Origin of the sequence: Mesorhizobium montanum, from assembly GCF_033977145.1 — a bacterium.
GTDB classification, from domain to species: domain Bacteria; phylum Pseudomonadota; class Alphaproteobacteria; order Rhizobiales; family Rhizobiaceae; genus Mesorhizobium; species Mesorhizobium montanum.
On the sequence record NZ_JAVIJF010000003.1, the window covers coordinates 56,596 to 112,627 of the forward strand.

53 protein-coding genes, 1 tRNA gene and 1 pseudogene (2 of these 55 running past the window's edge) are annotated in these 56,032 nt (G+C 63.1%); 20 read left to right on the forward strand and 35 right to left on the reverse strand.

What is annotated here, in order from left to right:
- Together RFM68_RS04670 and RFM68_RS04675 are read right to left on the reverse strand one after the other, a co-directional pair.
- Positions 1-1,373: the 5' portion of an ABC transporter permease gene (locus RFM68_RS04670; RefSeq protein ID WP_320231834.1), read on the reverse strand. 280 nt of this gene lie to the left of the window's left edge; 1,373 of the gene's 1,653 nt are visible here — the first part of the coding sequence; its start codon is at positions 1,371-1,373; its stop codon lies off the left edge, out of view.
- Positions 1,374-1,484: 111 nt separating this feature from the next.
- Positions 1,485-2,459, reverse strand: coding sequence for an ABC transporter substrate-binding protein (locus RFM68_RS04675; protein WP_320231537.1), 975 nt, complete (start codon positions 2,457-2,459; stop codon positions 1,485-1,487).
- A gap of 243 nt (positions 2,460-2,702) precedes the next feature.
- On the opposite strand from RFM68_RS04675, the gene map reads away from it, so the two are divergent.
- The 9 genes from map to RFM68_RS04720 all read left to right on the forward strand — a co-directional run bounded on the left by map (position 2,703) and on the right by RFM68_RS04720 (position 9,837).
- Entirely contained in the window at positions 2,703-3,530 is an 828-nt protein-coding gene (map, locus tag RFM68_RS04680) for a type I methionyl aminopeptidase (RefSeq protein WP_320231538.1), read from the forward strand.
- A 32-nt stretch (positions 3,531-3,562) separates the two neighbouring features.
- A complete protein-coding gene (gene radC, locus RFM68_RS04685; protein ID WP_320231539.1) occupies positions 3,563-4,324 on the forward strand; it encodes a RadC family protein in 762 nt (253 codons plus the stop codon).
- 151 nt (positions 4,325-4,475) lie between these two features.
- On the forward strand, positions 4,476-5,360 hold the full coding sequence (locus RFM68_RS04690; protein WP_320231540.1) for a cytochrome c oxidase subunit II: 885 nt from the start codon (positions 4,476-4,478) through the stop codon (positions 5,358-5,360).
- A 21-nt stretch (positions 5,361-5,381) separates the two neighbouring features.
- Entirely contained in the window at positions 5,382-7,151 is a 1,770-nt protein-coding gene (gene ctaD, locus RFM68_RS04695) for a cytochrome c oxidase subunit I (RefSeq protein ID WP_320231541.1), read from the forward strand.
- Positions 7,148-7,852 (forward strand): cytochrome c oxidase subunit 3, encoded by a 705-nt coding sequence (locus tag RFM68_RS04700; protein ID WP_320231542.1) that lies wholly within the window; start codon positions 7,148-7,150, stop codon positions 7,850-7,852. Before ctaD ends, RFM68_RS04700 begins: the two co-directional genes overlap by 4 nt.
- A 10-nt stretch (positions 7,853-7,862) precedes the next feature.
- Positions 7,863-8,582, forward strand: coding sequence for a heme-copper oxidase subunit III family protein (locus RFM68_RS04705; protein ID WP_320231543.1), 720 nt, complete (start codon positions 7,863-7,865; stop codon positions 8,580-8,582).
- Between the two features lie 43 nt (positions 8,583-8,625).
- The gene (locus tag RFM68_RS04710) at positions 8,626-9,021 is read left to right on the forward strand and encodes a cytochrome C oxidase subunit IV family protein (protein ID WP_320231544.1); all 396 of its coding nucleotides are present in this window, start codon (positions 8,626-8,628) and stop codon (positions 9,019-9,021) included.
- A gap of 129 nt (positions 9,022-9,150) precedes the next feature.
- On the forward strand, positions 9,151-9,624 hold the full coding sequence (locus tag RFM68_RS04715; protein ID WP_320231545.1) for an aminoacyl-tRNA deacylase: 474 nt from the start codon (positions 9,151-9,153) through the stop codon (positions 9,622-9,624).
- A 60-nt stretch (positions 9,625-9,684) separates the two neighbouring features.
- A complete protein-coding gene (locus RFM68_RS04720) occupies positions 9,685-9,837 on the forward strand; it encodes a hypothetical protein (RefSeq protein ID WP_320231546.1) in 153 nt (50 codons plus the stop codon).
- Positions 9,838-9,930: 93 nt separating this feature from the next.
- Here RFM68_RS04720 and RFM68_RS04725 read toward each other — a convergent pair whose 3' ends face one another.
- From RFM68_RS04725 to tig, 3 genes are all read right to left on the reverse strand, one after another.
- Entirely contained in the window at positions 9,931-10,284 is a 354-nt protein-coding gene (locus RFM68_RS04725; protein WP_320231835.1) for a c-type cytochrome, read from the reverse strand.
- A 203-nt stretch (positions 10,285-10,487) separates the two neighbouring features.
- Complete coding sequence (locus RFM68_RS04730; RefSeq protein WP_430694819.1) at positions 10,488-11,009, reverse strand: hypothetical protein; 522 nt, start codon at positions 11,007-11,009, stop codon at positions 10,488-10,490.
- A 179-nt stretch (positions 11,010-11,188) separates the two neighbouring features.
- Positions 11,189-12,688, reverse strand: coding sequence for a trigger factor (tig, locus tag RFM68_RS04735; RefSeq protein WP_320231548.1), 1,500 nt, complete (start codon positions 12,686-12,688; stop codon positions 11,189-11,191).
- Between the two features lie 446 nt (positions 12,689-13,134).
- Here tig and RFM68_RS04740 point away from each other — a divergent pair.
- A tRNA-Leu gene (locus RFM68_RS04740) sits at positions 13,135-13,219 on the forward strand.
- 332 nt (positions 13,220-13,551) lie between these two features.
- A complete protein-coding gene (locus RFM68_RS04745; protein ID WP_320231549.1) occupies positions 13,552-14,484 on the forward strand; it encodes a COG3904 family protein in 933 nt (310 codons plus the stop codon).
- Positions 14,485-14,541: 57 nt separating this feature from the next.
- On the opposite strand, the gene RFM68_RS04750 is transcribed toward RFM68_RS04745, so the two are convergent.
- Complete coding sequence (locus RFM68_RS04750; RefSeq protein WP_320231550.1) at positions 14,542-15,123, reverse strand: GDYXXLXY domain-containing protein; 582 nt, start codon at positions 15,121-15,123, stop codon at positions 14,542-14,544.
- Positions 15,120-16,238 (reverse strand): DUF2157 domain-containing protein, encoded by a 1,119-nt coding sequence (locus tag RFM68_RS04755; RefSeq protein ID WP_320231551.1) that lies wholly within the window; start codon positions 16,236-16,238, stop codon positions 15,120-15,122. Before RFM68_RS04755 ends, RFM68_RS04750 begins: the two co-directional genes overlap by 4 nt.
- A gap of 233 nt (positions 16,239-16,471) precedes the next feature.
- Here RFM68_RS04755 and RFM68_RS04760 point away from each other — a divergent pair, with 233 nt between their 5' ends.
- The 5 genes from RFM68_RS04760 (at position 16,472) to RFM68_RS04780 (ending at position 19,269) form a co-directional block, all read left to right on the forward strand.
- On the forward strand, positions 16,472-16,612 hold the full coding sequence (locus tag RFM68_RS04760) for a DUF1127 domain-containing protein (protein WP_095765031.1): 141 nt from the start codon (positions 16,472-16,474) through the stop codon (positions 16,610-16,612).
- A 50-nt stretch (positions 16,613-16,662) separates the two neighbouring features.
- Positions 16,663-16,803 carry a DUF1127 domain-containing protein gene (locus RFM68_RS04765; protein WP_084508100.1) on the forward strand — a complete coding sequence of 47 codons (141 nt, stop codon included), beginning with the start codon at positions 16,663-16,665 and terminating at the stop codon, positions 16,801-16,803.
- A 382-nt stretch (positions 16,804-17,185) separates the two neighbouring features.
- Positions 17,186-18,598, forward strand: a complete 1,413-nt coding sequence (gene trmFO, locus RFM68_RS04770) for a methylenetetrahydrofolate--tRNA-(uracil(54)-C(5))-methyltransferase (FADH(2)-oxidizing) TrmFO (protein ID WP_320231552.1) — start codon at positions 17,186-17,188, stop codon at positions 18,596-18,598.
- Positions 18,599-18,671: 73 nt separating this feature from the next.
- Positions 18,672-18,974, forward strand: coding sequence for a type II toxin-antitoxin system ParD family antitoxin (locus RFM68_RS04775; protein WP_320231553.1), 303 nt, complete (start codon positions 18,672-18,674; stop codon positions 18,972-18,974).
- Positions 18,946-19,269 carry a type II toxin-antitoxin system RelE/ParE family toxin gene (locus RFM68_RS04780; protein WP_320231836.1) on the forward strand — a complete coding sequence of 108 codons (324 nt, stop codon included), beginning with the start codon at positions 18,946-18,948 and terminating at the stop codon, positions 19,267-19,269. The genes RFM68_RS04775 and RFM68_RS04780 overlap by 29 nt, the downstream gene beginning before the upstream one ends.
- Before the next feature lie 8 nt (positions 19,270-19,277).
- Here the strand turns inward: RFM68_RS04780 and RFM68_RS04785 are convergent, their stop codons facing one another.
- From RFM68_RS04785 to yajC, 7 genes are all read right to left on the reverse strand, one after another.
- Positions 19,278-20,228 (reverse strand): sterol desaturase family protein, encoded by a 951-nt coding sequence (locus RFM68_RS04785; protein ID WP_320231554.1) that lies wholly within the window; start codon positions 20,226-20,228, stop codon positions 19,278-19,280.
- On the reverse strand, positions 20,228-20,653 hold the full coding sequence (locus RFM68_RS04790; protein ID WP_320231555.1) for a hypothetical protein: 426 nt from the start codon (positions 20,651-20,653) through the stop codon (positions 20,228-20,230). The genes RFM68_RS04785 and RFM68_RS04790 overlap by 1 nt, the downstream gene beginning before the upstream one ends.
- Before the next feature lie 81 nt (positions 20,654-20,734).
- Positions 20,735-21,601, reverse strand: coding sequence for a phytoene/squalene synthase family protein (locus RFM68_RS04795; RefSeq protein WP_320231556.1), 867 nt, complete (start codon positions 21,599-21,601; stop codon positions 20,735-20,737).
- The gene (locus RFM68_RS04800; protein WP_320231557.1) at positions 21,602-21,991 is read right to left on the reverse strand and encodes an Mth938-like domain-containing protein; all 390 of its coding nucleotides are present in this window, start codon (positions 21,989-21,991) and stop codon (positions 21,602-21,604) included.
- 129 nt (positions 21,992-22,120) lie between these two features.
- A complete protein-coding gene (gene secDF, locus RFM68_RS04805; protein WP_320231558.1) occupies positions 22,121-24,676 on the reverse strand; it encodes a protein translocase subunit SecDF in 2,556 nt (851 codons plus the stop codon).
- A gap of 89 nt (positions 24,677-24,765) precedes the next feature.
- Entirely contained in the window at positions 24,766-25,716 is a 951-nt protein-coding gene (locus RFM68_RS04810; RefSeq protein ID WP_320231559.1) for a SecDF P1 head subdomain-containing protein, read from the reverse strand.
- A 104-nt stretch (positions 25,717-25,820) separates the two neighbouring features.
- Complete coding sequence (gene yajC / locus RFM68_RS04815; RefSeq protein ID WP_027167267.1) at positions 25,821-26,159, reverse strand: preprotein translocase subunit YajC; 339 nt, start codon at positions 26,157-26,159, stop codon at positions 25,821-25,823.
- Positions 26,160-26,427: 268 nt separating this feature from the next.
- On the opposite strand from yajC, the gene RFM68_RS04820 reads away from it, so the two are divergent.
- Positions 26,428-27,300 (forward strand): ATP-binding protein, encoded by an 873-nt coding sequence (locus RFM68_RS04820; protein WP_320231560.1) that lies wholly within the window; start codon positions 26,428-26,430, stop codon positions 27,298-27,300.
- A 95-nt stretch (positions 27,301-27,395) separates the two neighbouring features.
- Here the strand turns inward: RFM68_RS04820 and RFM68_RS04825 are convergent, their stop codons facing one another.
- From RFM68_RS04825 to RFM68_RS04885, 14 genes and pseudogenes are all read right to left on the reverse strand, one after another.
- Positions 27,396-28,922, reverse strand: coding sequence for a peptidoglycan DD-metalloendopeptidase family protein (locus tag RFM68_RS04825; protein WP_320231561.1), 1,527 nt, complete (start codon positions 28,920-28,922; stop codon positions 27,396-27,398).
- 182 nt (positions 28,923-29,104) lie between these two features.
- Positions 29,105-29,758: a protein-L-isoaspartate(D-aspartate) O-methyltransferase gene (locus RFM68_RS04830; RefSeq protein ID WP_320231562.1), complete on the reverse strand. Its 654-nt coding sequence runs from the start codon at positions 29,756-29,758 to the stop codon at positions 29,105-29,107.
- 30 nt (positions 29,759-29,788) lie between these two features.
- Positions 29,789-30,547, reverse strand: coding sequence for a 5'/3'-nucleotidase SurE (surE, locus tag RFM68_RS04835; RefSeq protein ID WP_320231563.1), 759 nt, complete (start codon positions 30,545-30,547; stop codon positions 29,789-29,791).
- 4 nt (positions 30,548-30,551) lie between these two features.
- Entirely contained in the window at positions 30,552-31,328 is a 777-nt protein-coding gene (gene serS, locus RFM68_RS33820; RefSeq protein WP_502572765.1) for a serine--tRNA ligase, read from the reverse strand.
- A 15-nt stretch (positions 31,329-31,343) separates the two neighbouring features.
- A pseudogene (locus tag RFM68_RS33825) lies at positions 31,344-32,024 on the reverse strand (serine--tRNA ligase); the annotation flags it as partial.
- A 95-nt stretch (positions 32,025-32,119) separates the two neighbouring features.
- Positions 32,120-32,995, reverse strand: a complete 876-nt coding sequence (tatC, locus tag RFM68_RS04845) for a twin-arginine translocase subunit TatC (RefSeq protein WP_320231565.1) — start codon at positions 32,993-32,995, stop codon at positions 32,120-32,122.
- Entirely contained in the window at positions 32,992-33,687 is a 696-nt protein-coding gene (gene tatB / locus RFM68_RS04850; RefSeq protein ID WP_320231566.1) for a Sec-independent protein translocase protein TatB, read from the reverse strand. Before tatB ends, tatC begins: the two co-directional genes overlap by 4 nt.
- 83 nt (positions 33,688-33,770) lie before the next feature.
- Positions 33,771-33,992 carry a twin-arginine translocase TatA/TatE family subunit gene (locus RFM68_RS04855; protein WP_192245966.1) on the reverse strand — a complete coding sequence of 74 codons (222 nt, stop codon included), beginning with the start codon at positions 33,990-33,992 and terminating at the stop codon, positions 33,771-33,773.
- Between the two features lie 180 nt (positions 33,993-34,172).
- The gene (gene scpB, locus RFM68_RS04860) at positions 34,173-34,928 is read right to left on the reverse strand and encodes an SMC-Scp complex subunit ScpB (protein WP_320231567.1); all 756 of its coding nucleotides are present in this window, start codon (positions 34,926-34,928) and stop codon (positions 34,173-34,175) included.
- On the reverse strand, positions 34,925-35,725 hold the full coding sequence (locus tag RFM68_RS04865) for a segregation and condensation protein A (protein ID WP_320231837.1): 801 nt from the start codon (positions 35,723-35,725) through the stop codon (positions 34,925-34,927). The genes scpB and RFM68_RS04865 overlap by 4 nt, the downstream gene beginning before the upstream one ends.
- 62 nt (positions 35,726-35,787) lie before the next feature.
- A complete protein-coding gene (gene nagZ / locus RFM68_RS04870) occupies positions 35,788-36,807 on the reverse strand; it encodes a beta-N-acetylhexosaminidase (protein WP_320231568.1) in 1,020 nt (339 codons plus the stop codon).
- Between the two features lie 124 nt (positions 36,808-36,931).
- Positions 36,932-40,387: an SPOR domain-containing protein gene (locus tag RFM68_RS04875; RefSeq protein ID WP_320231569.1), complete on the reverse strand. Its 3,456-nt coding sequence runs from the start codon at positions 40,385-40,387 to the stop codon at positions 36,932-36,934.
- Positions 40,388-40,490: 103 nt separating this feature from the next.
- Positions 40,491-42,248 (reverse strand): arginine--tRNA ligase, encoded by a 1,758-nt coding sequence (argS, locus tag RFM68_RS04880; protein ID WP_320231570.1) that lies wholly within the window; start codon positions 42,246-42,248, stop codon positions 40,491-40,493.
- 61 nt (positions 42,249-42,309) lie between these two features.
- The gene (locus RFM68_RS04885; protein ID WP_320231571.1) at positions 42,310-43,539 is read right to left on the reverse strand and encodes a deoxyguanosinetriphosphate triphosphohydrolase; all 1,230 of its coding nucleotides are present in this window, start codon (positions 43,537-43,539) and stop codon (positions 42,310-42,312) included.
- Between the two features lie 70 nt (positions 43,540-43,609).
- On the opposite strand from RFM68_RS04885, the gene erpA reads away from it, so the two are divergent.
- The 3 genes from erpA (at position 43,610) to RFM68_RS04900 (ending at position 45,281) form a co-directional block, all read left to right on the forward strand.
- Entirely contained in the window at positions 43,610-43,957 is a 348-nt protein-coding gene (erpA, locus tag RFM68_RS04890) for an iron-sulfur cluster insertion protein ErpA (RefSeq protein ID WP_320231572.1), read from the forward strand.
- Between the two features lie 163 nt (positions 43,958-44,120).
- Positions 44,121-44,915 carry an exodeoxyribonuclease III gene (gene xth / locus RFM68_RS04895; protein ID WP_320231573.1) on the forward strand — a complete coding sequence of 265 codons (795 nt, stop codon included), beginning with the start codon at positions 44,121-44,123 and terminating at the stop codon, positions 44,913-44,915.
- A gap of 72 nt (positions 44,916-44,987) precedes the next feature.
- Positions 44,988-45,281 carry a hypothetical protein gene (locus RFM68_RS04900; protein WP_320231574.1) on the forward strand — a complete coding sequence of 98 codons (294 nt, stop codon included), beginning with the start codon at positions 44,988-44,990 and terminating at the stop codon, positions 45,279-45,281.
- 73 nt (positions 45,282-45,354) lie between these two features.
- On the opposite strand, the gene RFM68_RS04905 is transcribed toward RFM68_RS04900, so the two are convergent.
- The 7 genes from RFM68_RS04905 to RFM68_RS04935 all read right to left on the reverse strand — a co-directional run.
- Positions 45,355-46,182 (reverse strand): tetratricopeptide repeat protein, encoded by an 828-nt coding sequence (locus RFM68_RS04905; protein WP_320231575.1) that lies wholly within the window; start codon positions 46,180-46,182, stop codon positions 45,355-45,357.
- Entirely contained in the window at positions 46,169-47,893 is a 1,725-nt protein-coding gene (gene ilvD / locus RFM68_RS04910; RefSeq protein ID WP_320231576.1) for a dihydroxy-acid dehydratase, read from the reverse strand. Before ilvD ends, RFM68_RS04905 begins: the two co-directional genes overlap by 14 nt.
- Before the next feature lie 289 nt (positions 47,894-48,182).
- Positions 48,183-49,412: an OmpP1/FadL family transporter gene (locus RFM68_RS04915; RefSeq protein ID WP_320231577.1), complete on the reverse strand. Its 1,230-nt coding sequence runs from the start codon at positions 49,410-49,412 to the stop codon at positions 48,183-48,185.
- Between the two features lie 360 nt (positions 49,413-49,772).
- On the reverse strand, positions 49,773-52,556 hold the full coding sequence (locus RFM68_RS04920) for a valine--tRNA ligase (RefSeq protein ID WP_320231578.1): 2,784 nt from the start codon (positions 52,554-52,556) through the stop codon (positions 49,773-49,775).
- Between the two features lie 313 nt (positions 52,557-52,869).
- Entirely contained in the window at positions 52,870-53,709 is an 840-nt protein-coding gene (locus RFM68_RS04925) for a PopZ family protein (RefSeq protein ID WP_320231579.1), read from the reverse strand.
- Positions 53,710-53,963: 254 nt separating this feature from the next.
- The gene (locus RFM68_RS04930) at positions 53,964-55,346 is read right to left on the reverse strand and encodes a TolC family outer membrane protein (protein WP_320231580.1); all 1,383 of its coding nucleotides are present in this window, start codon (positions 55,344-55,346) and stop codon (positions 53,964-53,966) included.
- Positions 55,347-55,530: 184 nt separating this feature from the next.
- Positions 55,531-56,032, reverse strand: the 3' portion of a protein-coding gene (locus RFM68_RS04935) for a protein-L-isoaspartate O-methyltransferase family protein (RefSeq protein ID WP_320231581.1). Its footprint extends 173 nt past the window's final position; 502 of the gene's 675 nt are visible here — the last part of the coding sequence; its start codon lies beyond the right edge, outside the window — the gene reads right to left on this strand; it ends in the stop codon at positions 55,531-55,533.

The window sequence follows — 56,032 nt, forward strand, 5'->3', positions numbered from 1 at the left end:
CGGAACGGGCCGGCGCCCGACACTGCCGCCGCCTCTTCGAGATCGCGCGGGATCTGCCCGACCGCTGTAGTCACCGGTTTCATCGCCAGCGTCAGGAAGCGCATCGCGTACGCGACCAGGATGATCGAGGCGGTCGCGTAGAGGCTGCCGATCAGCGGCAGCGGCCGCAGGAACAGAAGGATGCAGGCGATCGCCAGCACCACGCCGGGGATCGTATAAGGCAGGTCGACGATACCGCCGAGTACACGCCGCCAGCGCTTATCGAAACGCTCGAGCCGCGCGGCCGTCGGAATGACGCCAAGGGCAAGGACCACTGCAACGCCGCCGGCAAAGAGCAGCGAATTGCGGAAAGCGCGCACCGTGGACGCCTGCCGGACAAGCACTTCCGTATAGTTGGAGATCGTTGCCGTCCGCGGGCCGAGCGGCACGCCGAAAGACGGCACCAGCGACGTCGCCAGCAACGCGCAGGCCGGAAGAATGAGGAGCAGGCCGATGACCAGCCAGCCGGCGCAGGCGAGCGGCGCGCAGGAGCGGCCGAGCTCGAATTGCACCGGCGCGCCGGCGACGATGCGATGCCCGGCTCCGCGCAACGCCAGCGACTGGAAGACCATGCCGGCCAGCGCCAGGGCGCCGACCAGCACCGACAGCGCCGCGATCTGCGGCAAGACGCTCGGACCGAAGCTCGACAGGTCCTGATAGATCAGGGTTGGCAGCGTGAGGTAGTTGACCGGCAAGCCAAGCAGCGCCGGTATGCCGAAATTGCCGACACCCGAGACGAACGCGAGCGCGGCGGCGGCCACCACATAGGGGCGCATGACGGGCAGCACGATGGTTCGCAGCACAGCGAGCGGCCGCGCGCCACAGGAGCGAGCCGCCTCGACCAGATCGCGCGGCACGCGCGACAGCCCCGCCCGCATGGTGATGAAGACGATCGGCGCGTGCTGCACGCCATAGAGAAGGATAATGCCGGCACGGCCAAGCATCGGATTGCCGCTGCCGGGCGGAGGGGCCAGCCCAAGCATGCCGAGCAGCGTGCTCGACGGGCCGAAGAGATGCAGCCAGGCGAGCGCCGTGACCTGCGGCGCGATCATCAGCGGCAACAGCAGAAGGAAGCCGAGGATCTTTCGTCCCGGCAGATCGGTCATCGTCACCGCGATGGCGAACGGAACGCCGAGGCAAAGCGCCAGCAGCGCGCCGAAAAAAGCCGTGTCCAGCGTGTGCCACATCGCCTTGAGCGCGGCGGGGCTGGCAAGCCGCCCGGCGAAGGCGCCGAAATCGGTCTCTCCGCCAGGCGCGATCGCCGCAAGCACGAGACGCGCCGTCGGCAACAGGCTGAGCACGGCGATGACCAGCAGAACCGCCAGCGCCGACATGCGCTGGCCGAATATCGGGCCTGACGGCGCTGAGCCGCCGGACCGCGGCAACGCCAGGCTGGACCGAACGGCGCGATTTTCCGCGGAGGCCAAAATTGCCTCCCAGGCCGCTTACTGGCTCATCACCGCGCTGAACTTTTCCTTGTTCTGGGCATCGTTTGCGAGCGCGGCCGCCGCATCATAATCGAGCACCTTGATCGAGGCACGGTCCGGATAGCCGGCCGGCAGCGCGACGTCGGCGCGCGCCGGGATGTAGCCCATCTTTGCGGCCACTTCCTGCCCATCCTTCGACAAGAGGAAATCGACGAAGGCCTTGGCGGCGTCCTTGTTCTTGGCGGTGGAGAGGATAGCGACCGGCTCGGTAACGGCCGACACGCCTTCCTTCGGGAAGACGAACTCGACCGGCGCGCCCTTGGCCTTCTCGCGGATCGGCATGTAGTCGACGATCATGCCGAACAGCTTGTCACCGCCGCTGACGGCCTTCAGCACGTCGCCATTGCCGCCGCTGGCCTGGGCGCCGTTCTTGGCCAGCGCGCCGTAATAGTCCCAGCCCTCCGGCAGGTTGCCCGTCAGCGTCACCGTATGGATCATCGCCGCGCCCGAGGTTAGCGGGCTGGGCATCGCAATGAGGCCCTTGGCTTCCGGCTTCTTCAAATCTTCCCAGCTGGTCGGCACGAAAGGCGCCTTGGTGTTGTAGACGATGCCGGTGGTGATCAGCTTGGTCGAGAAATAGGTCCTGTCCTTGTCGTAGAGCGCGGCGTCGAGGCCGTCGATCTTCGCCTCCGGATAGGCAAGCAGCCGGCCTTCCTTCTTCAGGCCTTCCATGGTCACGATATCGGCGATCAGAAGCACGTCGGCCTGCGGCTGGCCGGCCTCGATCTCGGCATGCAGCTTGGCCAGGATTTTCGGCGTGCCGTCGCGCACCCAGTCGACCTTGACACCCGGGTTCTTCGCCATGAAGGCGTCGACCGTCTGCTGGGCGTCGGTGTTCGGCTGGCTGGTGTAGAGCACCAGCGTGCTGTCGGCGGCGGAAGCGCCGGCCATGGTGGATGCCAGCAAGATGGCGGCGAGAACGGTCTGGCGCATGGGGATACCTGTCTTTGATCGCAGCTGAGGGAAGTCCGGCGAGCGCCGGGGCTGGAAAACCTGACTAAGGCCGCAGGATAACCATTGTGTGACAGGGCGACGCGACCCGCAGAATGGCCCGGGAAAGCCATGGCAAACCCTTCCGCCGCACTTCGTCCTTGAACCTTGCGGCTTCCGGTGCCAAATCTGGGGCAGATTTTCGCATCCGGCTCCTTTGGAGCCAACGCCGCAAAACGGACAAAAATGGTTACCTATCTCGACGCCGCCACGGCCCCCCTTCGCAATACCGGACAGATCCGCCTCTATGGCGAGGAAGGCTTTGCCGGCATGCGCAAGGCCTGCGACCTCACCGCGCGCTGCCTTGACGAGCTTGTGCCGATGGTGAAGCCCGGCGTGACGACGGAAGCCATCGACCGCTTCGTCTTCGAATTCGGCATGGACCATGGCGCGCTGCCGGCAACGCTGAACTATCGCGGCTATACCAAGTCGTCCTGCACCTCGATCAACCACGTCGTCTGCCATGGCATTCCCGACAACAAGCCGCTGAAGGAAGGCGACATCGTCAACATCGACGTCACCTATATCCTCGACGGCTGGCACGGCGATTCCTCGCGCATGTACCCGGTGGGCACGATCAAGCGCGCCGCCGAGCGCCTGCTCGAGGTGACCTATGAGTGCCTGATGCGCGGCATCGCCGCGATAAAGCCCGGCGCCCGCACCGGCGCCATCGGCGCCGCGATCCAGACCTATGCCGAGGCTGAGCGCTGCTCGGTGGTGCGCGATTTCTGCGGCCACGGCGTCGGCCAGCTTTTCCACGACGCGCCGAACATCCTGCATTACGGCACCGCCGATGAAGGCGTCGAGATGCGGCCCGGCATGATTTTTACCGTCGAGCCGATGATCAATCTCGGCCGGCCGCATGTGAAGGTGCTGTCGGACGGCTGGACGGCGGTCACGCGCGACCGCTCGCTCTCGGCGCAGTACGAGCACACGATCGGCGTCACCGACGCAGGCTGCGAGATCTTCACGCTGTCGCCGAAAAAGCTCGACCGCCCCGGCCTGCCGGCTTAGGTTTCAGTCGAAGCCTTGGGGGATGGGCAGGCATGGGCAAAGTCGAGGACGAGCGGGCATTCTTTTCCGAAGGCTGGATCGAACCGCCACAAAAGTCCCTGAAAAAGGCGGCGACGGAGGACAAGCCCCACTATCACGGTCATCGCGACCGCCTGCGCGAACGCTTTGTCGCCGGTGGACCGGACGCCCTGCCCGACTATGAACTGCTGGAGCTCCTGCTTTTCAGGCTGATCCCGCGCGTCGACACCAAGCCGATCGCCAAGGCGCTGATCGCGCGCTTCGGCTCGCTGGCCGAAGTGCTTGGCACGCCGGCATCGCTGCTCGAGGAAGTCAAAGGCATCGGGCCAGCCGTGGCAACCGACCTGAAGGTCATCGCCGCAACGGCCCAGCGCATGGCGCGCGGCGAGGTGCGCGGCCGCGAAGTGCTGTCCAACTGGACGCAGTTACTCGACTATTGCCGCTCGGCCATGGCCTTCGAAGCGCGCGAGCAGTTCCGCATCCTGTTCCTCGACAAGAAGAACGGGCTGATCGCCGACGAGGTGCAGCAGACCGGCACCGTCGACCACACGCCGGTCTACCCGCGCGAGGTGGTGAAGCGGGCGCTGGAACTGTCCGCCAGCGCCGTCATCCTGGTGCACAACCATCCTTCCGGCGACCCGACGCCGTCACGCGCCGACATCGACATGACCAAGCAGATCATCGATACGGCCAAACCGCTCGGCATCGCCGTGCACGATCACATCATCATCGGACGCAAGGGCAACGCCTCGATGAAGGGCCTGCTGCTGATTTGAGGCGTTTGTCCGACGTCCGAAATTGCAGCGCGGACGACATCGTCTCCCCATCAGATAGTCGGCTCTGGAATTTCAACCGGAAATCGAGCATGATGCGGCTTGGTATTCCCTGGGCTGCTTCGCGCGCCGGTGAAATACCGGAGGACGGGACATGGCCATTGCGCTTGTACTCGTTTTGGTCGTCGTAGGCTCGGTGTTGTTCCACCTCCTGAGCCCATGGTGGTGGACGCCGATTGCCTCGAACTGGGACTATATCGACAACACCATCATCATCAGCTTCTGGATCACCGGCGTCGTCTTCAGCGCCGTCGTGCTTTTCATGGCCTATTGCGTGTTCCGCTTCCGCCATCGCGAAGGCAACCGCGCGGCCTATGAACCGGAGAACAGGCGTCTAGAATGGTGGTTGACCGTCGTCACCGCGGTTGGCGTCACCGCCTTGCTGGTCCCCGGCCTGTTCGTCTGGAGCCGCTTCGTCAACGTTCCAAGCGACGCGACCGAGATCGAAGTGATCGGCCAGCAATGGCAGTGGAGCTTCCGCCTGCCCGGCAAGGACGGCAAGCTCGGCACGTCGGACACCCGTGACGTCACCGCCGACAATCCGCTCGGTGTCATCCCCAGCGATCCTAACGGCCAGGATGACGTCGTGGTCGAGGCGGCGGACCTGCACTTGCCGGTCGGTAAGCCGGTCAAGGTGCTGCTGCGCTCGATCGATGTTTTGCACGATTTCTACATTCCGGAATTCCGCGCCAAGATGGACATGATCCCGGGCTCGGTCAGCTATTTCTGGTTCACCCCGACCAGAACCGGAACCTTCCAAGTCCTCTGCGCCGAGCTATGCGGCCAGGGGCACCCGCTGATGCATGGCGTCGTGGTGGTCGACACCGAGCAGGATTATCTGGCCTGGCTCGGCCAGCAGCAGACTTTCGCGCAATTGTCGGCGCCCAAGCAAACAGGCTCGGCGAATCCACTGTCAGGAAAGACGATGGCGTCCGGTTTGGACGTCGCGGCAAAACTCGAACCGGTCGAGGCCCGCTGAACAGGGCACCGAGGAGCTCCCATGGTCGACGTCACACCCGCAGATGCCGTCCCGCCCGCCGAAGTCGGGGAGATGGAACTCTACCATCCGCACAGCTGGTGGACGAAATATGTCTTCTCTCAGGACGCCAAGGTCATAGCGGTCCAGTATTCGCTAACGGCAACTGCGATCGGCCTGGTGGCGCTGGTGCTGTCCTGGCTGATGCGGTTGCAGCTCGGTTTCCCTGGCACGTTCGATTTCATCACCCCGGAGGCCTATTACCAGTTCATCACCATGCACGGCATGATCATGGTGATCTACCTGCTCACCGCGCTCTTCCTCGGCGGTTTCGGCAACTACCTCATCCCGCTGATGGTCGGTGCCCGCGACATGGTCTTTCCCTATGTCAACATGCTGAGCTACTGGATCTATCTGCTGGCCGTTCTGGTCCTGGTCTCGGGCTTTTTTGCACCGGGCGGGCCGACCGGCGCCGGCTGGACGCTCTATCCACCGCAGGCCATCATGTCGGGAACGCCAGGCGGCCAGGACTGGGGCATCATCCTGATGCTCTCTTCGCTGATCCTGTTCATCATCGGCTTCACCATGGGCGGCCTGAATTATGTCGTGACCGTGCTGCAGGGGCGCACGCGCGGCATGACCTTGATGCGCCTGCCGCTCACCGTCTGGGGCATCTTCACGGCCACCGTCATGGCGTTGCTCGCCTTCCCGGCGCTGTTCGTCGCTTGCGTGATGATGCTGCTCGACCGTGTGCTCGGCACCTCATTCTTCATGCCGGCAATCGTCGAGATGGGCCAGCAGTCGCCGCACAATGGCGGCAGCCCTATCCTTTTCCAGCATCTGTTCTGGTTCTTCGGCCACCCCGAGGTCTACATCGTGGCCCTGCCGGCCTTTGGCATCGTGTCCGACCTGATCAGCACGCATGCGCGCAAGAACATCTTCGGCTACCGCATGATGGTCTGGGCCATCATAGCCATCGGCGCCCTGAGCTTCGTGGTCTGGGCGCACCACATGTATGTCAGCGGCATGCATCCCTATTTTGGCTTCTTCTTCGCCACCACCACCTTGATCATCGCCATCCCGACCGCGATCAAGGTCTATAACTGGGTGCTGACGCTGTGGCGCGGCGACATCCACCTCACCATACCGATGCTCTTCGCGCTGGCCTTCATCGTCACCTTCGTCAATGGCGGCCTGACCGGGCTGTTCCTCGGCAATGTCGTCGTCGACGTGCCGCTGTCGGACACGATGTTCGTCGTCGCCCATTTCCACATGGTCATGGGCGTCGCTCCGATCATGGTGATCTTCGGCGCGATCTACCACTGGTACCCGAAAGTCACCGGTCGAATGCTCAACGAGACGCTCGGCCGCTTCCATTTCTGGGTCACCTTCGTCGGCGCCTACCTGATCTTCTTCCCCATGCACTATCTCGGCCTGATGGGCATTCCGCGGCGTTACGCCGAACTGACCGACATGAATGTGATGACTGAATCGGCCCACCATCTGAACTCGTTCATCAGCATCATGGCCTTCGTCGTCGGCTTCGCTCAAATGGTGTTCCTGTTCAACCTGATCTGGAGCCTCCGCCATGGCCGCGAGGCCGGCGGCAACCCGTGGCGGGCGACGACACTCGAGTGGCAGACGCCTGAGACGCCGCCGGCGCATGGCAATTTCGGCAAGGAGCTGCCCATCGTCTACCGCTGGGCCTACGACTACAGCGTGCCAGGGGCCAAGGAAGACTTCATCCCGCAGAACGTGCCGGGCTCCTTCGCCCCCTCAAGGGAGCCGGCATGAGCGTCATCCTGGTCTTCCTGCTCGTGATCGCCGGCTTTGCCGGCTGGTGGCTCTCGCATCAGCGACTGACGTCCAAGCCGTGGCTGGAGCAAGGCCTGGCCGGGGATTTCGTCGGCCTCGACCGGTCGGCTCTGCCCACCGCCAAGATCGGCCTCGGCGTCTTCCTCGCCGTCGTCGGCTGCCTGTTCTCGCTGTTCACCAGCGCCTATTTCATGCGCATGGGCCTGTCGGACTGGCAGCCGCTGCCGCTGCCGCGCCTGCTTTGGCTGAACACCGGCGTGCTGCTATTGAGCAGCGTCGCGCTGCAATGTGCGGTGGTCGCCGCGCGCAGGGGCCAGGTGGACATGGTCAGGCTTGGTCTTGCGACGGCCGGGCTGACCACCCTCGCCTTCCTCGCCGGCCAGTTGACGGCGTGGAGGGAATTGACCGAAGACGGCTACCTGCTGGCCTCCAATCCGGCCAACAGCTTCTTCTATCTGATCACCGGAATGCACGGCCTGCACATACTGGGCGGTCTGGTAGGCCTTGGCAGGACGAGCATCGGCGCCTGGAGCGGAACGCGACCGGAGCGGCTGCGGCTCAGCGTCGAACTCTGCGCCATGTATTGGCACTTCCTACTTTTCATCTGGCTCGGCATCTTCGCCGTTCTGGCCGGCTGGGCGGCGACGTTCGTCGACATTTGCCAACGGCTGCTGACCTAGGAGACCGGCGATGGCTGAAACGACACTGACGCATTCCAGCCCGATGGCCCGTCCGGACGGTTGGCGCGGAATCGCGACCGACTGGGCCTCGGATCAGCGCGCGTTCAAGAACGTGTCCTGGGGCAAGGCCATGATGTGGATCTTCCTGCTCAGCGACACCTTCATCTTCGGCTGCTTCCTGCTTTCCTACATGACGGCGCGCATCTCCACGCGCGTACCGTGGCCGAACCCGAGCGAGGTCTTCGCCTTGCGCATCGGTGGTTCTGAAATCCCGCTGATCCTGATCGCCATCATGACCTTCGTACTGATCTCGAGCAGCGGAACCATGGCCATGGCGGTCAATTTCGGCTACCGCCATGATCGCCGCAAAACCGCGATCCTGATGCTTTTGACCGCCGCGCTCGGCGCGACCTTCGTCGGCATGCAGGCCTTCGAATGGACCAAACTCATCACCGAAGGGGTACGGCCCTGGGGCAATCCCTGGGGCGCGGCGCAGTTCGGCTCATGCTTCTTCATGATCACAGGCTTCCACGGCACCCACGTGACGATTGGCGTGATCTTCCTGATCATCGTGGCACGGAAGGTCTGGCGAGGCGACTTCGACACAGGGCGGCCCGGCTTCTTCACCAGCCGCCGGGGCCGTTACGAGAATGTCGAGATCATGGGCCTTTACTGGCACTTCGTCGACCTGGTCTGGGTGTTTATCTTCGCCTTCTTCTATCTTTGGTGAGAGGCAGGCTTTGTTGAGAGGAAGGCTTTTTTGAGAGGAAGACATGGCTGAAGCAACCGCAGACGGTCTCGGACAGCACGCGCTGCACCCTGCACATGATGTGGCGGCGGCCGCCGCCAGGGCGGACACGCATCAGGAACACCCGATCAAGCTCTATCTGGTGGTCTGGGCATGGCTGTTTATTCTCAGCACCTGCTCCTATCTGGTCGACTATTTCGGCCTCCACGGCTACCTCAGATGGTCGCTGATCCTGATCTTCATGGTGCTCAAGGCAGGCCTGATCGTCGCCGTTTTCATGCACATGGCCTGGGAGCGGCTGGCGATGATGTACGCGATAATCCTGCCGCCGGTGCTGGTGCTGGTTTTCGTGACGATGATGGTCTTCGAGGCCGACTACACGCTGCTGACCCGCATCGCGTTTTTCGGCCCCGGCCCCTGACGCGCGGTTCGAATACAGCCGCAGCATGACCAGCCGGGAATGGCCGGCGCCGGTGCCTTGAAACAACAGGCCGGCGGTTTCGTTTTAGTTTGGCATATGCGTCGTGAACTCAAGCAAAGGACGCGGAAAATGACGATAGCAAACAGACTGAGGGATTTCATCGACGGTAAGGGAGTCCCGTATGACACCGTCGCCCATCATCGGACTGCCACCAGCAGGCAGGCCGCCATTGCCGCGCATGTGCCCGGCAGCATCATGGCGAAATCCGTGGTCGTTCACCACGAGCTCGGTTATGCACTGGCCGTGGTGCCAAGCACCCACAGGATCGAACTTGCCGAGCTCCAGGATGTCATGGACAAGCGCCTCGGGCTCGCTTCCGAGGACGAGGTGGTATCGCTCTTCGATGATTGCGACATCGGCGCTGTACCGCCGATCGGCGCAGCCTATGATGTACCGGTCATTCTGGACGAAAGCCTGCGCAATGCCGCCGACATCTATTTCGAGGGCGGCGACCACAAGACGCTTGTGCATGTCAGCGGCAAGGACTTCCGCAACCTGACCACGGGCGCGCGTCAGGCGAGGTTCAGCCACCCGGCCGCCTGAGAGCAGCGGCAGTCCCGCGAACACTGGCAGCAGTTTGTCACCCCCGGGAGGCGCCGACCAATGGTCAGCCGCAGCAGCGTGCTGGCTCCAGAGCTTCTTTTTCGATATTCTCGGAATGCGAAGGTGAACGCTATGGATACGCGAACGCTTCTCATACTCGGCCTTGGCATCGTTGTTCTGCTGCTGTTGGGATTTTTTGCGCTGCCGGCGTGATGGCGCCGAGCGCGATATTCAGCAGCGCGATTGCCTGCTGTCTGCCTTCGGAACAAGCAGGCGATCACCAAATGGGTCCTGGCAGCGTCTCTCTTACTTGGAAAACTGTTTCAGGTAAGCGATGACGTTGGCTATGTCCTGATCGCTCTTGAGGCCGGGAAACGTCATTTTCGTCCCTTTGACCATCGCTTTTGGATCATGGAGATAGGTCGTCAGCGTCGGTTCGTCCCATTTGACACCGGATTTCCCGGCCGCGATCATGGCTGCAGAATAGGTGAAATCGGGATGCGTGCCCGCGGTGCGGCCGATGACGCCGTTCAACGACGGACCAACCTTGTTCTGGTCCTTGTCGGCAATGTGGCACACCTTGCATTTGGTGAAGACCTTCTCACCTGCCGCGGCATCCTGTGCCCGCGATGGATGGACGACGAAAGCGACAGCAGGCATGACGGCTAAGAACGCGATTGCGCGCATGGTATTTCCTCCCTGATCGCCATTTGGGCGCATGCCGTTCACGGGCGGCATGTCGCACTTCATGGCACAGCGAAATATCCGTACCTCCCCAGTGGCATTGCACTACCTACATACCACAAAATCCAGCCATCGAGTAGCAAAGGCAACTTTTGCGTAGGATTCCGGTCCAAGCCGACTCACGGCGGGTCGGTTTTGCAGCTTGCGGCGATCTGGCTGATCGCCTCGGCGAGACCCGCGAGTACAAAATCGGCCTCGCCTCGTCCCGACAGCAAGCCGAAGCGCCATGATAGCGTCAGTCGGTTCGCTGAAGCCAGGCGCTTGATGCCGTCGTCTCCATCCCTGACCAGCGTTCTGCCGCGCGGCCCGACCGACCAGCTTTCATCGGTTTTGCCGCCATCGACAACGACGGAGATGGTGATCTTTCGGCTGGCGGAGACAGCATCGTTGAGCTGCAGCCATTCGCTCCAGCGTGGTTCGCCATCGGGCCGGCAAACCAGTGTCAGCACGGGGCTGTAGCCCAGCGCCCCGCCCCCGGTGAGCAGCTTGTTACTGGCATGGAGCGAGGCCGTGACCTGGCCGTCGCGGCCGGTATCGACGCGCCAGTTGCCGAGGTCCGGTTCGGCCAAGACCACGCTGGTCGCGGCAAACAAGAGCGCCGCGGCAACGACCACGTCCCTCATCATCAACCCCAGCCTCACCAAGTGCCTCCAAACACGCCCTGCGAATGCGATGAAGCGCAGATAATGCTCAACGGTTGGTATCGCCAGCAGCAGGCCATCAAGACAAGTTGTCTGTGTTGCCGCGCCGCCACAATGACCACCCCACATGAAAAAGGCCGCCAGGAGGCGGCCTTTCGAAATCGCGGTATCGAAACCTGTTACTCAGCTTCCTTGGCGGCCTTCTTCTTCGGCGCGGCCTTCTTCTTCGGCTCCTCCGCCTCGTCGGCGGCTTCGCCCGCCTTTGCTTCACTTGCCTTTGCTTCGGCCTTCTTCGAGGCAGCCTTCTTGGCCGGCTTCGCCTTGGCCGCGGTTTCGGCCTCCTCGTCGTCGGCCATCAGCTCGTCCTTGCCGACCTTGACGTCGTCGACCGAGATTTGGCCGAGCAGATAGTCGACGACCTTCTCCTCGAACATCGGCGCGCGCAGCGCGTTGATGGCTTCCGGATTGCTGCGATAGAACTCGAAAGCTTCCTGCTGCTGGTTGGCCGGGAAGCGGCGCACCTGCTCGAGCAGGCCGCGCTGCAGTTCCTCGTCCGACACCGTGACGCCGGCCTTCTCGCCGATCTCGGCCAGAACCAGGCCGAGGCGCACGCGACGCTCGGCAAGGCGCATATATTCGGCGCGCGCCTCTTCTTCCGTGGTCTCTTCGTCGGTGAAAGTACGGCCGGCGGCTTCGAGGTCGCGGTTGACCTGAGCCCAGATGTTATTGAACTCGGCCTCGACGAGCTTCGAGGGCGCTTCGAAGGAATAGGCGGAATCGAGCTGGTCGAGCAGCTGGCGCTTCACCTTCTGGCGGGTCATCGAGCCGAACTGGTTCTCGATCTGGCCGCGCACGATCTCGCGCAGGCGCTCGAGCGACTCCAGCCCGAGGTTCTTGGCCGTCTCGTCGTTGACTTCGAGCTCGCCGGGTTTCGCCACTTCCTTGACGGTGACGTCGAAGGTGGCTTCCTTGCCGGCCAGATGCGCCGCCTGGTAGTTTTCGGGGAAGGTGACGGTGACCTGCTTCTCGTCGCCGGCCTTCGCGCCGATCAGCTGGTCCTCGAAGCCCGGGATGAACTCCTTGGAGCCGAGCACCAGCGGCTGGTCGGTGCCGGCGCCGCCGGCGAAAGCCTCGCCGTCGATCTTGCCGACATAGTCGATGCTCACGCGGTCGCCCTCGGCGGCCTTGCCGGCCTTCGGCTCATAGCTGCGCGCCGATTCGGCAACGCGCTTGACCTGATCGTCGACTTCCGATTCCGGCACGTCATAGACCTGACGCGTCACCTTGATGTCGGAGAAGTCCTTGATCTCGATCGCCGGGATGACCTCGTAATTGAGGCTGAATTCGAAGTCGGAGCCGCCGGCCAGGATCTTCTCGGCCTCTTTCTCATCCTCGGTCATGATCACTTCGGGCTGCATGGCGGCCTTCTCGCCGCGCCCCGAGATGATCGAGCGGGTCGAGTCGTTGAGGATCTCGTTGACGACCTCGGCCATGAACGACTTGCCGTAGACCTTGCGCAAATGCTGCACGGGCACCTTGCCGGGACGGAAGCCATTGATGCGGACCTTGTTCCTGGCATCCGTCAGCCGCGCCATCAGCTTGGCTTCCATGTCACCGGCCGGCACGGTGATCTTGATCTCGCGCTTGAGACCGGAGTTGAGCGTTTCGGTGACCTGCATCCTAGAACCTTTGTTTTCAACAATGAGACTGCCAAACGGTCTTAGCCGTTTACAGCCTGCCGGTATGATGTTGCCGGAAATGGCTTTTGGTACGGAACCTGGCGATTTGACCGCTGATGCGGTTCAAACTCTCCTGAACTGCGCTTTGCCTGACGCGAAGAAGTCTTTGTTTTTCCTATAACTTTTCACATCTTGCAAAAGCGGAAATTCACATTCCGTCACATTCGACACGCCTTTTGTCACAGGCTAGGCTAATTTTCAACTATCTTCGCTCCAATGCATGTCGCCCAAAAGTGCGAAGCGGTTTTGGGAGAGCGGCATGCATCAAAACAAAGACTTGAAGCGCGTCGCCTGAATCCATTTCAACGCGACGCGCTTTAATCGAATAAGCATGACCTGGGCGCCGACATTGACAGAATGATGGCTACATGGGATTGCCGGGGAAAGCGGATGTGGCGGAATTGGTAGACGCCCTGGATTTAGGTTCCAGTGCCGAAAGGCGTGGGGGTTCGAGTCCCTTCATCCGCACCACCCTTCGCTCTAGCGAGCTTCGGGTGGCAAGCCACCCGGAGATCGTTAGACGAAAGGTGTCCTCCGAAGCCTTGGCGAAAGAGGGCCGGCGCCGTCAACTCGTGGCGGCGCAAGCAGGCTCTCACGCTCTCGGAGACAATCCCGCTTTGCGCATCCGATGCACTTGAAATAGCCCTTTAACAGGTTCTTACTTGCAATAGGCAGGTTGGGGGCTCTGTCAGATTGTGCGTGTAATTTCTCTAGTTCTGGGGGTTGGGTCAGCTCTCGCGGCAGCAACGTCTCAGGTTGAGGCTTTGGAGTACACTCCGGCTTCTCCTCCGGGTCAGCGGCCAATGCTCATTGTCTCCGGTGAGTTTGGCGCCAATGAGTCCTTGAACGGCTTTAGCCGCGCGGTTGTGGTCAGCGGGGCCAAGGTGATTGTATTCAACTCCCTTGGTGGCAACGTCGGCGGTGCTATTCGGTTAGGGCGTATGATCCGCGCAGCAGGGTTGGATACGCTTCAGGTTGCCCAATTGCAGTGTGCTTCAGCCTGCTCACTAGCCTTCCTGGGTGGCATCCACCGTATTGCCGAACCAAGTTCCATCGGCATTCACCGGGCGTTTCTCAAACCGGCTGACGGGATGTCCACCGAAGAAGCGAAGGCCCGTGTCCAGCTCGGAACGGCTGCAATCATATCCTATGTGGTCGAGATGGGAGTGGACCCCAAGCTGATAGAATTGGCTTCGAGCTATGGCAAGCATGACATAAGATATCTGTCGGCCAGCGAAATGGCTGAGTTGCGTGTGACCAATGCCGCAGCGAACCAATCGCCCGCAAATACTTCACAGGTGTCAACCGGGCCAAATTCTGCGCCCGTGTCTGCTCCTGCACCCGACGCCGGGCAACAGCCGGAAAGCATTGCGGTTGCCTTCGTCAGGGATCTCATCGAGCATCATGGCGACAACGACGATTTTGCCCTTGCTCAAGCTCAGGCGTCCTACGCTCCCACGGTTGACTATTATGGCAAGTTGACGAACCTGAGGTCGATCATTCAGGGCAAGAAGAACTATTACCAGCGATGGCCTGAACGCGGAAATAGCATCCGCAATGACAGCATCATGGTCACCTGCGCGAACGACCGCTGTAAGGTCTCGGGCGTCTATGACTGGATTGTGCGCAGCCCCTCGATACACAAGCAGGAAAAAGGCGTAGCAAACTTTAGCTATACGATTTCGATCGGTCCCTATCCCAAAATCATCGCAGAGACAGGCAGTGTTCAGCGATAACCGGGACCACCGTTAACGCGGACCGTCACGCTAACGCCAAGGCCATCATGCGCAACCCTAATACAGCGGCTCCTCGAACAGCGTCTTGTCGCCATCCATCAGCGCCTTGATCTGTGCCGTGCCATGGGCCGAGAGCGCAAGCTTGATGCCGAATGGCCGCACGCGCATGTCGTTCTGGATCGCCATGCCTTCGCCTTCCGGCAGGTAGAAGCGGTCGATCCCGTAGTCCGGCGCGATCGTCGTGTCGGGACTGCGAAGATCCCAACCCGCGGCGACATGCCCGGCGATATCGGCCTCGTCCGCGCCGGCCGCGGCCGGTGCCTTGCCGAACCAGGCTGCCGTCGGCTGCCAGTAGCCGTCGCCGCCCTTCTTCAATCGCACCACGATCGAGCTGTCGTCGCTGGAAAACGCGCCTTGCGGGACGTTGGCGATCAGCTTCACCGGGATCCGCGAAATGTTGTTGTTGAGCGAGATATAGTCACCACGCAGGAGATCGCGCGGATCGACGGGCTCGACTTTCAAGAGCACTTCCTTGCCGCTGCGCAGGATCGCCGCGCGGCCGGCTATGATCCAGCTGAGAAAGCCGATCTGGACAAGCGCCAGCACCAGCGCCGAAATGATCAGTTTCTTGCCGGTCATGCCGCTGCTCCTGTCTCGGCAGGCGCCTTCATGCGCTTCTCTATGCGGATGATGGCCAGCGCCAGTATGCCGAGGAGCACCGCCGCCGCCAGGAAGAAGCCGGCCGTATCCAGCATCGACTGCAAGGTGACGCTGTAGATGATGGCGAGTTCGAAGGCGAAGCCGGCATAGGCCAGCCAGCGCAGCCCCCTGCTCTCGCGGCCCGCCAGCATGATTGCCGCGACGATGCCGGCAAGTGCTACGATCGAGGCGACGGCGAAACCGCTGTTGTAAGTGCTTTCATCCGCCAGATCGAACTGGATCATCGCCATGCCGGTGAGAAAGCCAAGCAAGGCGTGCAAGGGCAGCCGGCCACCGAGCTGAAGGATCCTGTCGATCGGATCGCCCGCAAACACCGAAGCGGCGAAGAGCAGTGCCGACGCGATGGCCAGCGACACGGCTACCGGAAGCGTATCGTGATCCGTCGCCAGCAGCACCAGATAGAGAATGACCGACAGAATGATGAGGTGGCGCGCGGCCTGGCTGCGCGTCCAGAACGAAATGGCGAACAGGACGATCGCCATGACGATGAAGAGATGCGGAATTTCCGCATGCCAGTAGAAGCCGAACCCCTTGAGGACCAGCCAGGCGTCGGCAATGCCGATCGCCGCCACCGTCAGCGGGTTTGAACGCAGCGCCGCGGCCGCCAGCGCCGTGCCGGCGCACCAGGTGACCAGCGCCGCGGCCTCGTCGCCCGAAAGGTGGTACATCTGGCCGATCAGCGCGATCGACCCGCCGAAGGCGGCGGCGGCAACGATCCACAGCGCCTCGCCGATCGCGGCATGGTCGCGGGTCTTCAGCACCGCGCCGCCGACATAACCGCCAAGGATGACGGCAAAAAGCGCTGCGACGCGCGCGAGACGCGGGATGGCGTCCCAGTTGGCGGCGACGAAGATCAGGATCGCGGCGCCGAACAGAAGCGCCGCCATCATCGCCAGGATGGAACCGAAACTCAGCGATGCGCGCTCATTGGCGGTGACATCGCGTGTCAATGCCTCCGCCGTGGCGGGATCGATCAGCCCTGCGTCCCGCCAGCGGGCGATATCCGTTCCCACCCGTGTCGCGTAGCTCGCCATGCTTTCCCCCGAGCCCCGTCATTTCCTTAGCCGGAACCGCCAAACCATTGACGCAGCGGCATTTTCCGATTCGGCCTTCTTTGTGACGCAGGCGTGAACGGCTATTAATGTTGCATTGCACAATTTGCATTGCTGCCATGCGCCAATGGCACTTTTAAACCGATATGATCCCACCTATTTTCTGTTCGTACACAAACGGAATGATCCGAACCAAAGACGAAACGAGAACTACCATGAACCTGATCCGCAACTACCGCAACTGGCGCCGCTATCGGGACACCGTTTCCGAGCTGAACCGCCTGTCGAACCGTGAACTGACCGACCTCGGCATCAGCCGCAGCGACATCCACTACGTCGCCCGCAAGGCGGTCTAATCCGCTTCGGACCGCAAATGGTCCGAACCAGTTTTGAAGAGAGTAAGACAATGAACCTGATCCGCAGCTATCGTAACTGGCGCGTTTACCGCGACACCGTTACCGAGCTGGGTCGGCTTTCGAACCGCCAGCTCCATGATCTCGGCATCGTTCGCGACGAGATCAAGATGGTCGCCCGCAAGGCGATCTAAACAGGAATTTCGCCAGGGTCGACCTCCTCCCCGACCCTGACGGATACGGTCAGCCTTCACCTCCTCCCGAGGGTTGACCACCAAAACGGCGCCCGCCGCACCTCCTCCCGCGGCGGGCGTTGTTTTCCCAGGGGTTTCGCTCCCCTTCATCCGGCGAAATGAATTTCGTCAAAGCCGACCTCCTCCCCGGCAATGACGAATAAGGTCGATCTTCACCTCCTCCCGAGGATCGACCCCCAAAACGACACCCGCCGGACCTCCTCCCCCGGCGGGTGTTGTTGTTTTTGGGGCAGGCTTTGCCGGGCTTTTCGGTCTTTCATCGGCCGCAGCCGGCCCTGCGCAGCAATTGCAATCGCAACTCCAAGCGACTATTCCGGCGCCTATGAGCAAAAATCCCGTACACGTCATCGGCGGAGGTCTCGCCGGCTCCGAAGCGGCATGGCAGATCGCCGAAGCCGGCGTCCCCGTCGTGCTGCATGAGATGCGCCCCGTGCGCGGCACCGATGCGCACAAGACCGACGGGCTGGCCGAGTTGGTCTGCTCCAACTCCTTCCGCTCCGACGACGCCCAAGCCAATGCCGTCGGCCTGCTTCATGCCGAGATGCGGCTCGCGGGCTCCCTGATCATGAGCGCCGGCGATGCGCATCAGGTGCCGGCGGGCGGCGCGCTGGCCGTCGACCGCGATGGCTTTTCCGATGCTGTCACCGCGAAGATCGAAGCGCATCCGCTGATCACTGTTCAGCGTGAGGAAGTGCCTGGACTGCCGCCCAAGGATTGGGACCAGGCTATCATCGCCACCGGTCCGCTGACGGCGCCTTCGCTGGCACAGTCGATCGCCGAGGCCACCGGCGCCGATGCGCTCGCCTTCTTCGATGCCATTGCGCCGATCGTGCATTTCGACACGATCGACATGAACACCTGCTGGTTCCAGTCGCGCTACGACAAGGTCGGCCCCGGCGGCACCGGCAAGGACTACATCAACTGTCCGATGGACAAGGAGCAATATCTCGCCTTCGTGGCGGCGCTGCTGGAGGGGCAAAAAACCGAGTTCAAGCAGTGGGAAGGCACGCCCTATTTCGACGGCTGCCTGCCGATCGAGGTGATGGCCGAGCGCGGTGTCGAGACGCTGCGCTACGGGCCGATGAAGCCGATGGGCCTGACAAACGCCCATAATCCGACGGTCAAAGCCTATGCGGTGGTGCAGCTTCGCCAGGACAATGCGTTGGGCACGCTCTACAACATGGTCGGTTTCCAGACCAAGCTGAAGCATGCCGACCAGGTGCGCGTCTTCCGCACGATCCCGGGGCTCGAAAGCGCCGACTTCGCGCGGCTCGGTGGCCTGCACCGCAACACCTATATCAACTCGCCGACGCTGCTCGATCCTTCGCTGCAGCTGAAGTCGCGGCCGGGCCTGCGCTTCGCCGGCCAGATCACCGGCTGCGAAGGCTATGTCGAAAGTGCCGCGATCGGGCTGCTCGCTGGCCGTTTCGCCGCCGCCGAAAGACTCGGCCAGGCAGCTTCGCTGCCGCCCTCGACCACCGCCTTCGGCGCGCTGCTCAACCACATCACAGGCGGCCACATCGTCTCGGACGACGAGCCGGGCAAACGCTCCTTCCAGCCGATGAACGTCAATTTCGGCCTGTTCCCGCTGGTGGAAGCGCCGAAGATCGAAGGCAAGCGCCTGCGCGGCAAGGACAAGACCGTCGCCAAAAGGCACGCCATCACCTCGCGCGCCCTGGCCGATTGCCGCGGATGGCTGGGGCTGCCTGCGCCGACGGCGCAAGCCGCGGAATAAGCGTTTCGGTTCCGGTTGGACGGCCCATATGAAGTAGGATATCGTCCTACTTCATATGCATGGAGGCCATTTCATGGAATCCGCCGAGAAATTATCCATCACCGTTACGCCTGCCATGGCGCGCATGATCCGCGAAAAGGTCGAGGACGGCTCGTTTGGCTCTGCGAGCGAGGTTATCCGCGCGGCGCTGCGTGCTTTTCAGCGCGAGGAGGAAGAGTATGCCGAGCGCATCGCGTCGATACGGGCACGGGTGAAGGCTTCGCTCGAGGACAAGAGACCAGCCGTTCCGCTCGATGAGGCAATCGACCGGGTAAAGAGCCGGATTTCGCAACTGGCGCGAGACAATGATGATCCAGCGTCTCGCCGTCGTTCTTAGCGAAGCAGCCATAGCCGACCTCGAAGCCGTTGCCGCCTATATCCTTGAGAGCGGAGGCAGCGAAAGCGTCGCCAACGGTTTCATCGATCGGATCAGGGAGCGCTGCCAAAGTATTGGTAATGCCCCACGCGGCGGCCGCCTCCGCGAGGATATGATGCAGGGGCTAAGGACAGTTCCGTTCGAGCATTCAGCGGTTATCGCCTATGTCATTGAGGGTGATACTGTATTTATCGTCAATGTCTTCTACGGCGGCCGTGACCTTGAAGCCCTGATGCGCGGCGGCGACCCGTCCTGAAGGGGTGACTACTCCGCCGGCTCAGCGATGGCCCCCGGCAATCCCGCCTTGCCGGCCTCTCCCGGATTCCTTCGCACATAAGCCGCCTTCAGCGTCTCTGACGTGTCGCGCGAACCGTCATGGCTCCAGCCTGGCGGCTGGATGAGATAATTGAAACGCTCGCTCAGCGTCAGCCCGGGCGAAAAGGCGTCCTTGAACATGCCGATCCATTCGTGGAACGCCACCTTCAGCGGATTGAAGGTGCCGATGTTCTTGACGATGCCGTAACGCGGCCGGTCTTCTTCCAGCTCCTCGACGAAGGTGCCGAACATGCGGTCCCAGATGATCAGCGTGCCGGCATAATTGGCGTCGAGATAGCGCGGATTGGTGGCGTGGTGGACGCGGTGGTGCGAGGGCGTGTTGAAGATGAATTCGAACCAGCCCCACATCCTGCCGATCGTCTCGGTGTGGATCCAGAACTGCCAGACCAGGTTGAAGCCGAAGACGAAGGCAATCACGGCCGGATGGAAGCCGAGCAGCACCAGCGGCGCCTGCAGGATGAAGGTGAAGGTGAACAGGCCGGTCCAGCTTTGCCTGAGCGCCGTCGAGAGATTGTAGTGCTGGCTGGAATGGTGGTTGACGTGCTCGGCCCACACCCAGCGCACCCGGTGCGCAATGCGGTGATAGACATAGTAGCGCAGGTCATCGAGCAGGAAGGCGGCGACGAACACCCAGATGGACAGGCCGAGATTGAAGAAGCGGAACTGCCAAAGCCAGAGCAGCGCCCAGTAGGACACGACGCCGAGCAAAAGGCCGGCGACGACATTGCCGGTTCCCATCATCAGGCTGGCCAGCGTGTCGCGTGTCTCGAACGATCCCTTGGCGCGGCCGGTGCGCACCAGCCAGAGCTCGATCAGGATCGCGGCGACGAAGAACGGGATGGCAAGCTGGGTAACCTGCGGGAAATCATATTCGTTCATCACGCCGCCTTCCGGATTTGATCGTGGTTCTGCAGCGCCGCCACCACAGCCAGCGCGCCGGCCTCGTCTGCGAAGGCGAACTTGCCGCCTTTCCAGGTGAAATCATTCAGCTTGAGCGACACCACGTTCCCTTCCCTCGCCAGCGCCAGAATGTCGTGCGGCGTGACGATGCGCGTCAGAAAACAGTCGCCTATGCCTTGGACGATGCCGCAACGCTGCGGACCAAGGTCGAGGAACGCGGCATGGTGGTCGACTGTCAGCCGCACAGTGCCCGGCTTTTCGTCGGGAAAGTCCTCGGCAAAGCGTGCGAGCGCCTGATCCGCGCCGGCAAGCCTCGCGGTTGTCGTGCCGCCGGTGAAATGCACGGCCGCGACGGACAACGCGATGCCGAACACGACTAGGAAGACCAGGACTGGCAGGCTCATGGAAACGCGGCTCCTCCGGCGGTCCGCATTTCTTTGACGCGGGTCCACGCGACAGAACCCCTAGCACGATTGACGTTTACGTCAAAGGGGCATCCAGCCCTGCGTCGCATGACGCAGGAGCAGCCAGTGCCGGCGCAAGATGGAGAGCGTCGCCGTTGTGCCGAGCGGCGACCTGCCCGCTTTCTCGATTCTGTCGAGATAGGCGCGGGTCAGCGCTAGCGGCAGGAAGGCCGGGCGCAGCGCAACGGGAAGCGCCGGCGCTGCTTTCCCGAAGGCGTTGAGATGCTCCCGCGCCAGCGCGACCATCGCCGCAACCGCGCGCTCGGCGGCAGCCCCGCCCTCTCCTTTGACGAACTCGCCCGGCGTAGTGCCGGCCGCCGCCAGGATATCAGCGGGCACAAAACACTGTCCGCGCCGGCGATGCAGCGGCAGCAGCAACAACAGGCCGGTGATGGCCTGCGCGCAACCGGCCCGTCCCGCCAGTTCGGCAAAGCTTGGCGCCACGACCGGATCGAGCACGATCGCCGCAAGCTGGATAAGTGCCGCGGCCGTTTCGCCGCAATAGCCCTCGAGGTCGGTCCGCGACGGCATCGGATCGTCGTAGAGATCGAAGATGCGCGCCTCCAGCATGTTCTCGAACGCAGCTTTGGGCAGCCGGTTGGCGGCAATCATCGCGCGCAGGGCATCGGCGGTCGGGTGGCCGGTCTCCGCATCCCCGTCGGCCGCGATGACGTCGCGCCACCATTGCAGCCTGACCTCGCCCGGCAGCGGCTCGTGGATGCGGTCGCGCACGCCGGCGATCTCGGCGTTGAAGGCGTAGAGCGCAAACAGCGCGTCGCGCCTGTCGACCGGCGCGTAGAGCACGGACAGATACCGGTCATGGTCGGCGGCGCGCACCGTATCCATGACGATGTCGCCATTCTTGACGATGTTGGACGTGCCGGCCATTCAATCGACGGCGATCAGCGCCGCGGCGACGGCGCGATCTTCGGCCAGGAGCACATTGTAGGTCCGCACCGCCGCTCCCGTCGACATCGGGTCGGCCGAGATGCCGGCCTCGTTGAGCGCGGCCCGCAGCGCGGCCGGCAGCGGCCGCAGATCCTTGCCCATGCCGACCAGCAGGATCTCCACCTTGCCGGCATCGGCGAACAGCCTGTCGAAGTCGGAGGCCTTCAGCGCCAGCGGATCGGCCGGCTCCCAACCATGGATGCCGGACGGCAGGACGAGCAGCGATCCACGATGCGACATGTCGGCAAAGCGGAAGCCGCCATTGCCATAGGCCTCGATCGGCGCCTTGCCGGGGAAATGCGCCTCGCGGATGATGATGCCTTTGGCCATGGGTCTAGAGCATGATGCCGAAAAGTGTGGAGCGGTTTTCGGACGACATCATGCTCTATCTCTTTGACTTGGAGCCGGACTCAGATTTCAGCTCGACCCGACCTGAAATATCATCCGGCTCTGACGACGTCAGGTCGCCACGGCCTTGCCGTTCACCGGCTTCTTCTCCTCTTCGGTCGCCGCCTGTGGCCGCAACCGGAACAGGATCAGCAGCGGCGCGGCGATGAAGATCGACGAGTAGGTGCCGAACACCACACCGAACAGCATAGCCAGCGTGAAGGAACGGATCACCTCGCCGCCGAACAGCACCAGCGCCAGCAGCGCCAGGGTGGTCGTCACCGAGGTCAGCGTGGTTCTCGACAGAGTCTCGTTGATGGCGTTGTTCAAGAGCTGCGGCAGCGGCATCTTCTTGTATTTTCGCAGATCCTCGCGGACGCGGTCATAGACGACGATGGTGTCGTTCAGCGAATAGCCGATGATGGTCAGGATCGCCGCCAGCGACGACTGGTTGAACTCCAGCCCGCTCAGCACGAAGAAGCCGATCGTCATCACCACATCGTGCACCGTGGCGACGATGGCGCCGACCGCGAACTGCCATTCGAAACGGAACCAGACATAGAGCAGGATGCCCGCCAGCGCGATCAGCATGGCGATCGTGCCTTGCTTGGCAAGCTCGCCGGACACCGTTGGCCCGACAACTTCGACACGGCGGAAGTCGTACTGGTCCTGCAGTTCGCCCCGCACCTTGTCGATGACGGTCTGCTCGGCATTCTCGCCGGCATCCTGTGTGCCGACGCGGATCAGAACGTCGTTCGGCGCGCCGAACTGCTGCACCTGGATCTCGCCGATGTTGAGCTCCGACAGCCGGCTGCGGATGTTACCGAGATCGGCGTCGCCCTGCTTCGATTTCACCTCGATCAGCGAACCGCCCTTGAAGTCGATGCCGTAGTTGATGCCTAGCGTCAGGAACCCGACGACCGAAAGGATCGACAAGGTGCTGGACAGCGCGAAGGTCCAGCGGCGGATGCCCATGAACGGGATCTTGGTTCCCGGCGGAATGAAGGTTACCGGCGCGCGCGGCAATTCCTTCGGCCGGGCGCGGCGCAGCCAGATCGAAACCAGCATGCGAGTGAAGGTGAAGGCGGTGAAGACCGTGGTCAGGATACCGATGGCGTAGGTGATCGCGAAGCCCTTGACCGGCCCGGTGCCAAGCCAGAACAGCACCACGGTGGCGATCAGCGAAGTGACGTTGGAGTCCACGATCGTCGCCAGCGCCTTGGAGAAGCCGGTGTCGATCGCCTGTATCACCGAGCGACCGTTTCGCCGCTCCTCGCGGATGCGCTCATAGATCAGCACATTGGAGTCAACCGCCATGCCGATGGTGAGCACGATACCGGCGATACCCGGCAAGGTGAGCGTTGCGCCCAGCAGCGACAGCAGCCCCACGATCATCGCCACGTGCACGGCCAAGGCGACATTGGCGAGGAAGCCGAGGAAGCCGTAGGCGACGAACATGAAGGCGACGACAAGGATCGAACCGATGATGCCTGCAACCTTGCCGGCATGGATCGAGTCCTGGCCGAGGCCCGGGCCGACGGTACGCTCTTCGATAACTGTCAGTGTCGCCGGCAGCGCGCCGGCGCGCAAAAGCACGGCGAGATCGTTGGCGCTCTGCGCGGTGAAGTTGCCTGAAATCTGGCCGGTGCCGCCAAGGATCGGCTCGCGGATCTGCGGCGCCGAGATCACCTGGTTGTCGAGAATGATGGCAAACAGTTTGCCGACATTCTGCGCCGTCGCCTGGCCGAAGCGGGTTGCGCCCTTGGAATCGAAACGGAAGGAAACGACAGGCTCGTTGTTCTGCGAATTGTAGGTCGCCTGCGCGTCGACCAGATTTTCACCGGAAACGATGACCCGGTTCTCGATCAGATAGGGAACCGGCGGATCGTCCTGCGAATAAAGAATGGAAGAGCCTGCGGGCGGGCGGCCCTTCAGCGCGTCCTGCACCGGCATCGACTGGTCGACCATCTGGAAAGTCAGCTTCGCGGTCTGGCCGAGGATCTCCTTCAGCCGCTGCGGGTCCTGCAGGCCCGGCACCTGCACCAGGATGCGGTCATCGCCCTGACGCTGCACGATCGGCTCGGTGGTGCCGAGCTCGTTGACGCGCCGCTCGACCACTTCGATCGACTGCGTCAGCGCCGTCGACGTGCGGTATTTGAGCCCGGCGTCGGTGACCGTGAATTTGAGCAGGCCTGGCTCGGAATCATCCAACGCCATTTCCTGGATGGAGCCGCCGCTGAACAGGCCGGCGGCCACCGGATCGGTCAGCGGCTTCAGGACCTTCTTGGCCTGGTCGATCTGCGTCGGGTCCGTGATGCGCACCTGCACAGTGCGGCCGGAGCCGGCAAGGCCGGTGTAGTTGATCTTCGGATTGGCGTCGCGCAGCAGCGTCCTGATCTCGTCGCGCGTCGTCTCCATCCTGTCCTTGATCAGATCGTTCTGATTCATTTCGAGCAGGATGTGCGAGCCGCCCTGAAGGTCGAGGCCGAGCGTCATCTGACGCTTCGGCACCCAGCTCGGCAACTGCGCCAGCATGCTTGCCGGAAAAAGGTTGGGCGCGGCGAGGATCACTGTGATGGCCACGGCGAGCCAGATCAGGATCATCTTCAGGCGCGAGAAATAGAGCATTCGTTGTTATCCGTTCAGGCGTACAAGCGGCAGCGTTCCGCCATCGGCTCGGTTGTCGTCTATCGTCGTCATTTCAACCACGGCCGGCCCTATCGTGCTTCCTCGACGATTGTCAATCGCGCCGGCAGCGCACCGGTGCGGAATAGTAGGGCAAGCTCGTTGGCGCTTTCGGCCGTGAAATTGCCCGATATCTGGACTGTTCCGTGCTCGATGGGCTCACGGATGATCGGAGCCGAGATCACATGATCGTCGAGGATCACGGCAAAAGGCTTGCCGATATTCTGCGTGGTTGCCCATTTGAAACGTTCCGTACCCCTGGAATCGAGCCGGATTGCGACAACCGGCTCACCGCCCCCCGAATTGGTCGCCGCTTGCGCATCCATCACATTCTTGCCCGCCACGATTACCCTGTTCTCGATCAGATAAGGGACCGGCGGGTTGTCAGCGGAATAAATGAGCGTTGCGCCGGCGGGCGGCCGGCCGTTGACTGCTTCGTCCGCGGTCATCGATGTATCGACCAACTGGAAGCTCAGCCGGCCGGGCCGCGCGAGGATATTTCCCAGTTTCTGCAAATCCGCGACGCCGGGCGCCTGAACCAGGATGCCGTCCTCGTCTGCTTGCTCTGCCACGGCGTTTGCAACGCCGAGATCGTGCAGGCGATTGTTGATGATTTCAATCGACTGCTTGAGCGCGACAGACGTTCGGGATTTCACGCCGGCGTCCGTCATCGTGACCTTCAACAGCCCGGGCTCACTGCCGTCCAAGGCCATTTCCTGGATGCCGGCGACAGGATCGGTCAACGTCTTGAGCGCCGACTTGGCGGCCTCAACCTGATAGACATCGTCGATACGCACTTGAACGGCACGGCCCGACGCGGCAAGGCCGCTGTAATCGATCCTCGGTTGGACGTCCCGCAGCAGCATCCTGATCTGGTCGCGCACCGCTTCCAGCCGGCGGCTGATCAACTCGTCCCCATCGAGACGAAGCAAAATATGCGTTCCGGATACCGACGCGAAAGCATTAGACGCGCCGAGGATCATCGAGATCAGGGCAAGCCCGATCAAAACGACCTTCAGGCGCGAAAGATAGACCATATGCCGCCGTTCGTCAGAACCCTGCGCGGCTATCGCCGCCGGGATTTCGCCTACTTCTTGGCGTTCTGGTTTGCCACCGGCTCGCCCTTGACGCGCACTTCCGAAATCGTCGAGCGCAGCGCCGTCACCTTGGTTCCGCCGCCAAGGTCGACCTCCAGCTCGTTGTCGTCGATCACCTTGGTCACCTTGCCGACGAAGCCGCCGCCGGTCACCACCGTATCGCCGCGGCGCACCGCCGACAGCATCTCCTGACGCTTCTTCAGCTGGGCGCGTTGCGGCCGGATGATCAGAAAATACATGATCACGAAAATCAGGACAAACGGCAAAATCGAGATGAACATGTCTGGCGAGGCGCCGATGCCCTGGGCGTATGCCGGTGTAACGAACATCTGGAAACTCCTGGATGGTGAAATACCGCCAGAGGCGGCCTCGCGAAATTTGGCCGGAATATAGTCGGTAAAGTTGCCAATGCAACTCCGCTGCGAGCCCAATCCGTTGCTTTTCCAGCGGTTTGCGACGTGCTAGAGCGTCGCAGCGCAAGCGGCGTCGAGGCGACCGAAAAGATCATGCTCCAACAAAAGCTTGGGCCTGGTTCTTGCAGCGACGTCGTGGAAGCTGCTCCCACATCCTGAAATGTCTCGACAAAAAGACCTTGATATGACCGACAGCCTGGACGCCTTGAACAAGAAACTCGACCGCTTGATCGACGCGGTTTCCCGCCTCGCCCCGCCACCGGTCCCGCAGACCGATCTCGGCGTCGCCGACTGCTTCGTCTGGCAGGCCGATCCCGGCTATCTGGAACCGGTACGCAAGGTCAACCGCGTCGACATCGGCCTGATCCGCGGCGTCGATCGCGTGCGTGACATCCTGATCGACAACACCGAACGCTTTGCGTCCGGCTATGCGGCCAACAACGTGCTGTTGTGGGGCGCGCGCGGCATGGGTAAATCGTCCCTGGTCAAGGCCGTCCATGCCACCGTCAACGCCTCCGACAAGCTCGACCGACCGCTGAAGCTGATCGAGATCCACCGCGAGGACATCGACACGCTGCCCAAGCTGATGGGCCTTTTGAAGGCGGCCCCCTATCGCTTCATCCTGTTTTGCGACGACCTCTCCTTCGACCATGACGACACCTCCTACAAATCGCTGAAGGCGGCGCTCGAAGGCGGCGTCGAAGGCCGGCCCGCCAACGTCATCTTCTATGCCACGTCCAACCGGCGCCACCTGTTGCCGCGCGACATGATCGATAACGAGCGCTCGACCGCCATCAACCCGTCGGAAGCGGTCGAGGAAAAGGTCTCGCTTTCCGACCGTTTCGGGCTGTGGCTCGGCTTCCACAAATGCTCGCAGGACGAATATCTCGACATGATCGACGGCTATGTCCGCTATCATGGCCTGGCGATCGACCCCGAGCAGCTGCGCGCCGAGGCGCTGGAATGGGCAACGACACGCGGCAGCCGTTCCGGCCGCGTCGCCTGGCAGTTCACGCAGGACCTCGCCGGCCGCCTCGGCAAGCCGCTGAGGGATTGAAGCTCAATCCCAGCTGAAAAAGCCCGCCCCTTTCGGAGCGGGCTGAAGACGGCGGGCCGGACTGGAGGTCAGACGGCCCGCAAAAGGTTCTTGTTCTATTCGAGATAGCCGCTCGGATCGACCGGGGCCGAGTTCTTGCGCACTTCGAAGTGCAGCTTGGGCGAGTCGGTGGTGCCGCTCATGCCCGACAGCGCGATCTCCTGGCCGCGCTTGACTTTCTGGCCGCGCTGCACCTCGATCGAGCTTGCATGGCCGTAAACGGTGACCAGGCCGTTCTCGTGCCGCACCAGCACGGTGTTGCCGAACTCCTTGAGGCCGTTGCCGGCGTAGATGACGACGCCGTTCTCGGCGGCCTTGATCGGCGTGCCCTCCGGCACCGCGATGTCGACGCCGTCCTTGCCGGAGCCGAAACCGGAGATCACGCGGCCGCGCACCGGCCAGCGCATCTTGCCGATGCCGGTCCCATCGGGCGCCACCGCATCGTCGTCCTCGGCCTGCTGGATGACCTTGGAGTCCTTCTTCGGCGGCGTGTAGGAGGCGAGCGTCTCGGTGGTCTTGGCCGCCGGCGGGGTCGTTGCCGTCGTTACCGGATCGACGGCAGGCTTGGCTGCCTGCTTGGCCGAAGCGACAGCTACGGTCCCGCCGGTCGGGACCTTGAGCGTCTGGCCGATCTTGAGCAGGCCGGCCTGCATGCCGTTGGCCTGCTTCAGCGCCACGACGCTGACGCCGGTCTTCCTGGCGATCGACGACAGCGAGTCGCCCTGCTGGACAGTATAGGTGCCTCCGGCGCCGGCCGGCTTGGCCTCGGCGACCTGCGGTGCGGGCTTTGGATTCTTGGAGCCCGTGGCCGCTGCCGACGTATCGACCTGGGCGGCCGACTTGCCGTCCTTGATCTTGGGCTGCTGCGGCAGCACCGCGACCTTCTCCGGCGCGCCGGCAGGCTGCTTCGGGGTATTCACCGGCTTGCCCTCGGCGACTTTCGGCTCCGCCTTGCTCGAATAGGCATAGGCGGGAATGACGATCTTCTGGCCGCTGCGGATGCCCTTCTTCGGATCGATGCCGTTTACCTTGGCGATTGCATCGGCCGGCACGTGATAATGCGCCGCCAGGCCCGAAAGCGTCTCGCCATCCCTGACCACGATTTCGGTCGCGTGGGGCGCAGCGCTCGCATTGCGCACGGCATCGGGCTCGGCGGTCTTGAACGGCTTGGCCGGCACGGCGGTGCCCGTGGTCGTCCTGTCGAGATGCGGCGCGGAAGCAAGAGCCGGAGCAAGGGCCGGAGCTGACGCTGTGCGCATCGGCTTGGCCGGCGCTGCGGCGGGCTGCGAGGGCGGCGGCAGTTGCTGCGCCGTGACCGGCTCGAGGCTGGAGCGGCTCACCGACTGGGTATGGGTGCCGTCGACCGGCGCCGGCGCGACCGTGTTGTCGCCCGGATAGGGCTGGTCGGCATTCTGCTTGTTGATGATGGCGCGCTGGTTGTTGGTCGATGATGTGAAGACATCGTCGACACCGTTGAAGCGCATCGATTGGGAGCTGCATCCGGCCGCGGCGCCCGCGATCATCAAGACGGCGCAGCCCCGCGCCAGATTGCGACTGTTTGCCTTCAAAACGTTGAATTGCATCGCATTAACCCGCACAGACCCGGTACACACTGGCCATGATTAAAGCGCGTTAATGTTACTGGCGGGTTAACCCATTAGAATCCGACGAAAATTTTCTTAAAACATTGGCGGAAATTTTGGCGCGGCCAAAATCCGGGTGCAATTCCGGACGAAAACCGCTTCACAGTTCTCCTGGAACTGCTTCAGATCACCGCCGCAACGCTGCGCAGGATCGGCTGCAGCCTTACCATGCCGATGTCCTCGCGCTCGAAACGGCTGCCGACCTTGGTGAGCTTGGCCAGCACCTGCTCGCCTTCCTCCGGGCCGATCGGCGCAATGACGATACCGCCGCTCGACAGCTGGTCGAGCAGGAAGCGCGGCAGGCTGTCGAAGGCGGCCCAGGCGACGATACGGTCGAACGGGCCTTCATTGGGCAGGCCATCGGAACCATCGGCCTGGCGGGCGATGATGTTGCTGATGGCGAGCGCCTCGAAGCGCTGCTTTGCCTGCTCGGTCAGGGTCTTGTAGCGGTCGATGCTGATGACCCGCGCCGCAAGCCGCGACATGACCGCCGCCGTGTAGCCCGAGCCGGTGCCGATCTCGAGCACGCGGTTGCCCGGCTCGATGTGAAGCGCGGCGATCACGGCTGCCTGCAGATCCGCCCCCTCGATCGCCTCGCCGCATTCGATCGGCAGCATGCCGTCCGACCAGGCGATCGCGTGGAACTGGGCCGGCAGGAAACCGCGGCGCGGCGTCGCTTCGAATGCGGCGACCAGCGGCTTCGGCGCCGTACCCCTGCCCCGCAGCCTGAGCAGGAAAGCGGCAAACCCTTCGCGGTCGTCGATGGCCATGTTCATGCCAAAACCTTATTCATGCCAAAACCTTACTCATGACAGCGCCTTGGTCAGCTGGTCGCGGAGTTCATGGGCGGTAAGGTCGAGCTGCAGCGGCGTCACCGACACCAGCCGGTTGCGCAGCGCATGGAGGTCCGTGCCTTTCTTGCCTTCGACCGGCTCACGGCCGAAGCGCAGCCAGTAATAAGGCAGGCCGCGCCCGTCGCGCCGTTCGTCGACCCACAGGCTGTGCACCAGCTTGCCTTGCGCTGTGACGACGGTGCCCTCCACTTCGTCGGGTGTGCAGTTCGGGAAATTGACGTTGAGCAGCACGCCTTCCGGCAGCGGCGTTTCCACCAGCCTCTTGAGCAGCGCCGGCGCCAGCGCCTCGGTTGTCTCGTAAGGGACGACGCGATCCTCGCCGACATAGGAATAGGCCTGGCTCACCGCGATCGAACGCACGCCGAGCAGCGCGCCTTCCATGGCGCCAGCCACGGTACCCGAATAGGTCACGTCGTCGGCGATGTTGGCGCCGGAATTGACGCCGGACAGGATGAGGTCCGGCGGTCCGGGCAGGATTTTTTTCGTGCCCATGATGACGCAGTCGGTCGGCGTGCCGCGCACGGCATAATGCTTCTCGCCGATCTTGCGCAGCCTGAGCGGCTCCGAAATCGACAGCGAATGCGCATAGCCGGACTGGTCCTGCTCCGGCGCGACCACCCAGACATCGTCCGACAGCGTGCGGGCGATGCGCTCGAGCGACACCAGCCCCTCGGCATGGATGCCGTCATCGTTGGTCAGCAGGATGCGCATGGATTCACTTCGGACCGATCTTGGCGAGACCACCCATGTAAGGCCGCAGCACTTCAGGAATGGTTACGCTTCCATCCTCATTCTGGTAGTTTTCGATGACGGCTATGAGAGCGCGGCCGACCGCCGTGCCCGAACCGTTCAGCGTATGGACGAAGCGGTTGCCCTTGCCGTCCTTGTCCTTGTACCGGGCATCCATGCGCCTGGCCTGGAAATCGCCGCAGACCGAGCATGACGAGATTTCGCGATAGGCATTCTGGCCGGGCAGCCAGACCTCGATATCGTAGGTCTTGCGCGCGCCGAAACCCATGTCGCCGGTGCAGAGTGTGACCGTGCGGAACGGCAGGCCGAGCCGCTTCAGCACCTCCTCGGCGCATTGCGTCATGCGCTCATGCTCGGCGAGCGAGCTTTCCTGGTCGGTGATCGAGACCAGCTCGACCTTGTAGAACTGGTGCTGGCGCAACATGCCGCGCGTGTCGCGACCGGCCGAACCCGCTTCCGAGCGGAAGCACGGCGTCAGCGCCGTGTAGCGCAGCGGCAGTTTTTCATGGGCGGTGATCTCCTCGCGCACGAGGTTGGTGAGGGGAACTTCGGCGGTCGGGATGAGGTACCTTCGCTCACGATCATTGTAGAAAAGCCTTACCAACCGAGCGAGACCTTCGGTAGATGCCTTCTGATCATTTTCTGAATCGTCAGCCTGAGTGATTTGCCGATTAGGCTGGAGAAACGCCGAAACCTTGTCTCTAAAATCAAAAAGCCCTCGTGCTATGTCGCGTGACTGCACCTCCTTTGGGATGCCTGTTGAGAAAAGGTCCTCCTCAAATTTCGGCAACTGACCGGTGCCGAACATCACGTCGTCCTTAACCATCAGCGGCGGCTGGATCTCTTCATAACCATGCTCGGTGGTGTGCAGGTCGAGCATGAACTGGCCGAGCGCGCGCTCCATGCGCGCCAGCTGGCTCTTCAGCACGGTGAACCGCGAACCGGACAGTTTGGCCGCACGCTCGAAATCCATCATGCCGAGCGCTTCGCCGATCTCGAAATGCTCCTTCACCCAGTTAGGGCGCGTCGGCACCTCGCCGACGATGCGTTTGACGACATTGTCATGCTCGTCCTTGCCGACCGGCACGTCGTCCAGCGGTACGTTGGGCAGCACCGCAAGCGCGTCGTGCAGCGCCTTGTCGAGCTCGCGCTCGCGCGCCTCGCCGTTCTGGATGAACGCCTTGATCTCGCTGACTTCGCTCTTGAGCTTCTCGGCAAGTGCGGCATCGCCCGAACGCATGGCATTGCCGATCTCCTTGGAGGCGGCATTACGGCGCTCCTGCTTGACCTGCAGCTCCGTCAGATGCTCGCGCCGCGCCTCGTCCCTGGCGATCAGATCGTCGACCGTGGACTGCGCGTCGCCCGCCGACCACGAGCGCTTCACCAGCGCCTCGACAAGGGCATTCGGGTTGTCGCGAATCCATTTGATATCAAGCATGGTCGGTCCTCAAAGTAAGGATCGAGGGCGTAAACCGCATCCCTGACCGATGCAAGACGGGCCGGTTCCGCCGTCCGTGTTTTTCCGGCCTTTTGCTAGCTCGGCGCCTGCGTCGACGAGGTGTCGGCCGCCTTTTCAGCCACCGACGCCCCGGCATCCTGCTGCTCGCGCGCCAGACGATCACGCGCCTGGCTACGCTCGATCATACGCGAGGACCAGATGGCGACCTCGTAGAGAATGATGGTCGGGATGGCGAGGCCGCACTGGCTCATCGGATCGGGCGGCGTCAGCACCGCTGCAACCGCGAAGGAAAGGACGATCGCCCATTTGCGCTTCTCGGCCAACGCCTGCGACGACAGTATGCCGACGCGCGTCAAAAGGCTGGTCACCACCGGCAGCTGAAACACCAGGCCGAAGGAGAAGATCAGCGTCATGATCAGGCTGAGATATTCCGACACCTTCGGCAGCAGGGAGATCTGCACCTGGTCGTCGGTTCCGGCCTGCTGCATGGCGAGGAAGAACCACATCACCATCGGGGTGAAGAAGAAATAGACAAGCGAGGCGCCCATCACGAACAGGATGGGCGATGCGATCAGGAACGGCAGGAAGGCGCTGCGCTCGTTCTTGTAGAGGCCCGGCGCGATGAATTTGTAGATCTGCGTGGCGATCAGAGGGAAGGCGATCACCATGCCGCCGAACATGGCAAGCTTCACCTGGGTGAAGAAGAATTCCTGCGGCGCGGTATAGATCAGCTCGACTTTGTGCGGGTCGAGCCCGGCCCATTGCGTCGCCCATTTGAAGGGGACGACCAGAAGGTTGAAAAGCCGCTTGGCGAAGAAGAAGCAGACGAGGAAGGCGACGAAAAAGCCGCCCAGCGACCAGATCAGGCGACGGCGCAGCTCGATGAGATGTTCGATCAGCGGCGCGGACGATTTCTCGATTTCTTCCTTTTCCTTGTCCGAAACGCTCACTTGGTATCGCCCGCCATCTTCTTGGTGTCGGTTGCCTTCTTCGCGGCCGTCTTCTTCACCACGGCAGGCTTTGCCTCGGCCCTGGGCGCGGCCTTCCTGGTCGGCACGGCGGCTTTGGCCGGCGCATTATCTGCAGCCTTCGACGCGGCTGCCGTTTTCGTCGCCGCGCCAGCCGTCCTTGCCTTGGCGGTTGCCGCCTTTTTTTCCGGCACGGCGATTTCCGAAGCCGTTGCGGCGACGGACGCATCGGTCATGGCCGGGAAGATCGGCGCGGCCGTGGTGGTCTCGGCTCCGTTGGCTCCGGGCATGTCCGTCGCGCCATTCTTGAGCGGCTCGGTGGCCTGCGGCGTCTCTGCTGACGGCGCGGCCGGATCGGCAGCCGGCTTGGGCTTCATCATCGTATCGACGCCAGACCGAACATCGGCCGCGGCCTGCTCGAACGGATTGAGCTGCTTGCGGACCTCGTTCAACGGATTGAGGCCGCGAAGGCTATCGATCGAACTCTTGACGTCGTCGAGTTCGGCTTCCTTCAGCGCGTCATTGAACTGCTTCTGGAAGTCGCCGGCCATCGCGCGCAATTTCGCCGCGGTGCGGCCGAAGGTGCGCAGCATATTGGGCAAATCCTTCGGCCCGACGACCACGATCATGACGACCGCGATCACCAGCAGTTCGCTCCAACCGACTTCGAACATGGCAATCTATTCCAAACAGAGCATGCCGCCCAAAAGTGGGACGCGGTTTTGGGACAACGGCATGCTCAAAGCAACAACTGAGCTCAGCTCTTGCTGACCTTTTCCTTGCCCGGCGAAACGGTCTCGTCGGCACGATGTTCGACGGTGCGCTTGTCATCAGCGGTATCGTCGTCAGCCATGCCCTTCTTGAAGCTCTTGATGCCTTTTGCCATGTCGCCCATCAGCTCGGGGATCTTGCCGCGGCCGAACACCAGAAGCACGATGACCAGCACGATCATCCAGTGCCAAATCGAAAATGAACCCATTGCCAAATCTCTCTAGAACGTTTCCCTGGCGATGATCTATGCGTTTTCGCTCGGGGATTCAAACACAACCGCAATGAAGTTGATAAAATGGCTGGCGGATGTCACGCACTTTCGGCGTGAGCGCCTTGCTACGAATCCGCGCAGGCCTTGCTAATAAACCATCCTGCGCAGGCTTCGCCGTCACTCTTCCGTGACGCGCGGCGTCAGCAGCCCGAGCTCTTCGAGGTCGATATCGGTCAACGCGTCCTCATCCTCGGTCAGCGCGTCGGGATCGGCCGGCGGCACCGGCATCGAGAAATTGGCCGGCATGCGCGTCGAGAGCAATCCCGCGCCCTTCAGCTCTTCCATGCCGGGCAGATCGCGGATCTCCTCCAGGGCGAAATGGTCGAGGAAGGCGTCGGTGGTGCCATAGGTCACCGGCCGCCCGGGCGTACGGCGGCGGCCGCGCATCCGCACCCATTCCGTTTCCAGGAGCGTGTCCAGCGTGCCCTTGGACGTCTCCACGCCTCTGATGTCTTCGATTTCGGCGCGCGTGACCGGCTGGTGATAGGCAATAATCGCCAGCACTTCGAGCGCCGCGCGCGAGAGCTTTCTTTGCTGGACGGAGTCCCGGCTCATCAGGAAAGCCAGATCGCCGGCGGTGCGGAAGGCCCACGCATCGCCGACCCGCACCAGGTTGACGCCGCGCTTGGCATAGATCTCCTGCAGATCCGCCATTGCGGCGGCGATGTTCACACCCTCGGGCAGGCGCGCGGCAAGCTGCTTTTCGTTGACCGGCTCGGCGCTGGCGAAAATGATCGCCTCGGCCATGCGCACGGCCTCCGACAGTTGCAGCCGCTCGGCGGGGTTCTGGGCGGAGCCCTGCTCGGCCATCTCGTCTTCCGGCTCGTCCTCGACCTTGAACGGGATGACCGAAGCGTTGGCGCGTTCGCTCATGATACCACCTCGACTGCCCTGACCTCTTGCGCGCGGCCGCGCAGGTAAAGCGGCGCGAACACCTGATCCTGCCGCACTTCCAGTTTGCCCTCGCGCACCATTTCGAGCGTTGCGGCGAACGAGCTCGCCATCGCCGTGCGCTTCTCTTCCGGCGCCGCCAGATATTCGATCAGGAAGCTGTCGAGCGCCGTCCAGTCGCTGATCGAGCCGATCAGCCTTGCCAGCACCTCACGCGCGTCCTTCAGCGACCACACGGCGCGCCGGGCGATCGTCACATTGTTGATCGCCTGCTTCTGGCGCTGCTGCGCGTAGGCGGTGAGCAGATCGTAGAGCGAAGCCGAAAAGCTGTTTCGCTTCTCGATGATGACCATTTCCGGCATGCCGCGCGCAAAGACATCGCGGCCGAGACGGTTGCGGTTGACCAGCCGTGCCGAAGCGTCGCGCATGGCTTCCAGCCGCTTCAGCCGGAATTGCAGCACCGCTGCCAGTTCCTCGCCGCTTTCGCCCTCTTCGCCCGGCTGTTTCGGGATCAAGAGCTTCGACTTCAGGAAGGCGAGCCACGCCGCCATCACCAGATAGTCGGCGGCAAGCTCCAGCCTGAGCGCCCGCACCTTTTCGATGAAGGCCAGATACTGCTCGGCTAAAGCCAGGATCGAAATGCGCGCCAGATCGACCTTCTGGTTGCGGGCAAGATGCAGCAAAAGATCGAGCGGGCCTTCGAAGCCGGCCACATCGACGACCAGCGACGGGTCGCCGGTCAGGCGCGAATCGTCGTTCTCGGCCCACAGGCGGTCCATCGGTGCGGCCTTCGAGGCCTTGCTTTCCAATGTCTCCGCCACTTGCCTTTCGTCCTTTCGGTTCAGGCCACTGCTTCGAAATAGGTGGCAAATTCTGCGCGTATCGCGGGTTCGTCGGCGACGTCGCGGTTCTTTATATAGGTCAGCGCCCGCGCCGCGCGCTGCAAGGACTTGCCTGACAGCGCCGTCGTGCGCGACGCGATCCCCGACATCTCCTCGAAGACGCCGTTGCAGTGAAGGACGAGATCGCAGCCGGCCGCAAGGATTGCGGCCGCCTTTGTCGGGAAATCCCCAGAAAGTGCCTTCATCGAGGTGTCGTCGCTCATCAACAGCCCGTCGAAGCCGATCTCGCCGCGGATCACCTCGTTGACGACCTTGGCGGACGTCGTCGCCGGGTTGTCGGGATCGACGGCGCTGTAGACGACATGCGCGGTCATCGCCATCGGCAGCTGGTTGAGCGCCTTGAACGGGGCAAAATCATGCCGGCGCAGCTCATCGAGCGGCGTGCCGACGGTCGGCAGCGCGAAATGCGTGTCGGCGAAGGCGCGGCCATGGCCGGGAATATGCTTCATGACCGGCAGCACGCCGCCGGACATCAACCCCTCTGCCGAGGCCCGCCCAAGCTCGATCACGGGATTGGGCTCCTTGCCATAGGCGCGCGCGCCGATAACGTCGCTGGCGCCTTCGACCGGAACGTCGAGCACCGGCAGGCAGTCTGCGGTGATGCCCAGGCGAGAGAGATCGAAGGCATGCAGCCGCGCCAGCAGCCAGGCGGCGCGGCTGCCGGCCTCACGATCATCGCGCCACAACGCGCCAAGCGCGCCGCCGGCCGGATAGTTCGGCGCCAGCGGCGGACGCAGGCGCTGCACCCTGCCGCCTTCCTGGTCGATGAAGACCGGGGCGTCCGGGCGGCCGACGCAGTCGCGCATCGAGGCAACCAGGTCGCGGATCTGCCCGGCCTCGCCGATATTGCGCGCAAACAGGATGAAGCCCCATGGATGTTCGTCGCGATAGAAGCGGATTTCATCTTCGGTGAGGGATTTCCCGGCGCAGCCGAGGATCATGGATTTTGATTCGCTCATGCACGCAAGCTTAAGGCTTTGGCCGGGCAAAGGGAATCACCCCTGCCCTGTTACCAGCCAAAGCCCACAACGAAAAGCCGGCGCGGCCTTGCGGCGGCGCCGGCTTTTCGAAGCTGATATCGGATCAGCGCGACACGAAGCAGTTACCGCCGGCCGCCTTGTAGCTGGTGCAGAGCGCGATCGCGTCGTTGCGCGACTTCGCCGGAACGCGAACACGGTAGAACGTGCCCTTGCCCGCGACTTCCGCCTTGACGACGTTGGCCGTGCGGCCGGAAAGAACGCTGCCATATCGGCGTTGCAGGTCCTGATAGGTCGACTGCGCGCTTTCGACCGTCGGCTGCGAGGCGATTTGCATCGACCACGAGCCACCGCCGGCTGCCGCAGCCGGATCGATGGAGGCGACCTGGTCCGGCTTGACCTCGCCGACGATATCGACCGGCTGGTCGGACGGACGTGCCGGCGCCACCGGCACCACTGTCGGCGTGTTGGCCGACTGCGCCTTGGCTTCAATCTTCTTTGCGGGCTTCACAGGCTTGACTGCCGGTGCATCGGCCTGGTCCGCGCCGGAAGCCACGGTTCCCGTCTGCTGGCCATCGGAGGCTGGCGCGACATGCTGCGGCGCCGGATCGCTCGGTTCGGCCGCCGCGACCTTCGGCGCGGCCGGCGCCGGATCCTCGCGTGGCACCAGCGAGCCGTCAGGCTTCACCATCATGGTCTTCACCTTGCGCGGCGCGACGGCGACGACGTCGTTGCTGGCGGTGTTATCGGCATCCTGCTGCAGCACCTGGGCGATGCGGTCTTCCGACTTCGGCGCAGGGGCTGCCGGCTGCGCGCTTGCCGGCGCGGCAGGTTGCGCGCTTTCGGGCGCAGCCGCTTGCGCGACGCCGGGCAACGCGCCTGGATCCTCGGCGGTGCCGGCCGCGGCGTCGTTATCGTTGGGCGAAAGATCGACCACCCGGCTCTGCGGCGGTTCCTTCGATGCCAGGTCGACGGGCTGCTCGGTGGTGTTCACCAGCTTCTGTTGCGCCGGCTCGGCGGGCTTTGCCGCGCCGCCGCCCTTGGCCACCGCGTCATAAACCTTGTTGTCCTGGTTCGGCACCACCGTGCCGCCCGGATTCTCGGGCTTCACCTTGATCGGCGAATTGTCGGCCTTGACGATCACCGGAGCGTCGCTGCCGCCTTTGCCGCCGAAGGAGAAGGCCAGCGCGCCAAGGCCGCCGAGAACCACCACGGCGCCGACCAGCGCCCCGATCATCATACCGCGGCGGCGCGGCTGTGCTGCCTCACGCTCCCCAAGGCCGGGGATCGCCATCGCCTCTTCAAGCTCGGGATCGTAGTCGAGTTCGTCGCCTGCGAAATCGTCCGCCTGCGAAACCGGCCGGCTGCCGGGCAGGTCGTCGGCGTCGTAATCGTTCGCGACGGCAAACGAAGCCGGGGCGGCTGGAGCCGCCGGAGCCTCGGCACGCAGATCGCGACGGTCGTAGCCGTTAAAGCCGGCACTGTAGGATTCGTCATCATAGCCCCGGCTCTGCGCGGGCGCCGATGCGATCTCGGTCGCGTTCATGTCGGTGAGCAGGCTGGCGAATTCCGCATCGAGATCGTCGTAGGCGGTCGCCGCCGGCTGATCCTCCTCGAAGCTGAGCTCCGGGATGTCGAGATCGTCCGCGAGCGCGACCACGCGCTCCGGCACGTCGACCGTCTCGACATCCGGCACGTCGTCATGCTGACGGAGCTCCGGCATGGACGTCGGCGCGTACGCCGGCTTGGCATAAGCGGAATAATCCGGCGCCGGTTCGCTGCCGTAGGCAGGCGCCGCCATCTGCACTGACGCTGAAGGCGCGGCCGTCTGCACCGATGCCGACGGCACCGGCTGCGCCGCAAACGAAGCTTGCACCGGCGGAGCGGTGGTCGGGGTCGAACGGCTCCACGACTTGGCTGGTTCCGTGGGCGTGGAATGCAGCCAATCGGAAGAATTTGCCGGAGACCTCGCCGTGGCCGCGGCCTCCCGCTCGGCCTCGATGCTCTTGACGAAAGCGGCACCGAAATCGTCGTCGAAATCAACGCCGGGCTCGGCCTTGGCCGAGGTTGCAAAATCCTGGCGGTCGAGCTCGCTGGCGAGCAGGTCGTCCAGGCGGCTCTCCACCGGCTCAACGCCCTGACCGTTCTGCGCCGGCTGGTGCTCGTCGAGATCCCAATCGAGGTTATCGGCGGCCGCCTTGCCGCTCGCGTAGCTCGCAGGTTGCGCGACAACCAGCCGCGGCGCGGGAACAGGCTCCTTGACCACCGGCATCGGCCGCGCGGTCATGGCGCCGAGCAACGCATTGAGCTCGTCTTCCAGGCTGCGCTCGCTGGACGACTTTGCGGGTTCGACAGCGGCGACCGGCGGAACCGGGGCAGCGACGACGGGGGCTGGCTCGGCCACGGCCGGCTGCGTCACGGCGGCGGGCTCGACGGCCGGAGCTTGCGGCTCCTCGTTCAGCGCATCGCGGAAGCTCAGTTCGAAATCGTCATCGAGGGTCAGCGCCGCGGCAGGTTCGGGCGCGGCCGGCTCGGGGTCCGCGGGCTCGGGCTCAGCGGCAAAACGCGCCGTCTCGGTCGGCGAGCCGACCATAGGTTCCGGCTCATCGTCAAGCGACAGCTCCGGCTCCTGAAAATCCTGTTCCTGTCCGGGGTCCATGTCCTGGCCGGGATTTATGTCCTGCCTGGGATCTATGTCGGCATCGGTCATCGCATGGTCGAAATGACCGGCAAAATCATCCTCGGAAATCAGCGGGGCGGCCGCGTAAGCCTCGACCGGCTCGACGGCCTGCGCATGTTGCTCCGGCTCGTGGCTCTCGAACGACAGCTCGTCCTCGAGCGACATCTGGACCGCATTGTCGAAATCGGCATCGAACGCCCCTTCGCCCGCGGCTTGCACGGCTTCGACGGCATCCTGACGGATGTCGGCAGGCTCATGATATTCGAGGTTGGCGGGCTCCTCATGGTCGCGCTGGAAATCCTGATCCAGCGAAGCCGCCATCTCCTGGTCGATCGGAAGGTCGCCTTCGAGCGGCGAGACATCGAGCGAACTGGCCACCGCCTTGTCGAAATCGTCGTCAAAAGTGACTTCCGGCTCGGGGGCGACTTCCGGCTCCGGTGCGAAATACGGCTCTGGAGCGGCTTGCGGCGCCGCAGCGAAATGCGGCTCCGGCGCGCGAGCCACGGCGAAGTCGGCGTGGTCCGCCGCATCGTCAAAGACGAAATCCTGCTCGAACGACGCGGTCAGCTCGTCGTCATTCGCCGCGACGCCGGCAGCCTCGAAGGCCGGTTCCTGCTTGATCTGATGCACGACAGCCTGCTGCGCGACCGGCTCGCTTTCCTCGACGGAATCGAACTCGCCCATCAACTCCTTCTCGAGGTCGATGTCGAAATCGTTCTCCTCCGGAGCCTGGTCGGCCGGCACGGCTTTCTCGGCCGCGGGGGCCGGCTGCCTGACCGGCTGGCGCGGATCGAAACCCATGATCCGGGTCAGTTCCGCGAACGGATCGTCGTCGGCGATATTGTTGTGGTCGGCTACTTTCAGCGGGGTTCTGTCTGCCATTATTGTTCCCGAACTCGCACACAGTCGGACGCCATGGACGTCGCGCAGGGTTGGCCCTTACCAGCGCAATGTGGGCAAAAGGTGACAGGTTTTTTAGTTAAACCTAACGCATTTCGGTGGGCGCGTCTGCCCCGATCAGCGTCAGGCCGGAGGTCAAAACATCCGAAACAGCCTGCACCAGCCCTAGTCTGGCATAAGTTGATTCTCGGTCGTTAACCTTAACAAAACGTAAGTCCGGGTTGTCGTGGCCGCGATTCCACTGTGCATGGAAGCCGGAAGCCAGGTCGTAGAGGTAGAATGCGAGCCGATGCGGCTCCAGCGAAAGCGCCGCGGATTCGATCAGCCGGGGATATTCAGCCAGCTTCCGGATCAGCGCGACTTCGCCCTCGTCGGTCAGCGCCGCCACGGAGGCCGTGAGCCGGTTGCGATCGAAATTCGCCTCGCCAAGCTGCTCGCTCGCCTGCCTGAAGACGGAGTGGCAGCGCGCCGAGGCGTACTGCACATAGAATACCGGATTGTCCTTCGACTGCTCCGTGACCTTGGCGAAGTCGAAATCTAGCGGCGCGTCGTTCTTGCGGTAAAGCATCATGAAGCGGATCGGATCGCGCCCGACCTCCTCCACCACCTCGCGTAATGTGACGAAATCGCCGGACCGCTTCGACATCCGGACCGGCTCGCCTTCGCGGAACAGCTTTACGAGCTGGCAAAGCAGAACCGTCAGCTTGACCGCATCGCCGGCAACCGCCCGCGCCAGCGCTTCGAGCCGCTTCACATAACCGCCATGGTCGGCGCCGAGCACGTAGATCAGGTCGACAAAGCCGCGCTCGACCTTGTCCTTGAGATAGGCTACGTCGGCGGCGAAATATGTGAACGAGCCGTCCGATTTGATCAGCGCCCGGTCCATGTCGTCGCCGACCGCCGTCGAGCGGAACAGCGTCTGCTCGCGATCTTCCCAATCGTCCGGCTTCTCGCCTTTCGGCGGCGGCAGCTTGCCCTTGTAGATATGGCCCTTCAGCGTCAGGTCGGCGATCGCGGCGCGGATCTTCTTGGCGTTGTCGGCATGCAGCGTGCGCTCGGAGAAGAAGACGTCGTGATGCACGTTGAGCAGCGCCAGATCCTCGCGGATCATCGCCATCATCGCATCGATCGTGCGATCCTTCACGATCGCCAGGGCTTCCCCTTCCGGCATCTCCAGCAGGCCGAGGCCGAATTCCTCGGCCAGCGCCTGGCCGACGGGAACCAGATAGTCGCCCGGATAGAGCCCGGGCGGGATCTCGCCGATGTCTTCACCGAGCGCTTCGCGATAGCGCAGCAGCGCCGAGCGGCCGAGCACGTCGATCTGCGAGCCGGCGTCGTTGATGACGTATTCCTTGGTCACGTCGTAGCCGGCGTAGGACATCAGATTGGCAAGCGTGTCGCCGACCACGGCGCCGCGGCAATGGCCGACATGCATGGGGCCGGTCGGATTAGCCGAGACATATTCGACATTGGCCTTGCGGCCGCCGCCGATATTCGAGCGGCCATAGTCGCGCCCTTCGCCCAGAAGTGCCGCCAGATGCCTATGCCAGAACGCGTCCTTGAGCCTGAGGTTGACGAAGCCCGGCCCGGCGACCTCGGTCGAGGCAACGTCGGCATCGATGCGGATCGCCTCGGCCAGTTTCTCGGCAAGCGCGCGAGGGTTCTGTCCAGTGGGCTTGGCCAGCACCATCGCCGCGTTGGTGGCGAGATCGCCATGGCTTGCATCGCGCGGCGGCTCTACCGTGATGCGCGACAGGTCAAGCGCGGCCCCATCCTTGTCTTTCAGGTCAAGGGCTTGGACGGCTTTTATGATCCGCGCGTTGAAATCGGCGAAGATATTCATTGGAGGTGCTCTGGGCTTTAAGAGGCCACCGGCTGCCTGGCCGGCAAAATCGAGGCTCGCCCTAGCTCAAATCGGGCGTATGGTCAAACAGACGCCGATGTTCCTTCAGCGCATAGGTGTCGGTCATGCCGGCCAGGAAATCGGCCACGCTGCGTGCCTTGATGCGATCCTCGGCCCTGTCGAGCCCCTCGCGCCAGCCGTCGGGCATGGCGCGCGGATCTGCGAAATAGACATCGAACAGCTCGCGCACGATGCGCTCGGCGTCGGCCCGCACCCGCATCACTTCCGGGTGACGGTAGAGATGCTTATAGAGAAAAGCCTTCAATTCCTTTTCGGCCGCGGCCATGCCCACCGAAAAGGTGACCATGGTTTCATCCGCTGTCCGCACCGCATCGGCGCTGTCCGGTTTCAGGCGCTCGATATTGGCCGCGGTCGATGCGATGACATCCTCGACCATCAAGGTGATCTGCCGGCGCATCAGCTCGTGGCCGGTGCGGACATCGTCAAGTTGAGGGTATCTGGCACGCACGCCGTTCAGGATCGAGCCCGGCAGGCCAACCTCGGTCAGCATGTCCAGCGTCAGCAAGCCGGCGCGCAGGCCATCGTCGATGTCATGGGTGTTGTAGGCGATGTCGTCGGCGATCGCGGCGCATTGCGCCTCGATCCCGGCGAAGCGGTCGAGTTCGAGATCATGCAGCTCCGAATAATCGCGGATCGCTTGCGGCACCGGGCCTTTGAGCCCCTTCCCGATCGCATCGGTCAGCGGGCCGTTGTGCTTGACCAGCCCCTCCAGCGTTTCCCAGGTGAGATTCAGCCCGTCGAATTCGGCATAGCGTCGCTCGAGCCGTGTAACCACGCGCAGCGACTGCGCGTTGTGATCGAAGCCGCCCCATGCAGCCATCTTCTCGTTGAGCGCATCCTCGCCCGTGTGGCCGAAGGGCGTGTGGCCGAAATCATGCACCAGCGCCACGGCCTCGGCGAGATCCTCGTCGCCGCGCAGGGCACGCGCCAAAGCGCGCGCGATCTGCGCCACCTCGATCGAATGCGTCAGCCGCGTGCGATAGTGATCGCCCTCATGCGCGACGAACACCTGGGTCTTGTGCTTCAGCCGGCGGAAGGCGGTGGAATGGATGATGCGGTCGCGGTCGCGCTGGAACGGTGTGCGGGTCGGGCTTTCGGGCTCGTCGAACAGGCGCCCGCGCGAGCGCGCCGGGTCGCTGGCATAGACAGCGCGCGGCCGATAGCCGAATCCGATGTCGCCGAGAGCATCCTTGCCCTGCCGCTCGTCCATTGATCCACCAGTTGACTTGGCCACGCCCGCTTCATACCTATCATATGAAACCGAAAGCAAGGTGACGCCGATGGGCGCGGATGCCAAGACTGCCATGAAGGTCGAAATGACCGATGCCGCCGCGAAGCGGATCGCCAGGATCGTTTCCGGCGAACCGGGCAAGACGGCGCTGCGCGTCTCCGTCGAAGGCGGCGGTTGCTCCGGATTTTCCTACAAGTTCGATCTGGTCGCAGGTGCGAACGACGACGATGTCGCCATCGAGAGGGACGGTGCGACCGTCCTGATCGACGACCTGTCACTGGTCTATATGGGCGGCTCGGTGATCGACTTCGTCGACGACCTGATGGGCCAGTCCTTCCAGATCAGGAACCCGAACGCCGTCGCCTCCTGCGGCTGCGGTACCAGCTTCAGCATTTGATTTGCTGATACTTCGCAAGGCTTGCAACGGGTGCGAGCCGGTTAGCGCATGGTCGTCGATTGGCTATGGCAGGAATGCGGATGGATGGCCTTTCTAAAGGTCCGCGCAGGCAATACGATCGGCCTCGTCGAGCGCCTTGCGCCGGAACAAGATTGAGGTCCGCATGAAGATCGTCACCTGGAACATCAACGGCGTTCGCGCCCGCATCGGCAACCTCACCCACTGGCTGACCGAAAGCGCGCCGGACATCGTCTGCCTGCAGGAGATCAAGACGGTCGACGACCAGTTCCCGCGCGCCGAGATCGAGGCGCTGGGCTATAATGTCGAGACCAACGGCCAGAAGAGCTTCAACGGTGTCGCGATCCTGTCGAAGCTTCCCTTCGACGAGGTCACCCGTGGCCTGCCGGGCGACGATGTCGACGACCATGCCCGCTTCATCGAAGGTGTCTTTTCGACCGACCAGGGCGCCTTGCGCGTGGCTTCGCTCTATCTGCCGAACGGCAACCCGGTCGACGATGAGCGGAAGTTTTCTTACAAGCTCGCCTGGATGGCGCGGCTGGAGCGTTGGGCGGAAGAACGGCTGCGGCTCGAAGAAGCGCTGGTGCTGGCAGGCGACTACAACGTAATTCCCGAACCCGCCGATGCCCGGTTTCCCGAGAACTGGCTGGGCGACGCGCTGTTCCAGCCGCAGACAAGGCAGGCCTTTCGCCGGCTGAAGAATCTCGGCTTCACCGAAGCGGTGCGCAGCGTGACCGACTCGGCCGGCGTCTATACTTTCTGGGATTATCAGGCCGGTGCCTGGCAGAAGAACAACGGTATCCGCATCGACCACCTCTTGCTCTCACCGGAAGCCGCCAACCGTTTCTCGTCGGCCTCGGTTGAAAAGCACGTCCGCGCCTGGGAAAAACCTTCCGACCACGTGCCGGTCGCGATCGATCTCAGCCTGCGGCCCGCCTGAGACTTTCACGCTTTCTGGACCCTGATATCGCCACAAATCCGGTCTTTGATACGGATTGCCTTGGGGGGTTGAATGGCGATCCGATTTCTTGTCTGGCCGGTCGGCCTTGCTTTGGCGCTTGCCGCGCCGACGCCGTTGCAGGCGGCGCCAACCTGCCTTGCCAACGGCAAGTCTTTCAATGTCGGCGAGACGGCGTGCCTGACGGTCGCCGGCGGGAGCCACCTCGCCCGTTGCGACATGGTCCTCAACAACACGTCCTGGACCAGGATCAAGGATGAATGTCCGGGAGACGCGCCAAAACCGCACCCGACGTCGACGTCGACCCCGACGCCCGGCCCGGCGCCGACGGAGCCGACCGAGAACTGATCTTGCGCTACGATCGCCGGCGCAGGCTGGACGCTGGCATCTTCTTTGAATTTTCCTGCGAGAAAAGCAGCGCCTACTGGTCGCCGTTGTTGCCCTTGGTCAGGATGTCGTCGGCGAGCGAGATCGCGGTCCGGCGATCGGCCTCGCCGGCCGCGGCGAAGGCGTCTTCCTGCATGTTGCGGATCCAGGGCTGATCGGCCGCCGGAGCCCGCTCCAGCGCCGCCGTCATCATCGCCAGGCCGCGCACGACCTTGCCGCTCTGGAACAGAAGATTGCCGAGCGTCGCCTGCGCGCCGGCATGGCCCTTCTCGGCTGCCAGTTGCAGCCAGCGGCCGGCCTGCTTGACGCTGGCTTTCACGCCGCCCTCGCCCTTGAGGAACATGCGGCCGATCTCGAACTGGGCGTTCGGATTGCGGTAGTTGGCGGCGGCGCGCATATAATATTCCTGCGCCGCAACGTCGTTTTCCTCGACCGGGGTGCCGGGAATGCCTTTGCGCAGATAATCGCCGAGCGCCACCAGCGCGTCCGACACATAGCTTTCTTCCGGCGAGCCGGGCTCGACATCCTGGTCGACGATCTCCGAGAAGAACTTGAAGGCGGCATAGTCGTCGCGCGTCACGCCGTCGCCCTCGGCATACATGCGCGCAAGCTTCCAGGTGGCGCCGATCTGGCCGTTCTCGGCGGCATATTTATAGGCCTCGACCGCCTGATCCTTATGGCCGCTCTTGTAGGCCGAAAAGCCAAACTGGAACACCGCCCACGGGCTCGACTGCGGCTTCACCCCGGTCTTGTCGTCGAACACCTTGTCATCGAAGGCCATGGCCTGCCCGACGGCGCCCAAGGTCGCAAGAGCGACCAGTGCCGAAAAGACAGACGACCTCAACACCTCAGATGTCCGCATAGCAGTGCGTTTCTCTGGCGGCACCCGGATGGGTCACCGCGCCGTCGCGGGCCGACCCTACGGTCTGCGCATATTTCCAGATCGCGCCGGACTGATAGTCGGTCTTGCGCGCCTTCCACTCCTTTGCCCGGGCCGCCAGTTCGGCATCCGACAGGGCCACCTCGATCGTGCCTTTCAAGGCGTCGATCGAGATCACGTCGCCATCCTTGATCAGCCCGATCGGCCCGCCGACCGCCGCCTCCGGCCCCACATGGCCGATGCAGAAGCCGCGGGTGGCGCCGGAAAAGCGCCCGTCGGTGATCAGCGCCACCTTGCCGCCCATGCCCTGGCCGTAGAGCGCCGCCGTCGTCGACAGCATCTCGCGCATGCCCGGGCCGCCGCGCGGCCCCTCATAGCGGATGACGAGAACCTCGCCTTCGCGGTAGTTGCGCTGCGTGACCGCTTCGAAGCACTCCTCTTCCGAATCGAAGCATCGCGCCGGGCCTGAGAATTTCAGTTCCGACATGCCCGCGACCTTCACGATCGCGCCTTCGGGGGCAAGGTTGCCCTTCAAGCCCACAACGCCGCCTGTCTTGGTGATTGGCCGACTGGCGGGACGCACAACATCCTGGCTCTCATTCCAGGAAACGTGCTCCATATTTTCGGCCAAAGTGCGGCCAGTGACCGTCATGCAGTCGCCATGCAGATAGCCATGGTCGAGCAGCGTCTTCATCAGCAGCGGAATGCCGCCGGCCTCGAACATGTCCTTGGCGACATATTTGCCGCCCGGCTTGAGGTCGGCGATGTAAGGCGTCTTCTCGAAGATCGCGGCCACGTCGAACAGGTCGAACTTGATGCCGGCCTCATGCGCGATCGCCGGCAGGTGAAGTGCGGCATTGGTCGAACCGCCGGTGGCCGACACGACGGTCGCGGCATTCTCCAGCGCCTTCAGCGTGACGATGTCGCGCGGCCGGATATTCCTGGCGATCAATTCCATGACCTTTTCGCCGGAGGCGAAATTGAAGCGGTCGCGCATTTCGTATGGCGCCGGCGCGCCGCACGAATAGGGCAGCGCCAGGCCGATCGCCTCGGCAACGGTCGCCATGGTGTTGGCGGTGAACTGGGCGCCGCAGGAGCCAGCCGAAGGACAGGCCGCCTGCTCGATCTCGAGCAGATCGGCGTCGCTGATCGTGCCGACCGAATGCTGGCCGACCGCCTCGAACACGTCCTGCACGGTGATCTGCCGGCCACGATAGCTGCCGGGCAGTATCGAGCCGCCATAGATGAAGATCGACGGCACGTTGAGACGCACCATCGCCATCATCATGCCGGGCAGCGACTTGTCGCAGCCGGCGAGCCCGACAAGAGCATCGTAACAGTGGCCGCGCATGGTGAGCTCGACCGAATCGGCGATCACCTCGCGCGACACCAGCGACGATTTCATGCCCTGGTGGCCCATGGCGATGCCGTCGGTGACGGTGATGGTGCAGAACTCGCGCGGCGTACCGCTGGCGGCCGCAACGCCCTTCTTCACCACTTGCGCCTGGCGCATCAGCGAGATGTTGCAAGGTGCGGCTTCATTCCAGCAACTGGCGACGCCGACCAAGGGCTGCGCGATCTCGGCCGCCGACAGGCCCATGGCATAGAGATACGAGCGATGCGGCGCGCGCGCCGGGCCAACGGTCACGTAGCGGCTGGGCAGCTTGGCCTTGGAGATTGCCTTGGCGTCCATACTCGTCCTTGCCGCACACCCCGCGGCCGGTCCCATCGCCGGGCCAAACTGGCACGCATCCCGAGACCTATCTCGGGTGCTCCGGGTTTATGGCGGGAAATGGGCGGTTCCCTCGGCAAGTCTTTTAGCGCGGGGGTTGTTCATAAACTGTTGCCAAAACGTCACAATCATATGGGGCACCGGTTGGGCGGCGAATTTGCAACGGCGAGTGGAGAGGGCAGGACAAGGCGCTGGCGGGACAACAAAAAGGCCGGCCAATGCCCGGCCTTTTACGTCAGTTTTCAGAAACTTAGAACTTGATCTTGATTCCACCCGAGATCGCCGTAACCAGATCGTTGCCGAAGTCGTAGCTGGCGTCTGCACCGATAATTTTGCCGTTCGGGCCAATCACTGTACCGGAATGACCGCTGGTCATCACGCCGATAGCACCCGCAAGACGAACCTCGATGTTAGGCTGGGGCGTATAAGCGACTCCGCCGCCGACAGTCCATGTATCGGTCTGCGCACCGTAACCATGCGAGGTGCCACGGTCCCAAGAGAGCTGACCCGCAGCGCTCCACTGATCGTTGAACTTGTGGCCGACACCACCCGAAACAGTCCAGCCGTCACGATACATCAGGTCAAGCGAGGTAACTTCCGCCGGCGAGTTGCTGAAGCAAAGCGAACTCGGAACGCCTTGCGGGCAGATCGGCACGCTTTGCAACGTGCTCCAGTTGACCCACTTGATCGAACCGAAGGCAAGCCAGCCGGGCGCAATGCCGGACTGCAATTTCAGTTCCACCACATCAGGCATGTACTGCGTCGAGCCGAAGATCGGGATCGTACCCAGGCCAACGTTCGTCAAGTCCAACGTGCCCTCGATGTTGTCGAGCTTAACCTTGGAATTATAGACGAGGCTGGCGCGCAGCGCGATGTCCGGGATTTCGTAGGCAATGCCGGCGCGCCAGCCCCAGCCATTGCTCGTCAGATCGACACGACCGGTGCCCCCGAAGTCAGGCACGAACGGTGACACCAAGTCTTCCTTGAAACCGTAAACCTTCTGGTAGAAAACACCGCCGATAAAGCGCAGCTGACCCTTGCCCGCATCCATCTTGTAGGAGCAGGTTGCCGCGTAGTTGTCGCTCTTGATGTCCGTTTCCATATTGGAAAACGCGCCGTTCCACACGCCGGGCGCGGTATGCGCGCCCCAAGGCTGCGAGTAGTCGAACATGCAGTCGACGCCCTGAACAACCTGAGCTTTGACGCCGATGCGCGGCACCCAATAATCCTCGGCTCCTTTGGCTGAGGTGCCAAAGCCGAGGTCCGCGCCGCCAGGACCACGAGCGTTCTTGTACTTGCGATCCGGCATCACGTAGGTGGCTTCCGCCTCCGTCGCGAACGGTGCCGGATCGAAAAGCAGGTCGACGTCGTAGCCACCGCGCTCCAGGCCGCCGGCATGCGCGGGGTGCATCGCGGCCCCGATCAAAGCGATCGAAAAGCAGCCTGCCCCCGCCAGAGCTTTGAGCCGCAAAATGTTCATGGAAATCCCTCCCCGAAATACAAGTGGCTCAAGCTAGAACCAATTCGGGTTAACGACGCAACAACGATTTCAAGACTGTACATGTACATCTTGACAGCGCGTATTTTTGCCATGGTATGCGGCGCCACAATTGATGCCTAAATCGCGCCCCTCGGCGCCAAACGGTCGGGAAAACCCGAAGAGACCACCCAAACAGGGCAGAAACAGCCGATTTTAGGGCTAAAAGTCCCAATTGTTACATTATGGCAACAATGGGGCGCAAACTTTCCGTTTACGTCAAAATTAACGCTGCGGCATCACTGTTTTCGAGGCAGCTGATGTACCGGAAAGCGCCGCTTCGGCGCGAGCGAATCTTGCCGCTCAGCCGGCGTCGCGGACCCGGGTCAATGCCACCGAAAGCTTCTCCTGCGACTCGCGATATTCGGCGAGTTTCTCGCGCTCGGCCTCGACCACTTCTTCCGGTGCGTTGGCGACGAACTTCTCGTTCGAAAGCTTCTTGTGCAAGCGGGCGATCTCTTCGGTGACCTTCGCCAGTTCCTTCTGCAGCCGCGCGGCCTCGGCCGCAAGGTCGATGAGACTGCCGAGCGGCAGGCTTACCGTCGCCTCATTGAGCACGATCTGGGCCGAGCCTTTCGGTGACGCATCGGCGAGCGCAATATCGCCGACGCGCGCCAGCCTTTTGATTGCCTGGGCGTGGCGCTCCAATCGCTCCTGCGTGAGGTTGTTGGCGCCGATCACCATCAGCGGCGCGATCGCCGCAGGCGGCACGTTCATTTCCGAACGCACCGAGCGGATGCCCGAGACAAGATCGACCAGCCAGTTGATGTCGGCGGCCGCCTCATCGTCCTCGAAGTCGGGCGACGGCCAGGCGGCATGGCAAAGCAGCGAGGAGCGCTCCTTGCCCTCGCCCGCGGTCTGCGCCCACAGCTCCTCGGTCATGAACGGCATCATCGGATGCAGAAGCTTGTAGATCTCGTCCAGCACGAAGGCGACGCAGGCCCGGCTCTCGACCTTGGCCGCCTCGTCCGTGCCCATGAACACCGGCTTCAAGAGTTCCAGGTACCAGTCGCAGAACAGGTTCCAGACGAAGCGGTAGGCAGCAGTCGCCGCCTCGTTGAAGCGGTAGCTGGTGATGCCCTCGGTGACCGCGCGCGCCGCCCGCGTCAGCTCGGTCAGGATCCAGCGGTTGACTGCGAGCCTGGCGTCGTTCAGCCAGAACTCGTCATTGCGCGCCACCTCGTTCATCTCGGCAAAGCGCGTCGCGTTCCACAGCTTGGTGCCGAAATTGCGGTAGCCCGCGATGCGCGCCGGATCGAGCTTCACGTCGCGGCCTTGCGCCGCCATCACGGTCAGCGTGAAGCGCAGCGCATCGGCGCCATATTCATCGATCAGGTCGAGCGGGTCGATGACGTTGCCTTTCGACTTCGACATCTTCTGCCCGTTCTTGTCGCGGACCAGCGCGTGCACATAGACGGTGTGGAACGGCTCCTCGTCCATGAAGTGCAAGCCCATCATCATCATGCGGGCGACCCAGAAGAAGATAATGTCGAAGCCGGTCAGCAGCACGTCGGTCTGGTAATAGGTCTTGAGCTCGGGCGTCTGGTCAGGCCAGCCGAGCGTCGAAAACGGCCACAGCGCGGACGAGAACCAGGTGTCGAGCACGTCCTCGTCGCGCGTCAGGATCTCGCCCGGCTGAAAATTCTCCAGCCTGTCCTCGACCCAGGCCTTCCACGGCCCTTCCAGCGCCAGGTAGTACTCGATCGCCGCGGCTAAAGCCTCTTCCTCGGTCTTTTCGACGAAGACACGCCCGTCCGGCCCGTACCAGGCCGGAATCTGGTGACCCCACCAGAGCTGGCGCGAAATGCACCAGGGCTGGATGTTCTCCATCCAGTCGAAATAGGTCTTTTCCCAGTTCTTCGGCACGAAGTTGGTACGGCCCTCGCGCACCGAGGCGATCGCCGGCTTGGCGAGCTCGGCCGCGTTGGCATACCACTGCTCGGTCAGGAACGGCTCGATCGGCACGCCACCGCGGTCGCCATGCGGCACGGCATGGCGATGCGGCTCGACCTTGTCGAGGAAACCGCCGGCTTCCATCAGCTCGACGATTTTCTTGCGCGCGGCGAAGCGGTCGAGCCCGTCGAGCTCGTCCCAGACCGCCTGGCGCTCCGGCGTGACCTCGAGACCGGCGAGGAAATCCTCATTGTCCTTCAGCTTGATCGCGGCCTCGACCGTCAGGATGTTGATCGCCGGCAGCTTGTGGCGCTTGCCGACCTCGAAGTCGTTGAAGTCGTGCGCCGGCGTGATCTTGACCGCGCCGGAGCCTTTTTCCGGATCGGAATACTCGTCGGCGACAATCGGCATTTTGCGGCCGACGATCGGCAGCACGACGTTCCTGCCGACCAGATCGGTAAAGCGCTCGTCGTCCGGATGCACGGCCACGGCCGTATCGCCCAGCATCGTCTCGGGACGCGTCGTCGCGACCGTGATGAAGCTCTTCGGATTCTGCGGATCGAACGCCTCGCCTTCGATCGGATAGCGGAAGTGCCAGAGATTACCGTTGACCTCCTGCTGCTCGACCTCGAGGTCGGAAATGGCGGTGAGCAGCTTCGGGTCCCAGTTCACAAGGCGCTTGTCCTTGTAGATGAGGCCTTCCTTGTAGAGCGTGACGAAGACTTCCAGCACGGCCTTTGACAGGCCCTCGTCCATGGTGAAGCGTTCGCGCGACCAGTCTGCCGATGCGCCGAGCCGCTTCAGCTGGTTGAAGATCGCGCCGCCGGATTCGGCCTTCCACTCCCAGACTTTCTCGATGAACTGCTCACGCGTGAGATCGCGGCGGTGGATCTGCTTTTCCATGAGCTGGCGCTCGACCACCATCTGCGTGGCGATGCCGGCGTGATCCATGCCGGGCTGCCAAAGCACGTTCTTGCCGCGCATGCGCTCGAAGCGCACGAGAATGTCCTGCAGCGTGTTGTTGAGCGCATGCCCCATATGCAGCGAGCCGGTGACGTTCGGCGGCGGGATGACGATGGTGAAGGCTTCCGCCCCCTCCTCCGCGCCGGCGCCGGCCCGGAAGGCGTCGGCCTCTTCCCAGATTTTGGCGATCTTCGGCTCGACGGTTTTGGCGTCGTAGGTCTTTTCAAGCATGGAGGAAGTCCGAACTGTCGGGAACAAGCGTCCGGTGTAAATCGGAAGGTCTTGGCCGAGTCAACCGCGACAGCAGCGATCCGTCCACAGATAGGCCTGCCGCCACCGGCGACAATCCCATCGGGTTCGGCAACCGCGCGCCCCCCAATGCATGTCGCCCAAAAGTGCGCAGCGGTTTTGGGACAACGATATGCATCAAAACAAAGACTTAAAGCGCGTCGCCTGAATCCGTTTCATCGCGACGCGCTTTAAGCAGCCCTGAACAAAAGCAGCGCCGGAAGGCGGTGCTTTTCAGCCTGCCTATCCTGGTAGCTTACTGCGCCCCGCGCGCCACGCGCTCGATCTCCTCGCGCACCAGCCTTTCGACCAGCGTCGGCAGGTTGTTGTCGAGCCAATCCTGCAGCATCGGCCGCAACATCTCCTCGGCCATTTCATCGAAGCTCTTCTTGCCGCGGCTGGCAAAAGCGCCGGAAAGCTCCCCGAAGGCAGCGGCAACTTGCCTGCCCGTATGCTCGGACAGGATCGCCGGCCTGGCCGGCTGACTCTCCGGCGCGGATGCTTGTGGGGCGCTGGCCTCCACTTCAACCGCCGGCTCCTCCTTGTCGATCTCGAGCTTCTCGATCTCGACCCGGGGCGCGGCTTCCGGAGCCCGGACAGCCGGCTTCGCGGTGACCGTGCTGCCGCCGGCCGCCGCGATTTCCCGCCGCCAATCGGCGACGATGGTCTCGGCGGTCTGCGGTGCATTTGCTGCGGCGGGCTTGCTCGCGGCCGCCGCCGCGCCCGGCTCGACGGCGCTCCTGGCACGGACCTCCGCCGAGGTTGTCGGCGCTGGCGCTGCCTTCACCGTCTCGGGGCGAACCTCGGCGCGCGCAAGCACCGGATCGGTCGCCGCGAGCTGGGCCTGGACTTCCGCCAGCGTCACCGGCTTGCGGGGGCCGGTATCGGCATGCAATTCGGAACGAAAAGCGTCGACCTCGACATTTGGCATGGCAGCGGGAGGCACGGCGACCGCGGCCGGTTCCAGATCCTGGCGCAGGTCACCGGCCTCGGCCGGCTGCTTGCGCCCGGTGTCGCTGTCTTCGATGATCCTTCGGATGGAAGCCAGTATTTCTTCCATGGAAGGTTCGCGCTGCGCGCTGCTTGCCGTCGCCATCGTCACATCCGCCGCCCTTGTGACCTGATCAAGAAACTTGACCCGTTCAGGAATTCCGTTCCTGCCCAGGCCGGAATTCGAATCAATGCAGACAGCGTAACCGACCGATCGTCATCCGAGAATCCCCAATCTGGGGACTTGTTGGATTTCAACAGATTAGGCGGAGCGCAAACCGATGAGCCGCGTCATCCAGAAAGACAAACGCCGCGCATCCATCGGACACGCGGCGCTTGCCGGAAGCCAAGTATCGGAAATCAGCGCCCGTCAGGCGTGCGCAGTCCGATCCATTTGTCCTTGACGGCGTTATAGTGCTCTTCCGGCCTGTACTTGGTGACCGGCAAGCCCAGGCGATCGACCGACAGCCGACCCATCGCCGACAGGATGGCGTAGCTCGCCACGACCACGTCGCGCTCGGAGCTGGCCTGGTTGATCTTGGCGGTGATGACCGCGTTCTGCGCGTTCAACACGTCGAGCGTGGTGCGCTGGCCGACATTGCGCTCCTCGATGACGCCGTTTAGCGCCAGTTGCGCGGCGTCGATAACCTGCCTGTTGGCATCGACGCTTTCGCGCGCGGCGACATATTGCGTCCAGGCCGACACCACGGCCTGGCGCACCTGGTCGCGGCTGACATCGACCTGGATACGCGCCTCGCTGAGCGATTCCTTGTTTTGCCGTACGATCGCCGAGGTCCGGCCGCCCGAATAGATCGGAACGGTGAGCGTCGCGCCGATATTGGCCGAAGTCGAGCTGCCGTTGGGGCGAGAGATCGAAGCAGGAGAGGAGTGGCTATAATTATCCGAAATGCCGGCAGAGGCCGTCAGCTGCGGCAGCAGTGCGCCCTCCGAGACTTTCACCGAAAACGCCGCAGCGTCGACGAGATGCTGGGTCGAAAGGATAGCCGGATGCTCGACCGAGGCCACGGCCAGGGCGGAATCGACGCTCCCCGGCAGCAGCTTGCCCAGCGGCGAGGCCGCCTTGAGCTTGCCCGGCTCGTCGCCGACGATCTGATGATAGGTGGCCGCACTCGCCAGCGCCGTCGCGCGGGCGGCGCTCAGCTGCGCCACGGCCGTGGCACGCGAGGCATCGGCCTGGGCGACGTCGGTGCGGGTGCCCTCACCGACCTCGAAGCGTGAACGGGCAGCCCGCGCCTGCTCGGTCAGGAACTGCAGGTTCTGTTCGGTCAGCGCAGCGACCTGGCGATCGCGAATCACGTCCATATAGGCGCTCGCCGCGTTGAACAGGATGTTCTCTTCGGTATTGCGCAGGCTTTCGACCGAAGCCTTCACCTGCGCCTCGGCGGCGGCGACATTGTTCCTGGTCTGAAACCCGTCGAACAGCGTCTGGTTGATCTGAATGCCGAAGCTGCCCGTGGTCAGGTTCTGGGTGGCGCCCTGGAAGCGTGTGCTGGTGTAGTCGATGCTGCTCGAACCAGTGACAGTCGGGCGCCAGCCCGACTTGGCAATGGCGACGCCCTCATCGGTGACACGCACGCCGGCGCGGGCGGAGTTCAGCTGGGAATTGAATTGATAGGCCTTGGCGAGTGCGCCGGTGATGGTTTCGGCCGATGCGGCCAGCGGCGACAGCGCGGTCGCGGAAACGAGCGTAGCTGCTAAAATTATCCTACGTACAGACGGCACGTTATTTCCCTCATTCGTTTGCATGGGAACCACGCCACGTCGGCCCACCCTTACGGATCGGCTGGCGCCGCGTTGTTTATCGTTCCCCCGCTGACAGCCTCCCGATAACTCCCGGTTAACCAATCAGCAACGATTGTCTAGCGCAAGCCATCATGACAGCGCCTTCGCTGCAAGGCAAAAACGCTCAGAATTCAAATGCGTGAGCACGTTCGAAGCCCGGTAGTGGCTTAATTGCCGCATTAAAAGCCCGTCTTCCGGTTACAACCCCTCCTGCCTTGAAAAACAGCCGGGCCACGCCAGAGTTGCCCCGTCCTTCGACTGCAACCAGGCGTCCATCCTCCGCAAGCTGGTCGAGCAGCGCCGCCGGCACTTCCTCGACGCTGCCGCCGATGAAGATGACGTTGTAAGGCCCCTTAGCGGCCTGCCCTTGCGGCAGCGGTCCGGTCACCACCGTGACGTTCTGGCAGCCAAGGCTGGAAAGCGTGGATTTCGCGGCCTCCGCCAGCGCGGAATCGCTCTCCAGCGCGACGACGGAACGCGCCAGCCGGGACAGCAATGCGGCGCAATAGCCGGTGCCGCAACCGACATCGAGCACCGAATCACCCGCGTCGATTTCGGCCAGTTGCAAAAGCTTGGCGAGCGGCGACGGCTCCATCAGATAGCGTGCGCCGCCGCCATTGGCGCCG

What these genes read in the sequence shown, in the direction of transcription:
- ctaD (WP_320231541.1), top strand. Translation starts at nt 5,382, where the DNA reads ATGGTCGACGTCACACCCGCAGATGCCGTCCCGCCCGCCGAAGTCGGG.
- yajC (WP_027167267.1), bottom strand. Translation starts at nt 26,159, where the DNA reads ATGTTCGTTACACCGGCATACGCCCAGGGCATCGGCGCCTCGCCAGAC.
- RFM68_RS04855 (WP_192245966.1), bottom strand. Translation starts at nt 33,992, where the DNA reads ATGGGTTCATTTTCGATTTGGCACTGGATGATCGTGCTGGTCATCGTG.
- RFM68_RS04885 (WP_320231571.1), bottom strand. Translation starts at nt 43,539, where the DNA reads ATGGACGAGCGGCAGGGCAAGGATGCTCTCGGCGACATCGGATTCGGC.
- RFM68_RS04785 (WP_320231554.1), bottom strand. Translation starts at nt 20,228, where the DNA reads ATGAACGAATATGATTTCCCGCAGGTTACCCAGCTTGCCATCCCGTTC.
- RFM68_RS04865 (WP_320231837.1), bottom strand. Translation starts at nt 35,725, where the DNA reads ATGGACCGCCTGTGGGCCGAGAACGACGATTCGCGCCTGACCGGCGAC.
- RFM68_RS04750 (WP_320231550.1), bottom strand. Translation starts at nt 15,123, where the DNA reads ATGACCGGCAAGAAACTGATCATTTCGGCGCTGGTGCTGGCGCTTGTC.
- RFM68_RS04700 (WP_320231542.1), top strand. Translation starts at nt 7,148, where the DNA reads ATGAGCGTCATCCTGGTCTTCCTGCTCGTGATCGCCGGCTTTGCCGGC.
- RFM68_RS04705 (WP_320231543.1), top strand. Translation starts at nt 7,863, where the DNA reads ATGGCTGAAACGACACTGACGCATTCCAGCCCGATGGCCCGTCCGGAC.
- RFM68_RS04675 (WP_320231537.1), bottom strand. Translation starts at nt 2,459, where the DNA reads ATGCGCCAGACCGTTCTCGCCGCCATCTTGCTGGCATCCACCATGGCC.
- RFM68_RS04905 (WP_320231575.1), bottom strand. Translation starts at nt 46,182, where the DNA reads ATGCGGACATCTGAGGTGTTGAGGTCGTCTGTCTTTTCGGCACTGGTC.
- RFM68_RS04710 (WP_320231544.1), top strand. Translation starts at nt 8,626, where the DNA reads ATGGCTGAAGCAACCGCAGACGGTCTCGGACAGCACGCGCTGCACCCT.
- RFM68_RS04800 (WP_320231557.1), bottom strand. Translation starts at nt 21,991, where the DNA reads ATGGCCAAAGGCATCATCATCCGCGAGGCGCATTTCCCCGGCAAGGCG.
- RFM68_RS04760 (WP_095765031.1), top strand. Translation starts at nt 16,472, where the DNA reads ATGAACCTGATCCGCAACTACCGCAACTGGCGCCGCTATCGGGACACC.
- RFM68_RS04920 (WP_320231578.1), bottom strand. Translation starts at nt 52,556, where the DNA reads ATGCTTGAAAAGACCTACGACGCCAAAACCGTCGAGCCGAAGATCGCC.
- secDF (WP_320231558.1), bottom strand. Translation starts at nt 24,676, where the DNA reads ATGCTCTATTTCTCGCGCCTGAAGATGATCCTGATCTGGCTCGCCGTG.
- RFM68_RS04900 (WP_320231574.1), top strand. Translation starts at nt 44,988, where the DNA reads ATGGCGATCCGATTTCTTGTCTGGCCGGTCGGCCTTGCTTTGGCGCTT.
- tig (WP_320231548.1), bottom strand. Translation starts at nt 12,688, where the DNA reads ATGCAGGTCACCGAAACGCTCAACTCCGGTCTCAAGCGCGAGATCAAG.
- xth (WP_320231573.1), top strand. Translation starts at nt 44,121, where the DNA reads ATGAAGATCGTCACCTGGAACATCAACGGCGTTCGCGCCCGCATCGGC.
- RFM68_RS04745 (WP_320231549.1), top strand. Translation starts at nt 13,552, where the DNA reads ATGCTCATTGTCTCCGGTGAGTTTGGCGCCAATGAGTCCTTGAACGGC.
- RFM68_RS04820 (WP_320231560.1), top strand. Translation starts at nt 26,428, where the DNA reads ATGACCGACAGCCTGGACGCCTTGAACAAGAAACTCGACCGCTTGATC.
- RFM68_RS04690 (WP_320231540.1), top strand. Translation starts at nt 4,476, where the DNA reads ATGGCCATTGCGCTTGTACTCGTTTTGGTCGTCGTAGGCTCGGTGTTG.
- RFM68_RS04925 (WP_320231579.1), bottom strand. Translation starts at nt 53,709, where the DNA reads ATGGCGACGGCAAGCAGCGCGCAGCGCGAACCTTCCATGGAAGAAATA.
- tatB (WP_320231566.1), bottom strand. Translation starts at nt 33,687, where the DNA reads ATGTTCGAAGTCGGTTGGAGCGAACTGCTGGTGATCGCGGTCGTCATG.
- RFM68_RS04825 (WP_320231561.1), bottom strand. Translation starts at nt 28,922, where the DNA reads ATGCAATTCAACGTTTTGAAGGCAAACAGTCGCAATCTGGCGCGGGGC.
- argS (WP_320231570.1), bottom strand. Translation starts at nt 42,248, where the DNA reads ATGAATATCTTCGCCGATTTCAACGCGCGGATCATAAAAGCCGTCCAA.
- erpA (WP_320231572.1), top strand. Translation starts at nt 43,610, where the DNA reads ATGGGCGCGGATGCCAAGACTGCCATGAAGGTCGAAATGACCGATGCC.
- RFM68_RS04810 (WP_320231559.1), bottom strand. Translation starts at nt 25,716, where the DNA reads ATGATCCTCGGCGCGTCTAATGCTTTCGCGTCGGTATCCGGAACGCAT.
- RFM68_RS04725 (WP_320231835.1), bottom strand. Translation starts at nt 10,284, where the DNA reads ATGCCTGCTGTCGCTTTCGTCGTCCATCCATCGCGGGCACAGGATGCC.
- scpB (WP_320231567.1), bottom strand. Translation starts at nt 34,928, where the DNA reads ATGAGCGAACGCGCCAACGCTTCGGTCATCCCGTTCAAGGTCGAGGAC.
- RFM68_RS04765 (WP_084508100.1), top strand. Translation starts at nt 16,663, where the DNA reads ATGAACCTGATCCGCAGCTATCGTAACTGGCGCGTTTACCGCGACACC.
- radC (WP_320231539.1), top strand. Translation starts at nt 3,563, where the DNA reads ATGGGCAAAGTCGAGGACGAGCGGGCATTCTTTTCCGAAGGCTGGATC.
- trmFO (WP_320231552.1), top strand. Translation starts at nt 17,186, where the DNA reads ATGAGCAAAAATCCCGTACACGTCATCGGCGGAGGTCTCGCCGGCTCC.
- map (WP_320231538.1), top strand. Translation starts at nt 2,703, where the DNA reads ATGGTTACCTATCTCGACGCCGCCACGGCCCCCCTTCGCAATACCGGA.
- ilvD (WP_320231576.1), bottom strand. Translation starts at nt 47,893, where the DNA reads ATGGACGCCAAGGCAATCTCCAAGGCCAAGCTGCCCAGCCGCTACGTG.
- nagZ (WP_320231568.1), bottom strand. Translation starts at nt 36,807, where the DNA reads ATGAGCGAATCAAAATCCATGATCCTCGGCTGCGCCGGGAAATCCCTC.
- surE (WP_320231563.1), bottom strand. Translation starts at nt 30,547, where the DNA reads ATGCGCATCCTGCTGACCAACGATGACGGCATCCATGCCGAGGGGCTG.
- RFM68_RS04795 (WP_320231556.1), bottom strand. Translation starts at nt 21,601, where the DNA reads ATGGCCGGCACGTCCAACATCGTCAAGAATGGCGACATCGTCATGGAT.
- RFM68_RS04830 (WP_320231562.1), bottom strand. Translation starts at nt 29,758, where the DNA reads ATGAACATGGCCATCGACGACCGCGAAGGGTTTGCCGCTTTCCTGCTC.
- RFM68_RS04915 (WP_320231577.1), bottom strand. Translation starts at nt 49,412, where the DNA reads ATGAACATTTTGCGGCTCAAAGCTCTGGCGGGGGCAGGCTGCTTTTCG.
- RFM68_RS04715 (WP_320231545.1), top strand. Translation starts at nt 9,151, where the DNA reads ATGACGATAGCAAACAGACTGAGGGATTTCATCGACGGTAAGGGAGTC.
- RFM68_RS04720 (WP_320231546.1), top strand. Translation starts at nt 9,685, where the DNA reads ATGGTCAGCCGCAGCAGCGTGCTGGCTCCAGAGCTTCTTTTTCGATAT.
- RFM68_RS04780 (WP_320231836.1), top strand. Translation starts at nt 18,946, where the DNA reads ATGATCCAGCGTCTCGCCGTCGTTCTTAGCGAAGCAGCCATAGCCGAC.
- RFM68_RS04755 (WP_320231551.1), bottom strand. Translation starts at nt 16,238, where the DNA reads ATGGCGAGCTACGCGACACGGGTGGGAACGGATATCGCCCGCTGGCGG.
- RFM68_RS04875 (WP_320231569.1), bottom strand. Translation starts at nt 40,387, where the DNA reads ATGGCAGACAGAACCCCGCTGAAAGTAGCCGACCACAACAATATCGCC.
- RFM68_RS04775 (WP_320231553.1), top strand. Translation starts at nt 18,672, where the DNA reads ATGGAATCCGCCGAGAAATTATCCATCACCGTTACGCCTGCCATGGCG.
- RFM68_RS04790 (WP_320231555.1), bottom strand. Translation starts at nt 20,653, where the DNA reads ATGAGCCTGCCAGTCCTGGTCTTCCTAGTCGTGTTCGGCATCGCGTTG.